Below are 55,854 nucleotides of genomic sequence, written 5' to 3'. Positions count from 1 at the left end.
GCCGAGTCTGAACGCTTAACCTTAATATCTGACGCTGAAAACCTCGCCTTGGATGTTACCCGGGTTTACCTCGAGTTGCTTAAGGCACAAGCCTTTTTAGAGCTGACTGAGCGTAATGTCGCAGACCATGAACAAGTGTATAAAGACATTGAAACCCGCCAGAAAAAAGGCCTGAGCAGCCGCTCTGATTTGGCTCAAATTTCGGCTCGGGTAGCGACATCTAAGTCGTCGCTTATTGCGGCCAAAAACAACTTAATGGATAAACAAGTAGAGTTTTACAAGCTGGTGGGGCGTGATGCGAAAGAGCTGATTGAACCTAAGGTGGATCAAGCTCTGCTGCCGGCTTCTGAGCAAGATGCGATCACCATGGCCCTTGAAAGCCACCCGGAAATTAAAGCCGCTATTGCCGATATGGACGCCGCTCATAAAGAAATGAAGCGTGAAGAAGCCGACTTCTATCCGAAATTAAACCTTGAGGTACACGCCAATCACAATGACGATATCGGAGGGATCCCGGGCAAAGACCAAGACGCAAGAGTGATGCTGACCGTCAGTTACGACTTGTACAATGGTGGTGCGACGACTGCAAGGTCTGAAGCATCGAGTTGGCGTAAACAAGAAGCTCGAGCCATTCGCATGCGCACCGAGCAACAGGTAACTGAAGGTACGCGTTTATCTTGGAATGCCTGGGAGCTGCAATACCAACAGCTCGCGTTATTACAACAAAATGTCGACTCAGCAATGCAGGCTCAACTGGGTTATATCGAACAGTTTGACCTAGGAAGGCGGTCGTTACTAGACGTGTTAGACGCTAAAGTTGAAGTCTTCCTGGCCCGTAAAAATTACATTGATACTTACTATAATCAAAGGCTGGCCAGTTACCGTTTATTAAATGCAACCGGTCGCTTAGGTTATTCTATGCGTGTGGCTTATCCGCAACAATGGCAACAAAAGGTGATCAGTCATGAGTAATAAACTATTGACCCTGTTGGCCGTGTTACCTCTGGCGGCGTGTGTGCAAATGGCTGACCCTAAGGTTGATACTTACCAGTACTCTGATTTGCGAGATGACGACCAAGACGGCATCATTAATCAAAGAGACTTGTGTCAACAAACACCTGATATCGCGGCGGTAGACAACCAAGGCTGCGCGCTATGGGCACTTATCGATCAAATTGATCGTGTCGTGGTGGAGTTTGACTATAACCAATCTGTTATCCGCCCTAGCCAAAAAGGCCAAGTGGCCGAAATTAAGACCATTTTACAGCAAAAGCCTCAAGCTAAAGTGATTTTGGTGGGGGATACGAGCAGCGAAGGGTCATTAAGTTATAACTCGGCGTTAGCCGAGCGGCGTAATCAAGCTGTGAAAGCTGCTTTGATGCAGCAAGGCGTCAGCAGCTCTCGCATTGAAACTCAAGTATTTAACCAAGATACTAATCTGACCCAATACCTAAAGAAACGTCAGCGGCGCACCATTGCGGTAATTAGCCACAATGAACACAGCGTTACCAGTGAATGGAATATTTATAGCTCCCAAGAGCGAGCAGATAAAGCTAAAGGAGGGCGTTAAGATGAAACCATTAATCCTTGGTTTAGCCTTGATAGGTATATCCGCTGGGGTATGCGCAGAGAATTTAGCGTTAATCAACCAATCTCAGCTTGATGCCAGTGCATTATTAAAAGCTTATCAGCAGCATTCAGGCAAGCAAATTGAGTTGCAACAGGGCGGTATCGCTGACTTAGTGTCGGGAAAAGCCGGCTTACTGCTAAGCTCAAAAAAGTGGAGCGATGAAATACTCGCCGATTACTTTCTCAATTATGGCGAAAAGCCGGTTCAATTGACATTGGCGGCGTTTAACCCTGAGGCTGAAGTTTCAGAGCAACAAAAAGCGGAACTGTTTTCTACTCGTGCTGGACAGCCTTTGCTGTACTTGTATGTAAACAAGACAGCGGTGGGGCAGGCCGGAATTGAGTTTGCGAAATACGCCAACCAGCAAGGCCAAGACAACTTAGCCTCGCAGGGGCTAGTCGGTATTCCCTCGCAGTTGCAGCAAAGTAATCGAGTCAGCTTAGGTCTGGCGAGTCCGCAATTTGAGGGGGGCTATCGCTAAGCGTTAGCTACCTTTGTGAATCAGGTCTGTGAGCGCTAGACAGTGCTCACGGGCAATGTCAAAATCATAATCGTTAAGCGCGCGCTCTATTCGCATCAAGCAATGATTAACGTCATCATTCGCAGTTGCTCGACTATGTGACAGCAAAGGCGCTATCGCTGTCATAGCTTCGATACTATACCCTTCAACATGCTCCGTTAGTTGTTGTAAGCATTGTTGCAAGGCAAGGTCCGAGAGCTCTTTCACTTCACCGTCGTGGTGACTCGTTGGCGCTTGGTCTGTGGCTAAATTATCAAATAGAGTTGTTGCCGTAAAAGGTGCGCGTAGGCAAATAGGAGAGGTTTTACCTTGGTCATCATTATGCTCGCTAACCAGCAGACAGGGAGGCCAACCCGCTTGTTGCCAGTCAATATTGTCGGGATCACAAATAACCGCATCAAACACTTGTTGCTGCAATGCTTGGTCGACGCTGAGAGGCGTTGCGCTGTGCAGGACTTCAATATCTGCATTCGCTCTAAGTAACAAGTTTTGTAACCATTCATACCGAGCGAGCAATAATATTTTTTGTTGGCGAGGAGCTGCGGGGCGACTGCTGCATTGAGTCGGCAACAATAAGCGAAAACAGCTACCCACGCCTAACTGGCTGTTGCAACTTAGCTTTGCGCCTAAGATCACGCTCAAACTATGGGCCAGAGACAGCCCCACACCTATGCCATTAAAGGCCCTATTAGCGCCAGCATCCAATTGTTCAAAGCGATCAAACAGGGTTTGCTGCGCCTCTTCTGCAATACCAATCCCGGTGTCCGTAATCGCAAACTCTAAGCCGTTATTTTGTCGATAAATGTTCACGGTAACTTGGCCGGTCAAGGTGAACTTTATCGCATTATCAATCAGCTGGCGCAATAGTGTCGCCAGCTTTTCAGCGTCATTATAAATGACCTGCGGCACGTCGGCGGCGAGGTTAAAAATGAGCGGCAACCGCTTATGTTGTGCCTTGGGTTTTAAATCATCAAACAAGCCTTGTAACAGCTCGTCAATATTGCAGGGTACGGATTGGATCTCGCCCATGTCTTTTTCGATATTAGCCACCTGCACCAAATCGCCTATCAACACAGAAAGAGCTTGAGCAGATTTTTGAATGCCTTTTACCTGGCTTTGGTTGTGATGGCTCATGATGTCACAATCGAGTAAGTGCAGACGACCCAGAACACTGTTCAGAGGCGTTTTGAGCTCATGGGTAATGTTTTGTAAGAAGAGTGATTTACTTTTGGTAGCATGGTCAGCTTGCTGCTTGGCAAACTGTAAATCTTGGGTTCGTTGATAAACTTGCTGCTCTAATTCTTGATTAAGCTGATTGAGGCGCATTTCAGTGCGTTTACGGATGATAAGCTCACCCACTAAGGTGCCAAAGAGCCTTAGTATATGATTCTGATAGGGCTTGAAGGGCTGTTTGTTGATTAAATTGTCGCAGGCAACCCAGCCTATCACTTCATCTTGTTCCCAAAAAGCAATTGCGGCATTCCAACCACTGCCGACCACTGCAATGTCGGTTTCATTGCTAAACTCTAACAAGTCTTGGTCAACCCAGACACAGACCTTGCCCTTAGTAGAAACTTCTTCAATGATGGTTAACAAACTTTTTTGCAGTGGCGCATTGAGACCGTGTTCACTGCGAACTTTACCCTCAGTACCGACTCCCCAAGTACCAAGCATGCGGTTATTGTCTTTATCCAGTAGCAAGATGCCTACGCGGTCAAGCTGCAGTTCAACGTGACCAAATTCTACCGCTTTTTTGTAAAGCTCATCCACGCTGCTTACCGCAGATAGCTCAATGGCTAACACATTTAACTTAAACAACTGGCGATAAAATTCACTGTCCGTCGTGGTCGAGCGGTCAAAGAACTCATCAGTATCGTCAGAAAAAGTAATCAGTTTAGGCATGGCTCATTCCATCATCAAGCTGTATGTCAGCGAGCAAAATTTCACTTTACTGAACCACAGAAAGTTAAGCTAATTATTGGTTTTATTGAATAATTAGCTTAACTCATTGTAGTAGATTATAGCCGTATTATGCTTCTTGAGAGGATTGAGGAAGTCGAATTACGGTTAAAAAGCGCTTTGGGTAACCGCTCTTGTAATAATTGGTTTCAGTCACACCGTAATGCTTTTTAGATGATGAACTATGTAAGAAGAGTAACTTACCTTCTTCAATGTGACTAATAATACCTGCGTGGCCTGGGACGCGCTTTTTAGCGTCGGTTCCAGTAAATACAATTAAATCGCCGACTTGTGCTTCTCGCAGCGGCACCGAGTATTGATAAAGGTCGGTATAACCTCGAGTGGTGCGAGGAATATTGATGTCGTATTTGTTGTAGACGTATTGAATGTAGCCCGAGCAATCAAATCCTTTAGGGCTAGCGCCTCCCCACAAGTAATCCACGCCTATGTATTGACGTGCGTATTGGATCATGGCGTCTTGCTCGCTTTCTTTGGCAATGCTGGTACACGAAACCAAGCTCGCAAATAACACAATGCAACCGCTTTTTAATAGGCGCTTTAACATCCTAACCTCAAGTTCATACAGTTAACCAATTGATATTTATATTGCTTTGTTTATTTGGTGAGCGATTTTATCAAAAAGTTCCATAAAAACATATTTTTCTGACATCAAGGCCTGGGCGTTGAGGCGCGAATGCGCCTCAATAACCCATTATATTGTCTTTAACTGACTTGAGCGGGGTGGTTATAACCAGCATGGTAGGGCAGGGCGAGTGCGCTAGGGTAATCCCGCTGCTTGGCTAACTTAATGGCATGACTGATGACCGCATGCTCGGTTAACTTCTGAGCGACTTTAAAGTCTCGCTCCAAATCTTGTCGAGTGTCCTTTGCTAATCCAAGGTGAATCAGGCGCTCTAAAATCACATTGGCACTGCTAAGAGCAGACGAAGCTTTAACAATTTCGGCCCTGGCGTAATGTTCCCCCTCAAAACTGACCGCTGCAGCGCGCAAACTGGAGTCTTCACCTGGAATTTGCTGCGCCCCGTACAAAGGCTTTGCCGCTAATTTTGCACTGGCAAAAGGCCCGATAAACTGAGCCAAGTGTTCAATTGCCGCATGGGTTCGTTGCTGCAGCTCTAGTTCGGGCCACTGCTGTTCAATTTTGCTCAATAAAGGTGTCGGCAGTGCAGGTTGAGCATCATCATTGCTCGAGTTTACTAAGCCGCCTTTAAACAGGGTGATGTGTTTGGTCATGCCGTGTAGTTGAAACAATCCGTTACAGTATGGCGTTAATTGCGCCATGCCTTGAGGGGTTCCACGTTCACCATGAAAAATCACTTCAGGCCAAATTGCCGGAGTTTGCCACCAAGTGAGGTAAGCGGCTTTGAACTCCACTATACGTTGGCGTTTGAACTGAGCCATGTTGTCAACGTGACCACTGCGAAAGCCGCTGGCATTCACCACAAAGTCAAAACTTTCTGTGCAAGTGCTAGCACCTTGATTCTGGTAGCTCAACGACCAGCCATGAGAGGCTTGTGATAAGGCTTGAACCTTGGTTTGGGTATGCACTTGGCAATTCGGTAATTGTTGTAAAGTAAGCGCTGCAGTCGCCGCAATACGCAGCGAACTTAAGCCGTATTCTTGTACTAGAATAACCGGATATTTCAGTTGTTCTAATTTGGCTTGTTTAGCAAACGGTACCATCCAATCATCATTGCTTGATGGTACGCTAGGCAAAGGGCGTTCAGCCAGTCGTTTGAGATCTTGGTATTGGTAGCTGCAAAAGTAATTGTCAGGGTGACCCAATACTTGATTGCGAACATCTTCGGCAACGAGTTGATGATATCTTTGCTGCAGCAGATTTAACCTTGGAAATAACTCTTCTGGTTTACCCGCGTCTTGAGAGGGAACCGCAATCACCGTGGGTCGAACGTTGACACAATGCTGGTACAGCCGCACCGTATTGATTGATTGCTCGAGTAAGTTGAGGCACTGTTGGTCACTGATTTCTCGGTACAAGTTGCCACCGGCATGCAAGTGACACATAGGCGGCCCGTTAACTAAGCTCACCCCTTGCTCAAATAGACTCACTTGAACGCCTAACTCTGCCAAGCGCATTGCAATGGTTGCGCCAGCTACGCCAGCGCCAATGACCGCTACTTTGCCATTGTTGTGTGTATTGGGGTGAACCGCTGTATTGTTCATGTCGCTGCAACCTATCAATCTGTGTCAAAGCCGAGGGTATTTTACTTGCCTATTGAGTCGAAAGATATACGGGCAAAGCTATAGAAAGGATTAATTATTCGATGATTTTTGTTTTTAATTAATCATTTTGCTGGCCGACTTCTTGCCCAAGCAGAAAAAACCAATCATTGCATTTTTGGTGCACATTGTGACGACATAATTCCAATATGGCTGCAACAGGCTGATGATTATCAGCTTGAGTAGTGCTTAGGTATGGCTTTTGTCTTTCTTGTTACTAAGGTATTAGGCTGGGGTAAATTTGATTCTCCTCATAATATATAAAATAAATATGAGGTAACTCTCATTTTTTCTGGTAACAAAATCGTAACAAGGTATGATGAAAGTGCTAGATAGCTGATTGGGCCATTTACACTAGGAAGGTGTAGATTTCAGCGAATTTAGCCATGGAAGACATCGTGATCAGGGAGATCAATCATGAAAAAGCCATTGCGATTTCAATCGCATGTTGTGGCTTTGGCTAAACCTTTTATATTGGGAGCCGTTTTAGCTTCCTCTCAGGTAGCCTTTGCTGCAACTGACAACAATCAATCTGCCGCCAATACAACAATAACATTACCTCAATGGCGTGCTTCTCAAGCTTATAAAGGTGGCGAAATTGTTACCTTGAATGGGCGTAAATACCAAGCCAAATGGTGGACACTTGGCGAGAACCCACTGCAATCTGGTCGCTGGGGGGTATGGCTTGACGTCGGTCAAGACAGCGACAGTTTGACGCAAGACTTTAGCGGTACGGTGCCGATCAGCACGCCTGCTCCCGTCATTCAAGAGAGTACCAGCAGCGCAGAGGTGATAACTCCAGCGTTGACCGAAACTGACAAAAGCGTGAAGCCCAAGCATCGTGTGGCTAAACGAGCGACAGAGGTAACCTGTGATAACGCCACAATTGCAGACTGGCAATCAGGCACTATTTATCTACAAGGTCATCAGGCAGTGTTTGCCGGAGACATCTATCAAGCACGTTGGTGGATCCAATTCTCTGAGCCAGACAGTTCAGATGCTTGGTTCAATACCGGAACAACCTTGGCGCAACTCTGCGCTGATAAGCAACCTAAAACTGCCAGTTTAGTGGCTACTCCAGCGCCGGGATACGACCATATTATGTATCACGAGGAACTTGAGGCCACGAAACGAAAACAGCTTCAGTCAGGGGCTTTTAACCGTTTACGGCAAGATCTTGTTACCTTGGATAATGCTGAGGTAGAACGAGTGATGCCGGGTCAGGCGAGTAACCCAGACAATGTTAAACGAGTGGAAGCTATTTTCAGTTTGCACGATTGGCAAGATACTTTTCCATTAGCTCACGGTCATTACAGTTATCGCGGTTTGTTGCAGGCGGTGGCCAAATTTCCTCGGTTTTGTGGCGAGTATGCCAGTGGTATTGATGCACAGGAAATATGCAGCAAATCTTTGGCGGTAATGTTTGCACACATAGTGCAAGATACCGGCGATCACCAAACTGGTGGCAACATAGAGTCTTGGCGTCGCGGCTTACAGTTGGTGCGAGAGCCTGGATGCCAAGAGCAAGGACCAAGCTGTGATGTGCAATATAATCAGGCTTGTGAAAATGGTAGCTGGCAAGCAGATAATTGGCCGTGTGCCGCGAATGTTGAGTCTACCAGCGGGTTTGAGAAATACTTCGGTCGTGGTGCCAAGCCGCTGCGTTTTCATCATCAGTACGGACAGTTCTCTGAGGTGATTTTTGCTGATAAACAAGTGTTGTTAAAGCAACCAGAGCGTGTGGCTCATGGCTGGCTTAATTTGGCGACTGCGGTGTATTCTTTGGTTAAGCCGCAAGGAAATAAACCGAGTTTATTGCACGTAATCGATGGCACTTGGCAGCCGAATGATGGGGAGCAAAGTAACGCGTTAGAACCGGGTTTTGGTTTGACTACTTTTATACTCACTAACGGCCTGGAATGTGGCGAAGACAAGCATTTTCAAGATGACGAACGCATTGGCTACTACCAGCGTCATGCTGCCAACCTTTCAGTGCCTGTCTATGCGACGGAGCAATTGTCTTGCTTGGCGATGAAAGAGTTTCCTGATGACTTAAATGGCCATGGCGCGGTTTATTGGGATCAAGATTGGGAGTTCCATCCGCAAAACCCAGATGGTAAAAGTTACCAATGTAAACGGGTCAATTATCAAACTCCCTTTAGCGCTTTGATAGAAAGTGATTACCAGCGGTGCGTTGAGCACTTTTTCAATGTGCAGGTAATCAGTCAGTCCCATTAGTGTTTAATCAAGGCAGGGGTTACCCTGCCTTCTTAGATTTCCCCTGTACCGCTTTAAAGCGCGGGTTTGATTTGCAAATAACAAATACCTTGCCTCTGCGTCTCACTATTTGACAGTCAGGGTGGCGCTGCTTGGCAGACTTTAATGAGCTGAGCACTTTCATTATTTGGCCTCCGAGTTTGCGCGGTCTTTGCTAGATATTTTAAAGCGGCTGTTAAATTTCGCCACTTGACCTTGCGCTTTATTGATTTGCTGTTTACCAGTGTAAAACGGGTGCGATGCACTTGAAGTGTCTAAATAACATACTGGGTACTCATTACCGTCTTCCCACTTCATTCGCGCTTTAGTTTGGTAGGTTGAGCGAATTAAAAACGATTGGTTGGCTGACGTATCGTGAAAGATAACCAGTTGATAATCCGGGTGTATATTTGGCTGCATTATGCCCTCCTTTAATTGTTATAATATAACATAACACCAATTGCGATTAATTATCAATTGCATTTGTGGTGTTTCATTAAAATGACTGATTCTGGCTTAAAAAAGTGCCGTCAAATATCTAACTGGATCGGTTTTTGCAGTATTTTTGGTATGAATGTTTTAGCAGAAAATGCAAGCTAGCAAGTTGTTACAGCTGATGAGGCGTGCACCCAGGCCATATAACGCTAAACTCAATGCGAAGTACTGCTTACTCGGTATTGCTTAGTTGGCCGAATGATGGAAAAGGAAAAGGTATGTGGAAATATGCTGCAATAGCTATATCACTGGCTATCAATTCAGCGCAAGCTGCTGATAATTATGAGGTTGTACAGCTTTACAGTCAGGATGAGCTGATTACCTTAATCAATAAAAACCAGCATTTGGCTCAAGTAAAAAAAGATGAGTGCCAGTTAGTTCAAGATATTGAGGCCCATGCGGTGAAGGTGCAAGAGCCGGCATACCAATTCTTGTGGGGAGACATGTTGGCATGGGGAGTTTGTGTTGACAAAAATGCGGAAGAAGGCATCCACTATATGTGGCAAGCGGCAAATCAAGGCTTACCGGCGGCATTAGAGCAGCTAGGGCGTTATTACGCAAAAGGTACCTTGGTGCAACAAGACATGGCCAAAGCGATGCCTTTATTTGCTGAGTCTGCCAGCCTAGGCTTTTTACCTGCGCAATTGCAATGGGTAGAATGGTTGGTTGCGGGGGCAGGCAGTCCAAAGGATTATGAAGAGGCTTATCGCTTACTGCATCACGCTGTTATTGCAGACAAAAAAATGCATCAGCGAGCCGCTAAGGCGTTACAACAATTAGGCAACAAAATGCCTGAGAATATTACTGCCCGGGCGAAACGCATCGACCCATAAGGATAAAATTGTAACCGGCAGACTTGGCTCAGTGAAGTGATAAACAACAACAGCTTATTAACTGCGGTATTTGCTGAAGAAAAATAAGTCAGCAAAAATAATGAAATTAGGTATAATCAGCGCGTTTGCCGCCATCGGCAAGACAAAAAAATGGGAGCGTCCGGCTCCCATAACAAGGTATTACTCTAGCTTGCTCTTTAAGTTTAGTGTCAGTTCAGACTTTTTGCTGGCATTTCCGCAATAAATCTTAAAAACGTCATTTTTGACTCATTATTTAAGCTTACCAAGTCGGTCTTTTTCACACAAAAACAAGCAATTCGGATATACTGACTACAATTCCTTCCAGGAGACACCATCATGTCAACAGACCCTTATCAGGCCCGCGAAGCCAAAAAATACGACAAACCCATTCCCAGTCGTGAATTTATCCTCAATTTATTAGAACAAGTCGGCAAACCTACTACCCGAGACCAGCTTTTCAAATTACTGAACTTGTCCACGGACGATGATTACATTGCCTTGAAACGTCGTTTAAAAGCGATGGAGAGAGAGGGGCAATTAGTGTATTGCCGCAATGCCAGTTACGCTTTGCCTGATAAGTTAGAGTTAGTCAAAGGCAAGGTAATAGGCCACCGTGATGGCTTTGGTTTTGTGAAACCTGATGACGGCGGTAGCGACTTATTTTTACCACCTAAACAAATGTTGACTCTGTTCCACGGCGATTATGTGTTGGTGCAACCGGTGAAGGTAGATGCGAAAGGCCGCACTGAAGCGCGCTTGATCAGGGTGTTAGAAGAGCGAGAAATCCAAGTGGTTGGGCGCTTCTTTCTGGAAGACGGCGTCGGTTTTGTGGTGCCTGATGATAGCCGCATTGCGCAAGATATTATTGTGCCAACAGAAGTTCGCAACGGTGCTCGCCATGGACAAGTTGTGGTAACAGAGATAACCACAAGACCAAGACCTCGAGTGAATGCGATTGGAAAAGTGGTTGAAGTACTTGGCCAGAATATGGCTCCCGGCATGGAAGTGGAGATCGCTTTGCGCACCCACGACATTCCTCATTCCTGGCCCGACGGCTTAGAAAAAGAGCTGAAAATATTTGGCGACGCGGTTCCTGAACATGCTAAGCAAGACCGTGTTGACCTGCGAGATTTACCCTTAGTGACCATCGACGGTGAAGACGCTCGTGATTTTGATGATGCTGTGTACTGTGAAAAGAAAGCCGCAGGCGGTTGGCGACTATGGGTGGCGATTGCAGACGTCAGCTATTATGTGCGCCACGGCAGTACACTCGATAAAGAAGCGTTGAATCGTGGTAACTCGGTATACTTCCCCGATCAAGTTATCCCTATGCTGCCTGAAGTCTTATCCAACGGTTTATGTTCTTTGAACCCTCAGGTTGACCGCTTGTGTATGGTCTGTGAAATGACCATTTCAAAAGCGGGACGTTTATCCGGCTATAAATTCTATGAAGCTGTGATGAACTCCCATGCCCGTTTTACTTATACCAAGGTTGCTAACATTCTGGACGGTGATGAAGCGCTGCGCGAAGAATACGCCGGACACGTTAACCATTTAGAAGAGTTGCACAAGCTGTATCATGCTTTAAAGCATGCGCGTCATCAGCGAGGTGGAATGGAATTTGAAACCTCTGAAACCCGTTTTATTTTCAACTCGCAGCGTAAGATAGAGTCTATTGTGCCTCTGCATCGTAACGACGCCCATAAAATCATTGAAGAGTGCATGATTCAAGCCAATGTATCCGCGGCAAGGTACATTGAAAAAATGCAAGCTCATGCGCTGTTTCGTGTCCATGAAACGCCGGGCGAAGAAAAGCTCAACGGTTTTAGAAGCTTTTTAAGTGAGCTTGGTTTACAGCTTCGCGGTGACATGGACCCAGAGCCAAAAGATTATGCAGAGTTGGCTGAACAAATTAAAGACCGGCCAGACGCCGAGTTGATTCAAACCATGCTGCTGAGGTCGATGAAGCAAGCTGTGTATCAAGATGAAAATACCGGTCACTTTGGATTAGCGTTGAAGCAATACGCGCACTTTACTTCACCGATCCGACGTTATCCCGACTTGATTTTACATCGCGCCATTAAGTATCAATTAGTCAAAGAGAAGGGCAACCCTGGCCATCGCTGGACTGATACGGGCGGTTATCATTATTTAGAAGATGATATGCCCATTTTAGGTGAACAGTGCTCCATGACCGAACGCCGCGCTGATGATGCGACCCGTGATGTGGCTGATGCATTGAAGTGTGAGTACATGCAAGACCACGTGGGCGACGAAATGCAAGGCACGGTGGCGGCTGTCACCAACTTTGGCTTTTTTGTGCGCTTGAATGACCTGCACATTGATGGCCTTGTTCACGTTACTTCGCTGCCTGGTGATTATTACCAGTTTGATGCGGGCCGCCAAGTGCTTCAGGGGGAACGCAGTGGCAAGGTATTTCGCATTGGTGACAGCGTGGATGTGAAAGTGCTAGCGGTTAATTTAGACGATAAAAAGATCGACTTTGAGCTTGCTGGGGTAGAAAATGTGCGCCGCCGCTCGGGCCGTAAACCTGCTGCATCACGCATGACCGCGGAAGGCAGTCGTCGCAATGATGCTGAGCCGAGCAAGGGCAAACGTAAGCCTAAAGGCGGTAAGGCGAAACGCTCAGCGAAAGGTGAGACGAAAAAAACGACGGAAGCTAAAAGTAAAAAAAGCGGCAAAAAGAAAAACAAACGAACTAACAAAAATAAAGCGAAGAAAACCAAATGAGTAAATCAGAACTAATCTATGGCATTCATGCAGTAGATGCGACGTTAGACAATGCCCCTGAGCGCTTTATTGAAGTGTATGCATTAAAAGGGCGTCAAGATGAGCGCATGCTCCCCATCATTAAAAAGCTGCAAAAAATGGGCGTGTCGGTGCAGTTCATGCAACGCAAAGCGTTGGATGACAAAGCCGGCGGAGGTCAGCATCAGGGCATTATTGCCCGCGTAAAAGCTGCGCCAGTACTTAATGAAGGCGATTTAGATGACGTGCTTAAACGTACCGAAGGGCAAGCGTTTTTGTTGATCTTAGACGGTGTCACGGACCCTCATAATTTAGGGGCTTGTTTACGCAGTGCAGACGCTGCAGGCGTTGACGCAGTCATAGTACCAAAAGATAAATCTGCCAGCTTAACGCCTACGGTTCGAAAAGTAGCCTGTGGTGCAGCTGAAAGCATGCCACTGATCCAAGTGACTAATCTAGCGCGCACCATGCGTGAGTTGCAAGATCAAGGCATTTGGATTTATGGCGCTGCGGGTGAAGCGACACAAACCTTGTATCAAACCAAATTAACTGGCCCTGTTGCTATCGTTATGGGCGCGGAAGGCAAAGGCTTACGTCGCTTAACGCGTGAACATTGTGATGAACTGGTCAGCTTGCCAATGGCGGGCGCGGTTTCTAGCCTCAATGTTTCTGTTGCTACCGGTGTGTGCTTGTTTGAAGTTGTGCGCCAACGCAGTAGCTAAGCCGATTTAACCCGTATCATGCAATGGCATCAGGGTGACTTCAACAGCTTAAGCGCGCAGCAGTGGTACAGCGTGTTGCAGCTGCGTGCAGCAGTATTTGTGGTTGAACAAGATTGCGTTTATCAAGATATTGATGGCTTGGATTTAAACCCTGAATGCATTCATTTATTGGCCCTAAATGAAGATTTTCAAGTTTGTGCTTACGCCAGAATACTGCCCGCTGGCACGCCTTATCCCGAAGTCTCAATTGGCCGGGTTGTGGTGTCTGCTAATGGCCGAGGCAGTGGCTTAGGGCATCGCCTAATGCAACGGGCTTGCAGGGCTGCGCAAGTGGTGACTAAGCAAAGGATTAGCCTGAGTGCGCAAAGTCACTTACAAGGCTTTTACGCTCAGCACGGCTTTGTTGCAACGGGGGCTGAGTATCTAGAAGATGGCATTCCACACATCAAAATGGTGCGTTAACTGAGTTATCTGAAGCTTTTTTCGAGCCTCGGGTGACTGGCTCTTAAAACACGTATTTCAAATTAAACTTGTTCACAAATTCGTTACGCACTGTATCCGTTGGTACTTTGTCGCGGTAGGTATATTGCAGGTCAAATACCAAGAATAAATCCCCAAACAACTTTTGTTCAAGTTTAAGGTTGGTGACACTGATTGAGTTCTTTTCACCGACTTCCAGTGAGCTATCAGCGTAAAATTTTAGGTGCTCGGTAAAAAACCTTTGGTATTTGAGTACGCTACGGATAATTACTTCATCTTCAGCTTGGTCGTCAAAATTATCATCTTGTGGTTTTGAGTGACGAAAACCCGGGCCTACCTCTACATTCAGCTTGTGCTTTTTCTTATCCAGAAAAATATGACCATAACCGGTGGAGTATGTGTTTTCTTCGGCGAAACTGCCAAATTCATCCGATTTAATGTCTGCTCGGGCAAACACGTAGTTGTCATCATTAAAGTTATAATCTCCTTGTAACTGGAGACGATCTTTTTTAGTGGTTTCTACGTCATCATCGCTGGCGAAATCAAAGTTGTATTCAAAGTAGCCTTTGTACTTGTCTTTGATTTCGTATTCAATTTCTAACGTGGTATTGAGTGACCGCGATGTCTTGTTGCCTTTATCGTACATCCAACCAAATTCGATGCCAGCAGTCCAAGGCTCTTCTGGGTCTTCGTATTCAGGAGGGACGATCGCAAGCGTGGCGCTGGGCCAGAGTAGCAGTCCCAAGAAACAACTTAACAAGCGGCGTGAATCAGTCAATTTCATTCTTCTGTCTGTCCCTAGATAAACTTAATTGTAGAGCTTAAGTTGTTGGAAAAAAAGGCTTATCCTCATTGTGTGTTTTTTCTTGTCAGGGCGGTTTTTGACCTGTATAATTCGCCACCTTAAATCAGTCATCAACCTTTTGTTCCTTGCCTCTGACGGTACCAGACTGAGCCGCACACAGAGGCTGACTAAACCCGTAAGGATCAAGTAAATGCGTCATTACGAAATCGTATTTATGGTTCACCCTGACCAGAGTGAACAAGTAAACGGCATGATTGAGCGTTACAGCGCTGTAATCACCGACAACGGCGGTCAAATCCACCGTTTAGAAGACTGGGGCCGTCGTCAATTGGCTTACCCAATCAACAAGCTACACAAAGCTCACTACGTTCTATTGAACGTTGAAGCTGAACAAGCTGCAATCGATGAACTGGAAACTGCTTTCCGTTTCAACGACGCTGTGATCCGTAATATGATCATGCGTACTAAAGCTGCTATCACTGAAGCTTCTCCTATGGCGAAAGCTAAAGAAGAGCGTCAAGCACGTGATTCGCGTCCAGCTCCAGAAGCTGCTCCAGCTCCTGCAGCTGAAGAAGCACCTGCACAGGCTGCTAGCGAAGAGTAATTGTGACCGAAAACTGTTTGCTACTCACGGGTGAGCTGATTAATGCTCCCAAGTTGAGTAAGAGCCCAGCGGGCGTGGTTCATTGTAAATTCAAATTGAAACATGAATCTCGGCAAACAGAAGCGAAGTACACCCGGCAATGCTTTTGCATTATGCCCGTAGTGGTAACCGGTGATATCGCAAGTCAGATTACCGAGCAAATAGATAAGGGCAGTAATATTAAAGTAAGTGGTTTTCTTACTAGCCATAAAACCCAAAGCGGTCATGGCGAATTGGTATTACATGCACAGTACATTGAGAAATTATTTTAAGGATACAGGCAATGGCACGTTACTTCCGTCGTCGTAAGTTCTGTCGCTTCACAGCTGAAGGTGTAAGCGAAATCGATTATAAAGATGTAGTGACTCTTAAAAACTACGTCACTGAAAGTGGTAAAATTGTACCAAGCCGCATTACTGGCACACGTGCAAAATACCAGCGTCAGCTAGCTCGTGCTATTAAGCGCGCACGCTACCTGTCACTTTTACCATACACTGACCTGCACCAGTAAGGGGAAGCTGTCATGGATATTATTTTATTAGATAAAGTAGCTAACCTAGGTACCCTAGGTGACACAGTTTCTGTTAAAGCAGGTTATGCTCGTAACTACCTTTTCCCACAAGGCAAAGCAGTTCCAGCAAACAAAGCTAACACAGAAAAATTCGAAGCGCGTCGTGCTGAACTAGAAGCGAAAATCGCTGCTGATCTAGCTCAAGCAGAGCAACGTGGTGAAAAACTAAATGCACTAGAAGCTGTTGTTATCGCTTCTAAAGCTGGCGACGAAGGTAAGCTATTTGGCTCTATCGGTACTCGCGATATCGCTGATGCGATCTCTGCAGCTGGCGTTGAAGTTGCTAAAAGCGAAGTTCGTCTTCCTGAAGGCGCACTACGTGTTACTGGCGAATTCGATATCGCTATCCAAGTTCACAGTGATGTTACTGCTACTGTTCAAGTATCAGTGGTTGCTGAAGACTAATCACTGCTTGCAGTGAAATAAAACCGGCTTAGGCCGGTTTTTTTGTGCCCGCTATTTGGCGCTGCTAAACCAAGGCTGTAGCCATTGTAAAATAGCGCGGGGCAACCAGTACTCAGGCCGTGCAGGTTTACCCATGACAAAGCCAACGTGTCCTCCCGTTGCGCTTATCTGCAGCTCGATACTGCTGCTGACTTGTTGTTGGCTCGGGATCACGGCAGGCGTCATAAAAGGGTCATCGGCAGCATGAATAATAAGGCTGGGTGTTTGTATCTGCTTGAGCTTGTCAAAGGCGCTGCATTGACGGTAATAATCGTTCGCTCCTGAAAAGCCATGTAATGGTGCGGTAACCCTATCATCAAAGCTTCTAAAGTCATTCAGCTTGTCCAACTCCCATGACACTTTTGAGCCAAAGTCTACCTGCTGCATTTTATTTTTAAGGTTGCCTTTCATCCGCGTAATCAAATGGCGCTGATAAATCTTAGAGAAGCCCTGGTTAAGGCGATCCGCGCAGAGCGCAAGCTTGAGCGGCGCTGATACGCTGACTGCGGCCTTGACGTACGTAGGCGCATGCTCTGCCAGCAGGTTAAGCAACATATTACCGCCAAGGGAATAACCAATACAGACCGCCTGTGTGAGAGGGAAGGCTTGTTGTAACCATGCCAGCACAAACAGTGGGTCACCCATTTCACCACTGTGGTAGCTTCTGGGTTGTCGGTTTGGCTCTCCGCTACAACCACGAAAATGCATCAGTACAGCCAATTTACCTTGTCGGTGTGCTTCATTGAGTAAGCTTACGGCATAAGGCGAATGAGCTGAGCCTTCTAAGCCGTGGAAAATGACAATAATAGTTCGTTTTTCGTTTGTGGTTGGCTGGCTTGACCAAGTTAAATCGAGAAAGTCATCGTCGGGGGTAATCAAACGCTGTTCGACAGTGGGTGCGGTTAGTTTGGGATTAAGTAAAGTTGGCAACAAGGTTTGCAGGTGATGATGGCGACACCAGCTGGGGGCTATAAATTCGTGACTCATGGTCAGGCTCTTTCTAGTTTGTAGCATGACTGATTTTAAGCATAAAAAAACCGCTCATCAAAGATGCGCGGTTTTTACTGCACGGGGCGAGTAGTTTAGCGAGTGCCAAATACCACGATGGTTTTACCGTGTGCAGAGATAAGGTTTTGCTCTTCAAGCATTTTTAAGATACGACCCACGGTTTCACGTGAACAGCCAACAATTTGGCCAATCTCTTGACGAGTGATCTTAATTTGCATGCCGTCAGGATGCGTCATGGCGTCTGGTTGTTTCGCTAAGCTCAATAGAGTTTGGGCGATACGACCGGTTACGTCTAAGAACGCTAAGTCACCTACTTTTTGTGAGGTTTCTTGCAAACGGCTGGCCATTTGGCCTGATAAGCGCATTAGGATTTCAGGGTTAACCTGAATCAGTTGTTTAAACTTTTTGTACGAAATTTCTGCTACTTCACAAGGAGATTTTGCACGGATCCAAGCGGTACGAGTTGGGTTTTCTGAATCATCAAACAGACCTAGCTCACCGATAAAGTCACCCTGGTTTAGGTATGACAAGATCATCTCTTTGCCTTCTTCATCCTTGATAAGCACAGCTACAGAGCCTTTAACCATATAGTATAAAGTTTCTGCTTTTTCGCCTGCGTGGATTAAGGTGCTTTTAGAAGGGTATTTGTGAATATGGCAGTGAGACAGGAACCATTCTAACGTCGGATCTGCTTGAGGTTTGCCAAGTACCATATATTTTCCTCTATTATTTTTTATTCTGCATTATCTCTGCCGTACTTGCAGTGAGAAGTCGTCAGCAGAAATCGTTTATAATGGGTGCATCATAGCATAAAAGCCTATTCTGCAAGCTGCAAGGCTTCAACACGCAAGTTACAAAATTAGCCAGATATGATTGTTTGTCATTGATTTAGATCTAATTATATAGCGCAATAGTGTTTTAATGATATTAATATCTACTTAGTTTTTTATATTCCATATAATCAGCTGCGATTTCTGATGTAAGTTTGACAAAAATAAGGTGAATTCAGTATGCAAGTAAACGTATCTTGGTCAAAAGCGTTGCAATTTGTGGGTAGCTCGAGCAAGGGCAATGAAATCCTGATGGACGGAAACGGTGGTGAAAACGGCCCCAGTCCGATGGAGTGTGTGCTGATGGCATTAGGAGGATGCAGCTCGGTAGATATCGTTTCTGATCTACAGCAAGCGAACCAAGATGTGGTGAATTGCGAAGTAAAGATTGACGCTCAAAGGGCAGAAAAAGCCCCCCGCGTGTTTACTCAAATCAACTTATTGTATCAAGTAAGCGGTAACCAAGTAGACCCTCAACTGGTCGAAAAAGCGGTCAAGGCATCCATGCAGCAGTTTTGCTCTGTGGCTAAAATGCTTGAGCCACAGACAGTGATTAACGCAGACTTTGAAGTGATTGAGCAAGCTTAAGCAAGCTTAAGCAATTTTTCCTGTCGCCATTAATTGTCGAATCAGTGGCGTCAGGATCAACTCCATGGCAAAGCCCATTTTGCCGCCGGGCACCACTATGGTGTTCATGCGTGACATGAACGCGCCGTCTATCATCGACAGCAAATATGGAAAGTCCATGTTTTTGATGCCGCGAAACCGGATCACTAGCAAGCTTTCATCCAATGATGGGATGTTTTTGGCGCTAAACGGGTTAGAGGTGTCCACCAAGGGGACACGCTGAAAGTTGATGTGTGTGCGGGAAAATTGCGGTGTAATAAAGTTTATGTAATCGTCCATTGAGCGCACAATAGAGTCACTGACCGCTTCACGGGAGTGGCCGCGTTCAGAGGTATCTCGCACCAGCTTTTGGATCCACTCTAAGTTGACAATCGGCACCATGCCGATAAGAAAATCGATGTGTTTGGAAACGTCGGTTTCGCCATTTTTCACCGCGCCATGTAGGCCTTCATAAAACAAAAGATCGGTATTGTCTTCTAATTCTTGCCAAGGGGTAAATGTGCCCGGCATTTGGTTGTATGGCACGGCTTCATCGAAAGTGTGTAAATAGCGACGGAATTTACCGGTACCGGTTTCGCCGTATTCTTGCATAAACCCAGCTAATTGTTCGAAGTCGTTGGCTTCGGGTCCAAAATAGCTAATGTGTCTGCCTTGTTCTCTTGCTTTACGAATGGCAACGTCCATTTCTGGTCGGGTATAGCGGTGGAAGCTGTCGCCTTCGACAAAGGCGGCTTTAATACCGAGCTGGCGGAAAATTTGCGCAAAAGCCAGCGTAGTGGTGGACGTACCTGCTCCTGAGGAACCCGTTATCGCAATAATAGGATGAGTGGCTGACATGAATTACCTTGCTGGCTATGGGACCGGAAGCGATCAGAAAAAGTCTAATGAGCTAACTTAAGACAAGACGCCTTGTTGTTCCACACTCACTTGTTGTTTTGGAACTATGTTCACAGATTCATGCAGCTCAGAATAGACAATAACCACACTGCCATCTTCAAGCTGTTGTTTTACCTGCGCGACTTTCTCTTCAAGAGAAACTTCTTCGTCGCCATATTCGGTGCCTTCACGTAGCACGAAGTGTTCAATTAACTGCTCGAGTGTGTCGGGTTGGATGTCTTGATAAGCGATGATCATAGGTTAGCCATAAGCTGAGTGATTTTAGTCATGATACCACCCTTTTTAGACAGCATAACTAAATCATCATTAATATGGGTAAAGTGAAACGTATCCTCCTGCGTCAATGACAGCTAACTCGTCACGGTAATAACACTAGGTAATAAAAAAGAGGCCTGCGGCCTCTTTTTTAGCAAAGGTATTGGCACAGCTTACTCTTGGTAAAGGCCTAAGTTATCTTTGGCATAGGCTTCAAACTCAGTGCATCCGCCAATGTAATCTTTGTCTAAGAAAATTTGTGGCACAGTTTCAACCGGTTTACCTACGGTCTTTTCAAGATCAGCTTTGCTGATACCTTCCGCATGAATATCCACGTAACGGAATTTGAAATCATCACGTGACTCCACCAAAGTTTCCGCGATTTCTTTTGCTCTAACACAGTAAGGGCAACCTGGGCGACCGAATATAACAGCTAACATAAGCGTGTTTCCTGTAGTGATTGATTAAACTGACTACAGCATAAAACAAAACAAGGTGTTACGACATTGGTTTGTTTCTTAACTATCGATAGGTATTAGCTATCAATAGTCTATGGTTAGAAATTATTGAACAAGACTTCTAAGCGCAAAGTGAGTCGCGTTTCGTCTTCTCGTTTTTCATATTCTTCTTCTTTCCAGTTTACTTCTGGGATCACCTCATAGAAAAACCACTTACGCCATATATTGTGACGGAACTTTACCGCCAAACGTTGGCTTGCCAGGTAGCGATAGGGTTGGGTTCGACCGTATAAACTGGCCTCGTACACCAAAGCTTGTTTGTCGTTGAGGTACTGGTACAAGGTTAAGCCGGTACCAAGTTCGGCGCCGTCAAAGCTTGACTCAAATTTGGCGAAGTTGGTCCAACGCAGTACAAAGTTATCAGTCAGAGTATGATCCAGGTCTAGGCTGGTAGTGGAGCCGGTGTCTTTTTCTTTTTGGTATATTTTTTGAGTGAAGCGCCCATAGGTGCTGTCTGTAAACGGGTAGGTGTATCGGTAGCGCGCCTGCGCCCCTGGGTGTAAAGTGACCTTGATATTAAAGCTCGAGCGGGATTTTACTATCCAGTCATAACGTAAGCCTAAGGTGCTTTTGGTGTCATCAGTGCTGTCTGGAAAAAGATCTCTGATCCTGTCGTCTGCTTCATTCTCAAAGGTCAGCTTCAGTTTGCGGGTGGCTTTAGGGATTCGCACCCTGGCATTGAGGCGGGTTTCAAACTCAAAGCCCTTTCCTTCAACATAAATAAAATCATTTTTCCAACGCACACTAGTGCCGGCTCGGGCGTCGTCTGTCACCCTGTCATCAACGAAAAAGTCATCAAACCACAATGCCGGTTCACACATCTTGGTATTAATGTAATCGTAAGCGGAATCGAGTACGGTATTTTCCTGACTCTCATGTAAGCATAATGAAGGCGCATCAGGATATTCTGAATCTGCGCTCTCAGATTCAGCATCGACTTTTTCAACGTATTTAATAGGCGAGGCAGCAAAAATACTCGTAGAGAATAGTATGGTTGCTAACCATCCATAATTGAAGAATATTCGGTTCAACAAATAACGTCCTTGTTTATCTTACCTTGATGGTACCTCTCAGAGTATAACTAAGGTTTGCTTTAGAGATGAGAGTTAGCTCAAGTTCAGTAGCAAAATGTGGGATAAATGAGACCATTTTGATTTATTTTGTATTTGGCTGTTGTTGAGACAAGGAGTTTTTACTTTCAAAAGGATTTTAGTCGAAATCGAGTTATTATTATTTTTTGAGTTCAATTTAGGCTAGATCAGTGTCGAAACCCTCTGAACTAGTAAACTTGTTATCACTAACCTTAAATCCGGCCATTTAGGTTTTAGTGTACATTCTGATTAATATTGTGTGTTTCCCGATTTTTTTCGTGAGGATTATCGATTGGATTTATTAGAGCAGTTACTTATCAATAATGCCGAATGGGCTGAGCAAATCAAAGCTGAAGACCCCACATTTTTTGAAACTCTTGCGGCGCAGCAAGCGCCTGAGTACTTGTGGATTGGTTGCTCCGATAGTCGTGTGCCTGCCAACCAGTTGTTAGGCTTATTGCCGGGCGATATTTTTGTTCACCGTAACATTGCTAACCAAGTGGTTCATACTGACTTAAATTGTTTGTCGGTCATTCAGTATGCGGTAGATGTTCTTCAGGTGAAGCATATTATTGTTACCGGTCATTATGGTTGTGGTGGCATTAAAGCTGCCCTTGAAAATGGCAGCCATGGCCTAATTGACAACTGGTTACGTAATATCAAAGATACTTACGTCAAAAATAGCGACAAATTTGAAACAGGCATGAGCGAGGAAGACAGGCTTAATCGCATGTGTGAATTGAACGTGACGGCGCAAGTTGAGAACGTATGCCACACCAGCATAGTGCAAAAAGCTTGGCAGCGAGGTCAAGAGCTCAATGTACATGGTTGGGTATACTCTATCAAAGACGGTTTGATTAAAGACACTCAAGTAACCGTATCAAGTCAGCAACAATTAGCCGATATTTACCAATATAAGTAAAAGGTATCAGCAATTGAGGTAAGTTTGATCTTTACGCTCATTCATTTCATATTAGGTGTTATGGTGTCAGCAATTATAACCATAACACCTTATGAGCAATGGAGAATGTAATGAAAAAACTGATGATTTCAGCCACACTGTTAGCGGTTTCTTTACCTAGCGTGGCGGCGGATGCTGAGCAGGGTAAAGCCAAATCAGCTATTTGCGCTACTTGCCATGGCGCAGCAGGCATTGCTACAGTGCCTGTATACCCTAACCTGGCGGGCCAACAAGAAGCGTATCTTGTTTCTTCTCTGAAGGCCTACAAAAACAAAGAGCGAAATGGCGGCATGGCTGCGGTAATGCAGGCCCAAGCGGCTGGGCTTTCAGATGAAGACATTGCTGATTTAGCTGCCTATTATGCGAGCCTAAAATAGTTCCGTTATATTGCAGTGTGACGTTATTCACGTCACACTGAAGCCATCACTCTATACCCATTAGTCGTTACCTTGCCTTCATTTGTTATCCTAACCATTACCTTGTTTCTGTTTGCTGCAAATTCCGTGTTATGTCGCTTGGCATTAGCCAATGGTTATATTGATGCCGGCGGTTTTACCCTTCTAAGGTGTATGTTTGGCTTTATGTGCCTGTATTGGCTGTTACGCCGACGACAAACCACCCACTCTGGCGCATCGGCCACGCTTTCTCATCAAGGGAGTGTTTGGCTACCGGGGATCGCGCTTTTTGCGTATGCCGCTGGTTTTTCTTACGCTTATTTAGCTTTAGATGCCGGTATGGGCGCGTTAATTTTATTTGCCATGGTACAAGTTACTTTATTTGTCATTACTTTGTGCCAACGCCTGTGGCCTAATCGGTTGGAGTTGTTGGGCATAGCCATTGCGTTTAGTGGTTTGCTGTATTTACTTTGGCCCTCTACCGGCGAAGAGGGAAAACCTAGCAGTGATTGGGCAATCTTGTTAATGGCTATTGCTGGCGCAGCGTGGGGGATATATACCTGGCTCGGCAAATGTCAAACCGATGCATTAGTGGCTACTTACAACAGTTTTAAAGTAGCAAGCGTGTGTTGTTTGCTGTTGTTACCTTGGGTGGCCTGGAGTGAGATATCTTGGCAAGGCGTACTATTAGCTGTTGCCTCTGGCGCGTTGGCTTCCGGTATTGGCTATAACTTATGGTATGGGTTGTTGCCCCGATTAGGCGCGTTGCAAGCTGGCTTATATCAGCTCAGTGTACCCGTGTTAAGCGCCGCTTTGGGCATAGTGTTTTTGGCTGAGCAACTGACCACTCAGTTTGTCATCGCTACGATACTGGTCTTGGCCGGTATCGGTATTTCTCAAGTGTTTCGCCGAACATAAGCTTGAGCTAAGCAATTTTTACCACTGCTGCTAGACTTAATCTTGGGTCAGTAAACTTGAGGGCAAGGCGATGGATTTAAGTCGGTTTGAAACCATGGACAGCAATATCTTGTTAGGCATAGTGAATGAAAAGTTACGCCTTGAGTGTGACTCTTTGGACGATTTAGCGGGATATTTTGATATACCCAAAGAAGGCCTAGAGCAAAAGCTTGAGCATATAGGCTTTCAGTACGACTTTATCAGTAACCAATTTAAGCAGTTTTAATGCGGTGATAAGCGGACGTAAAAAAACCAAGCCTGTTGGCTTGATTTTTTAATCAGCACCTTGATGATAAATTTTACTGCTCAAAGTCATCCGGCTGCTGGGTCAATTGGGCTTCGATATTGGCGATGCCTTCGAGTATTGCGTCACATTTCGCATACCCCTGAGACAACATGATCATACGCTCGCCGGTTGAGTAAACCAAGGTGGGGTAGCTGAATACTTGCCACATGCGAGACATCTCAAAATCTTGCTTGGTTGCTTCTATAATCGCTTCAGAATCAAATAAGTCAGCAAAAAAACTTTGGTCTAGCCATTCATTGGCAATATCTGCCAACACTTGCGGCTGAGTGATGTCCAATTTTTGTTGATAGAAGCCTTGCTGTAATGCAAACAGGTAAGCAAGTTGATGTTCGGGTTTAGCTTCGCCCATTAAGGTTACCGCACGACAAGCCGGCTCGGTGTCATAGATAAAACCGTTCGTTTGATTTAAAAAATCATGATTAAAACTTTGTTCTGTGGTGGCGGTGACTTTTTGCCAGTGGTGAGCCAGTTCTTGTGCAAATTCCGGAGTTAAAGCCTGAGCATCAGCACCTGTTCGTAACCCTCCCATAACTAACTCAAGTTGTAATTTTCCTGCTACAGCAGCTTGGAGTTTGGCGAGCTCTGGGGCAAACCCAAAACACCAGCTGCACATAGGGTCTGCGATATAGATTAGTTTATTCATAATGTCTGGCTTTGAGAAAAGTAAACCTTAGCATATCAAAGCCAGCACGGGAGTAAAGAGAGGCCAGCGCTGATTAGGAGGTTAAGGTTTCAGGTTGCTCTGATTGCACCAGTTGAACTTGATAAAACCAGCCGTTCCAATAACTTCCGTCGAAGTCTCGAATGGTAACTTCATCGGTTTTTTTATTAAAAAATGTAATAATTCCAGCGTGTTGGGGCTGTCTTCCCGTTGGCATATATGCTGCGACTTTGCCTATCATTGGAACCTCCTCAGGCGACTTGAGTCCTAATTATAGGTAAGATTTTATATCTGCCAATCTTGGATTTGGCGCTTAAAGATCAAACCGCAGCTAAGTGATTTTACAAATCTTAGCCAGCCTTTTATTCAAGGGCGATACAGCCCGATACGAAATAAAAAATTTTTTTCTATGCCTGCTGTTTTTCTTTTGGCATCCTAGCGCAAGAGTTGAATAAGGTAACAGACAATGACGAAATCAAACCACTTTACCCCCGATGAGCTGATTGATGCAGCTTACGATATCTTTCTTGAGTTAGCACAAGATAACCTTGAACCAGCAGACATGATGCTACTGGCGGCCCAATTTGAAGAGCGTGGCGCAGCTGACATTGTTGCCATGGGTTTTGATTGGGATGAGCAAGTGGGCTTTGAAGTCGATGAAGGGGAGTATACCGAAGTGGTTATCGGCTTAGTTGACGAAGATGACGCTTTAACGGATGTCTATGCTCGCTTATTATTGAGCAATGATAAAGAGCAAAAGTTTTGTCATATTCTGTGGAAAGAAGCTTAACTTTCCACCGTATTTAATGACCTTAAATTGAGTCAAAGCAAGCAAAAAAAGCTTGCTTTTGAGCCATCCCAGACATGTTCTGAAGTGTCAATTTTGCAAGTTTAAAAAGCAAAAAAATTCTCAAATTTAATCCCGCTCGCAATTTGAATATTCTCTAATCAGATAGCCCTAAGCCGACATTTTTGCTTGATCTGGATCAAAGCTCAAAATGCTTTTTTCTCGCCTAATACACCACATATTGTGTTTTAATTTCTTTTGTCGTCTATATTTAGTGGTGCGACACATTATTTTGATTCTTGGAGACTGGCTTGTGAAACCTGTGGTTATTAAGCGTGATGGTGCGCGCGTGCCGTTTGATATGCAACGTATTGAGTCCGCTGTATTATCCGCGATGGAAAATGTGACCCAACCTGATCCTCAGTATGCGCATCACATTGCGTTGCAGGTATCTGAGCAAATACAATCTCGCTATGAAGTAGATATTCATGAGCTGCAGCAAGCCGTGGAAGACACCTTAATGGTCAGTGACTTCAAAGAGGTGGCGCGCCACTATATTGAATATCGCCACGACCGTGACACGGTACGTGAACGCAAAAGTCGCTTGGCGACTGAAATTCGTGGCTTAGTGGAGCAAAGCGACGCCTCGTTATTGAACGAAAATGCGAACAAAGACAGTAAAGTTATTCCGACTCAGCGTGATTTGCTCGCCGGCATTGTCGCCAAGCATTATGCCACCTCGCATATGCTGCCAAAAGACATAGTTAATGCGCATAAATGTGGTGACATTCATTACCACGACTTAGACTACGCGCCTTTCTTTCCTATGTTTAACTGCATGCTGATTGACCTCAAAGGCATGTTGACGCACGGTTTTAAAATGGGAAATGCGGAGATTGAAACGCCGAAGTCGATTGCTACGGCAACGGCGGTAACGGCGCAGATTATTGCCCAAGTTGCCAGCCACATTTACGGTGGTACTACGATTAACCGTATCGACGAAGTATTAGCGCCTTACGTGGAAGCCAGTTTTGAGAAAAACCAAGCCTTGGCGCAAGAATGGCAGATCCCTGAAGCGGAAGCTTTTGCCATTAGTCGCACTGAAAAAGAGTGTTATGACGCGTTTCAGTCACTTGAATACGAAGTTAATACGTTGCATACCGCAAATGGCCAAACGCCTTTTGTCACTTTTGGCTTTGGTTTAGGTACGAGCTGGGCTGCGCGTTTGATTCAGCAGTCTATTTTGAAAAACCGTATCGCCGGTCTCGGTAAAAATAAGAAAACAGCCATTTTCCCCAAGTTGGTGTTTGCCATTAAAAAAGGCCTGAACCAGCAAGTGGATGATCCTAATTATGACATTAAGCAGTTAGCGTTAGAGTCTGCCTCTAAGCGCATGTACCCGGATATCTTGAACTATGAGCAAATTGTTGAGGTAACAGGTTCGTTTAAAACCCCGATGGGCTGTCGCAGCTTCTTAGGTGATTACCAAGAAAATGGCGAGCTGATACACGATGGCCGTAATAACTTAGGCGTTGTGAGCTTGAACCTACCGCGGATTGCGATTCAAGCCAAAGGTTGTGAACAAACATTCTACCGCTTATTGGATCAACGTTTAAGCGTGGCTAAGCGCGCTTTGGATACACGCATAGAGCGCCTTGACGGTGTGAAAGCGCGTGTTGCTCCTATTTTATACATGGAAGGGGCTTGCGGCGTGAGGCTACAAGCCGACGAAAACGTCAGCGAGATCTTCAAGAATGGCCGCGCCTCTATTTCCCTGGGTTACATTGGCCTACACGAAACAGTGCAAGCGCTGTACGGTGGTTCGCAGCACATTTATGATGATGCTGAACTGCGCCAGAAAGCACTTAACATAGTGCAAACCTTGCGCGCAGCCACAGAGCAATGGAAACGAGAGTCAGGTTATGGTTTTAGCTTATACAGTACCCCAAGTGAAAACTTGTGTAGCCGCTTTTGCAAGTTAGATACCAAACAATTTGGCGTGTTAGAAGGCGTGACAGATAAAGGCTATTACACTAATAGTTTTCATTTAGACGTGCAAAAGCAAGTGAATCCATTTGATAAGCTTGACTTTGAAATGGCTTATCCGGCGATCAGCAACGGCGGTTTTATTTGCTATGGCGAATACCCCAATATGCAGCATAACTTAGAAGCGTTGGAAAATGTGTGGGATTACGCTTACGACCGAGTGCCTTATTACGGCACTAACACGCCAATTGATGAGTGTTATGACTGTGGCTTTAGCGGTGAGTTTAGCTGTACTAGCAAGGGGTTTACTTGCCCGAGTTGTGGTAATCATGAGCCATCCCGAGTGTCTGTTACTCGCCGCGTATGTGGCTACTTAGGCAGTCCCGACGCAAGACCGTTTAACGATGGCAAACAAGCAGAAGTGATCCGCCGCGTGAAGCACTTGTAGGGAACCTATGAAATATCAACAATATTACCCCGTTGATGTCGTGAATGGCCCCGGCACTCGCTGCACCCTGTTTGTTTCAGGGTGTGAGCATCAATGTAAGGGCTGTTATAACCAAAAGACGTGGTCTTGTGACGCCGGCCATGATTTTAATGATGCCATGGTGGCGCTAATAATTGCTGATTTGAATGACAGCCGAATTAAGCGTCGTGGCTTGTCGTTATCAGGTGGTGACCCTCTGCATCCTAATAACCTCGACGCGGTCTTGGCTCTGCTTCAAGCGGTAAAACATCATACAGAAAACAAGGATGTGTGGTGTTGGACAGGTTATACCTTGGCGGAGTTAAGTCAGCAGCAACGGGATTTATTGCCTTATATTGACGTGTTGATTGACGGTAAGTTTGAGCTAGAAAAGAAAGACCTTTCTTTGCAATGGCGCGGCAGTAGCAATCAAGTGATTCATGATTTAGCCGCTTTAAGAAAGACTTAAAGCGGCTGGTAATTGTGATTACTCAACAAAAGCGTTTAGGCGATCAAACACAGGGTGTTCAGCGCCGTATTGCTCAACGGCTAAAACGTCCTCGAGCTTTAACGTTTGTTGGGTGATTTGTTCAAGGCGTTGATCATCATCCACCAGCAGCCAAATCTTACTGCGTTGCTTATCTTGCATCGGCAGACAAAGGATCCCTTCAACGTTAAATGCGCGGCGGGCAAACATGCCACAAACGTGAGACATTACACCTGGGTGGTTATTCACCGTAAGCTCTAATACTGCGCGACTGTTTAATTGACTCATGATTAACGTTCCTCGATTAAGTCTTTGTTTGCGGCGCCTGGCGGAACCATAGGGAATACCATTTCTTCTTCAGAAATCGGTACATTAATTAGCACCGGCCCAGGCGTGCTTAATGCTTCGGTTAGCATCGCTTGTGGATCGTCGGCTTTGCCTAAGTCAAACCCAGATGCGCCCATACCTTGTGCGACGAGTGCAAAATCTGCGGTACGCTTATTATTGATTTGCGAGAAGTTTTCTTTATAGAACAAAGCTTGTTGTTGGCGTACTAAGCCAAGGTGGGCATTGTTAAGCACGATAACTTTCACGTTCAGGTTATGCTCTACCGCTGTATCTAATTCCTGAATATTCATCATGATACTGCCATCACCACTGATACAAATGGCCATGTATTCTGGTTGTGCTAAGGCCGCACCAATCGCCGCTGGTAAACCATAGCCCATGGTGCCTAAGCCGCCTGAACTGCTCCACTGGCGTGGGCGTACAAATGGGTATACTTGCGCGGTCCACATCTGGTGTTGGCCTACATCGGTTTGTACCGTGGTGTTATCGCCGGCAATGCTGGCAACCTGTTTCAATAAACCATAAGGGTTAAACAAGTTATCTTCACTCGGTACCATGATCCCATGATGCTCGTTTAGCCACTTAATCCGCTCAACCCACTCCGTTCTTGGGTTTGGCTCACAGCTGTCTAACAGGCTTTTAATACAAGGGCCGACGTCAGCGTTGATGGCGAGCGTAGGCGTTTTTAATTTGCCTAATTCACTGCGGTCGATATCTATATGCAGCACTTTGGCTTGCGGGCAGAATTCACTGATTTTACCCGTGGCGCGATCATCAAAGCGAACGCCTGCGCCAATTAATAAGTCACACTCTTCGAGCGCGATATTGCTGCCTTTCGAGCCATGCATTCCCAGCATGCCCATGTGCAGTGGATGACCGTGAGGGAAAATGCTTAAACCTAAAAAGGTAGAAACAGCCGGAATTCCGAGTTTTTCTGCTAAGGCGACGACCTGTTCACTACTGCCTGATTGAATGATGCCGGCGCCTACCATCAACATAGGGCGTTGGGCGTCCTTGATCATGGCTTTCATTTGTTCAATATCAGCGAGCGTTGGCTGCGGTTTAGGCATCGCCTTACCTGGCTCTGGAAACTCGTCTATCTCAATAATTTGGTTTTGCACGTCTTTTGGAATATCAATAGCCACCGGGCCAGGACGACCAGAAGTGGCAATCCGAAAGGCCGCAGGTATTACTTCTAACAGTTCTTCCGCTGAACGCACTAACCAGTTGTGCTTGGTAATCGGCACCATTAAACCAAAGGTATCAATTTCTTGGAATGCATCGGTGCCCAGCATGCTACTGGGTACTTGGCCTGTAATCGCTACCACGGGAATTGAGTCGAGGTGGGCGTCGGCGATGGCAGTCACTAGGTTAGTTGCGCCAGGCCCTGAGCTGGCAAAACATACCGCGGCTTGACCAGTGACTCGCGCCATGCCTTCAGCAATAAAGCCGGCACCTTGTTCATGACGGGTTAGCACGTGCTTAATGTTACTCCCCGGCAGGGCGTCATACAGGGGTAAGGCTGCGCCACCAGGCAAGCCTGCAATTTGCTCTATGCCTTGGCGCTCTAATAATTTGATAACAAGTTGTGCTCCACTGATTTGCATAGTTGCCTCTTTTGTTCCAGTGAATTTTAAAACGGCATAAAAAAACCCCCTTGGGCTTATGCCGAAGGGGGTTTTTTTATTCTGCAACCCGCTACGGCAAAGACCTAACCACGACTAGTACCACGACTTTGACGACGCGTACTAGAGTGTTGATTAGAGTATTAGCGATAGCTTGGTGCATCTGAATTCCTTTTATAGTTGGCTAGAAAATACCAAATCCTCTCGCCTAGGGCAAATCTGGTAACCGCTTACTGATGATGAATCGAGCCTACGACTGCTACTTTTCACTATTGGCGTGCCGGGTTTTTTAATCAGGTTGGCAGAATATTTTGCTAACACTGCTTAACGTAGAGTGAAGTAATGTTAAAGCTAGGATAACCGGAGTATTTTGGTTATTTTATACAGCCCGCGAGAGTGTGAGCTCGCGCATTTATCACGAGCCTAGTTACTGGCGTTAGCCAGTTTTTCGAGGGCACTGTTGAGATTAAACTGCAATATTTTGCGTTCAATTAAGCTCAACTCGTTAAATGGAATTTGATTGTCTTGTAGCGTTAAGCCTTGACTGTTGACGTCCATGTATTGGCTTTGCGCCACTTTGGTCTGATAGTGCTGAAATTGCTGCTGAATGTTATCGGGTAGGTCGATCGCCGAAATTTTCCAATTACCATGATAGCGAATCAGCTCTAAGGTAAAAGGTGTCTTAACTTTCGCTTTTTGATCGACGGCTGCTAAATAACCGTCAATACGAATGGTGTCTTGACTGATATAGGGCAGCCAAAATGAGCGCTGGCTCGTATGCAATTGATACATGGCAAACACAGGCACTTGGTAAAATTCTTGTAAGCTTGCTTCAAGGGCAAATAGACTATTAAAGTCCCCTTGCTGCGTTTGCTGTTGCTCGGTCAGGTAGCTTTGGGCGTGATTAAATTCCATTTCAGATATGGCGTTGAAAAAATCTTTAGCGGTTTGTTCTGAACGAGCATTTTCACCCATGATGCTGGCTGATAAGAGTAATAGCGCGATAAAAAAGAAAAGAAATACAACTGGCTTTTTGTTCTTAGACATAAAAAAGGGTATTCACCTGACAACTAAAGAGCTTGCAAATTAGCATTAAAGCAGCCTTGTCACAAACAATACTGGATCAATGCGCGGGGTTGAGAAGCGAATAAAGATAATGGTCACGCCATTGCCCAGCCACTTTTAGATAGTCACGAGCGAACCCTTCGGCCTCAAAACCTAATTTTAGCAGCAGTTGTTTGCTGCGGGTATTTTCCGTTACGTGGCTGGCCATAATGCGATGTAAGTCCTGCTGCTCAAACATAAATGCTAAAGTGGTTTGGCATAAACTCGACATTAAGCCTTGGCCTTGATGGCCTTGGTCAATCGAGTAACCTAGGTGGCAAGATTGAAAGACACCGCGAATGATATGGCTAAAATTGATGCTGGCCACCATTTTGCCGCTGCCCTTATCCAAAGCAGAGAAATGAAAGGCTTGCTGCGAGGCACACAAGTGTTGCTGCTGTTGCAATAGTGTTTGCCAAGTGGCTAATTGATAATAGGCGCTGCTGCGCTGGGGTTCCCACTGCGCCAGGTGGTGGCGGTTATTTAGTTGGTAATCCAAAGCTTGCTGGGCATGCTCAGGCCCGAGTACGGTGATAATGCAATCGGGGTGAGAAAGAACCGGTATAGGTGTTTGCACGACAAGGCCTTTTTGGGTGTTTACTCCATTATATGAAGGCCTTGCGTAATTGTCAGCTGTGTAGGTTAGCGTTACGCCGAAACCGCAGATAATGGATTAGGGTTGAACTGCGATAAAATAAACTGTCTTAGCCATTGGTGGCTCTTGTCTTGTTCACGCTGTTCTAACCAAGAGAGAAAGTACGGCATGGTTTTTTGGCCAAATGGCGTAACGTGCCATTTTAGATGGCGCTGCCACAGGCTGTTTTCAAAGCAAGATTTTGGCACTATGGTTAACAAGTCGGTTTCGGCTGCAAGTGCCAGTGCGCTGTCAAAGCTATTCACTTGCAAGCCCACATTTAGCTTGTCTTGTTTGTGTAACAGAGTTTCGCCCTCTACTAGCACAAAGCGCTCGGCGGATAACTGATCCAAAGAGGACATGGCGTTAAACCTAGGGTGCTCTTTGGCGTAAACCAAAATCAAGTTGTCCTCTGCAAGTGTTTCACAGACGATATCTTCCCCTTCCATCGCGTGATTGTTAATGATGAAGTCGACGCGATTATGCTTTAACGCTTCAAGGTTTAAATTATCATTAATGCTTAGCTGATAATGATCTGCTTGCTTAGCCAATTGGTTTAAACACCCTTGCCATTGGCTGGTAGCCAACTTTGCTGGCACCGCTAAATTGAAGTTAAGGGTGGGTTGCGATGCTTGGTTGCTTGGCAAAACCTGACCAATATTGTTCAAGGCTAAGCTGATGGGTTGGTATAAACTTTGTGCTAACGTGGTGGGTTGCATGACGCCACCGCTGCGATAAAACAGCTCATCGTCAAACCTTTTTCGTAATCTGTTTAAGCCCAAGCTCATCGCCGGTTGCGACATGTTAAGAAGCTTGGCTGCCTTGGAGACGTTTTGCTGTTCCATTACTGTAATAAACAGCGTCAACAGGTTTAAATCCATATTTCTTAATTGTCTTTTCATTATTTGCCTCGGTGATTCTTTGCATTAGGACTATTGAACTGGTTTAGCTTATGCTGAGGATGCTGAACCTTGGCTGAATAATGAACACGCTTTGTTCAGCCCTTACGACTGATGCGAGGATCTCACCGACAGATGCTGTGAGCGGGTTTATTGCTTTCTCATAGCGGGAGGCGGATAATACCGCAACGATTGATCCACTTAGCAGCGTTATGACCCAAGCTCGCACGCCATTTGAAAAAAATAAATTTGATAAGAAAAACCTCTCAAATTCTGCCGTAGAGGCGTTGAAGGTACCGCCTCATTCTTTTGAAGCTGAGCAGTCTGTGTTGGGCGGTGTCATGCTTGATAACCAAGCTTGGGATCGCGTGGCAGAAGCCGTGGTGGACCAAGATTTCTACTCACGACCGCACCGGCTTATTTTCAAAGCCATGGAGCGCTTAACCAGTGACAGTATGCCGCTGGACTTAATTACTGTGTCTGAGCGACTAGAGCGCGAGCAAGAACTTGACGCTGTAGGCGGCTTTGCGTATCTGGCAGAAATTGCGAAAAACACCCCAAGTGCAGCAAATATTTCAGCCTACGCCAACATAGTGCGTGAACGTGCAGTGGTGCGCGAGTTGATTGGTGTCGCCAATGAAATTGCTGAAGCGGGTTATGATCCTGAAGGGCGGGGCAGCGACGAATTATTGGATTTTGCTGAAAGCAAAGTATTTAAAATTGCGGAGTCTCGGGCTGATGCTAACGAAGGCCCCCAAGATATCAACTCTATTTTAGAAAAAACCGTCGACAAAATAGAAGACCTTTATAAAAACCCACAAGACGGTGTCACTGGCGTATCAAGTGGCTACGCTGATTTAGACAACATGACGGCAGGCTTTCAATCTTCAGACTTAATCATAGTGGCAGCACGTCCTTCTATGGGTAAAACCACTTTTGCGATGAACCTAGCCGAACATGCGGCGATGACCAATGACAAGCCGGTTATCATTTTCTCGTTAGAGATGCCTTCAGAACAAATTATGATGCGTATGTTGGCTTCGTTGGGGCGAATTAATCAAGGTAGCATACGTACTGGTCAGCTGAATGATGACGATTGGGCGAGGCTATCGTCCACCATGGGCTTGTTACTGGAAAAATGTAACATGTACGTTGATGATAGCTCAGGTTTAACTCCTACCGAATTACGTTCGCGCGCCAGGCGAATTGCGAAAGATCATGGCGGCGTGTCAATGATCATGGTGGATTACCTGCAATTGATGCGCGTACCTTCGCTCAGTGATAACCGTACCTTGGAAATTGCTGAAATTTCAAAGTCCTTAAAAGCGTTGGCGAAAGAATTAAAGTGTCCCGTGATTGCTCTGTCGCAGCTTAACCGTACCTTGGAGCAACGGGCCGACAAACGGCCAATCAACTCTGACTTACGTGAATCAGGCTCTATTGAGCAAGATGCTGACTTAATTATGTTTATCTACCGCGACGAAGTTTATAACGAAGACTCTACAGAAAAAGGCATTGCAGAAATCATCATCGGCAAACAACGTAACGGCCCCATAGGTAAAGTACGCCTGACCTTCCAAGGTCAATTCTCTAGGTTTGATAATTACGCAGGCCCCGCTTTTGATGATGATGAATAAATGGTCGCAGGAGTCAGTATGAAAGCTGCAACCGCTGTCATAGACCTCACCGCTTTGCGTAATAACCTGAAGCAGCTCAAGTTGATGGCCAACCAGTCTAAGGTGTTGGCGGTAGTCAAAGCGAACGCTTATGGTCATGGCCTAGTGCAAATCGCCCACGCCCTGGATGCCGCAGATGCCTTTGGTGTGGCACGTATTGAAGAAGCTTTGGCGCTGCGCTCTGGTGGTATTGTAAAGCCAATTATTTTGTTGGAAGGTTTTTTTAATGCTTCGGATATTCCGGTGCTGGAAGCCAATAATATTCAGACCGCTGTGCACAATTTAGAGCAGTTACAAGCGTTAGAGCAAAGTAATATTGAAGGGCAAATAAAAACCTGGCTTAAACTGGACACGGGTATGCACCGCTTGGGGGTGCATCAAGACGAGTTTGCCTCTTTCCTGTGCCGCTTACAGCAATGCTCTCGGGTATTTCAGCCGGTGAACGTGATGACGCACTTTAGCCGTGCGGATGAGCTTGATCAAGATTACACCAAGCTGCAAATCGCGCGCTTTTTGGCATCAACCAAAGACGTCACAGGCAAATGTTCACTGGCCAATTCTGCTGGCGTAATAGCCTGGCCTGATGCGCATGGCGATCTTATTCGGCCTGGCATCGCACTTTATGGCGTCTCACCTTTTGCCGATCAACAGGGGAAAGACCATCAATTAACCCCAGTGATGCGTTTAACGTCTTGCTTGATTGCGGTCCGCAAGCACCTCCAAGGTGAACCGGTTGGTTATGGCGGCAGTTGGGTGGCACAGCGTGATACAAGGTTAGGCGTTGTCGCTATCGGTTATGGCGACGGTTATCCGCGCAATGCGCCGGCGGGCACGCCCGTGTTTGTGAATGGTCGCATCGTGCCAATTGTTGGTCGTGTCTCGATGGATATGCTAACCGTAGACTTAGGGCCTGACAGTCAAGAAGTCATGGGAGATGAAGTGGTGCTCTGGGGGCCTGAGTTGCCCGTTGAGGATGTGGCTAATGCGATTGGCACGATTGCTTACGAATTGGTGACCAAATTAACCCAACGGGTTGATCTCAGCTATCAAGGTTAGCCGCTAACGCAAAGTCGGTAATAAATAGCGAGTAACTCTGCACGAGGAACAAACAATGTGGCAGCAAGTTAATATTCAACTTTCACCGAAAGCCCGAGGCTTTCATTTAGTGACCGAAGAAATTGTTAAGCAGTTGCCGCAATTGCAGCTGTATCAAGTGGGTCTGTGCCACTTGTTCTTGCAACACACCAGCGCTAGCATCAGCATCAATGAAAATGCCGATCCCACCGTGCGCCTTGATCTAGAGTCTCATTTTAATCATTTTGTGCCTGAAGGCATGCAGTATTATCAGCATGATTATGAAGGCTTAGACGACATGCCCGCCCACATTAAGTCAGCCACTTTAGGGTGTCAGTTGAGCCTACCCATTAGTCAGGGTCAATTAGCTTTAGGGTGCTGGCAGGGGATCACTTTGGGAGAGCACAGAGACAGGGCAGGCTCGCGCACTTTAGTCGTTACGCTGCAAGGTCAACTGACCACTTAACTCATTCGAAATCCAGTATTTATTGTCTATTGGCAGCCGCTGCAAGCTGCCTTTTATTGCCCTTATTTCACGCTTTTGAAGTGAACTAAGGCCTGCATTTTTACGTAATAACCCTCTAAGCCAAGTTTACCGCAATCACTCATCCATTTTCGTCGGTAAGCCTTTTGATGATTGGGGGAAGTGATGAAAAAAGCGCTTTATTGGTTCAGTAACGACCTCAGGTTACAAGATAATCGCACTTTGACCACCCTATTGATGCAAGCTGACAAAATTGCATTTGTATACGTGATTGATCCTCGATGGTTTAAACCGCAAAATTTTCACCATAAAATGGTGGGTAATCATCGCTGGCGTGTGATTTGCCAGTCTTTGCTACAGCTTCAGTACCAACTTCAGCAACATGGCCATCAATTAACTTTGGTTTCAGGGCCTGCAGAGCAACAAATTATTACGTTAGCTCGCGAGCATGAGATAGACATTATTGGCCATGGCGAACAAGTTGGCGTGTATGAGCAGCAAGTGTGGCAAACCATTATCCAAGCGTTACCCCAAGTGGAATGTGTAAGCCTTTGGGATAGCACCTTGTTTGCTTCTAACCAGCTAAACTTAACGCCGGACACACTGGCGTCTTTTTCTAAATTTCGTAAACTGATTGAGCGCGAGCCTATTGCGCCCCATGGTCCAGGCAAAATTCACCTTGATGCCTTGCCTTATCCTCTGACTCTGGTGAGTGAAGAAGAAGCTCAACACGCCTGGACTCGGCTACCTAATTATGGCGCGAGTCAAAGCGAGCATAGCTCGTTGTTCCAAGGCGGCGAAATGACCGCGATTGCTCACCTGACGCAATATTTTAGCTCTGACGCACCGCAAACCTACAAACAAACGCGCAACGCGTTAGATGGCTGGCAGCAATCAACTAAATTGAGTCACTTTTTGTCTCTTGGCAATGTGTCTGCACGTCAGGTTTGGCAAGAGCTTAAGTTGTACGAAGAGCAATACGGTGCCAACGAGTCGACCTATTGGATTGGTTTTGAGCTTTGGTGGCGAGAGTATTTTCAGTGGCTAGCATTGCAACTGGACTGGCGCTTATTCAGCTTTCAAGGGCGCGCGCAGCAGCCGCCTTTAACCAGTTATTTTGCCGAGCGGTTTAAAAAGTGGTGCCACGGTACAACGCCTTATCCCTTGGTCAATGCTTGTATGCGAGAGCTTAACAGCACCGGCTACATGTCTAACCGAGGTCGGCAGTTGGTTGCCAGCTGTTTAGTGAATGAAATGGGCATTGATTGGCGCTTTGGCGCAGCTTATTTCCAGCAACAGTTAGGAGACCATGACGTCGCTGCGAACTGGGGAAATTGGCAATACATTGCGGGCGTAGGAGCCGATCCTCGTGGTGGGCGCCATTTTAACTTAGATAAACAAACTCAGATGTTTGATCCCGAAGGGCATTTTATTGCCAAGTGGCAGGGTGACAATACGACCCTGGCGTTAGACTCGGTTGACGCCGCAGATTGGCCAAGAGATGATCCGCAAGGCTCAGCCAAAAACAGGGATTGCTCATGAGCATTGCCCTTGTATGGTTAAAGCGGGATCTCCGGCTGCAAGATCACGCGCCATTGCAACAAGCCTTAGCCTCAGGTTTACCTGTGTTATTGCTGTATTGTTTTGAGCCCATGTTACTCGATGACAAGCACTACCGTCAGCGTCACTGGCGTTTTGTACGCCAGTCATTACATGATATGGCGCAACAACTGCCACCCGGTGCTTTGTATTGTGTAGAGCAAGATGCTCTGGCATGTCTAAAGCTTATCGATGAGCAATTGGGAATTGGCCAATTATTTTCTCATCAAGAGGTGGGGTTAGCGAATACCTTTACCCGTGACATCAAGGTGCAGCAGTGGTGTGACTCTCGAAATATTAGTTGGCTACAAAGTCCGATTGGCGCCGTGATCCGAGGCTTAACTCACCGACAAGAATGGGATAAACGCTGGCAGAAAGTGATGCGCGCCCCCTTGGCCGAGGTTAATGTGGAGCAGGGAAATTGGCTAGATGGCGTAAAGCTGGGGCTACCTAAGGGGGTCGACTTAACGCAAAAAGAGCCCAGTGGCCAATTTCAACAAGGGGGAGAGCTGGCAGCGTGGCAAACCCTTGAATCGTTTTTCACCGAGCGAGGCAAAAACTACGCGTATAGTTTATCGAGTCCAGCCCTGAGCCAGCAACATTGCTCACGCTTCTCTGCATACCTGGCTTGGGGCAATATCAGTTTACGGCAAGCTTATCAAAGTTTGCTCAGTCATTGGCAAACGCCGGGGTGGCGTCGCAGCCTAGTGGCGCTCAGTTCTCGCTTGCATTGGCACTGCCATTTTATCCAAAAGTTTGAAAGTGACTGCCAAATGCAGTTTCAGCCTGTTAACGCCGGTTATAAGGATTTACCGCGCACCACAGGCGTCCGATCAGAACGTTTTTTAGTCGCTTGGCAGAGAGGCCAAACAGGGATTCCTATGGTTGATGCTTGCATGGTGTGCTTGCAGCAAACTGGCTATATCAATTTTCGGATGCGAGCCATGTTAGTGAGTTTCTTATGCCACCACTTGGCCGTTGATTGGCGCATGGGCGTGGAGTATTTGGCGAGCCTATTTTTAGACTTTGAGCCCGGAATACACTACAGCCAGTTTCAAATGCAAGCTGGTGTTACCGGTATCAACACCATACGTATTTATAACCCAGTAAAGCAAGGGCTTGAAAAAGATCCTGACGGCGAGTTTGTCAAAACTTGGTTACCACAATTGGCCCAAGTGCCAGCCCCTTTAGTGCATACGCCTTGGCAATTAACGCCAATGGAGCAACAGATGTATCAGGTGCAGCTAGGCCATGATTACCCTGAACCGATTGTGGATATTAAGCAGAGCTATAATCAAGCGAAGGAGCTATTGTGGCAATGGCGCAGTAAGCCTTTGGTTAAACAAGAAGGGCAACGGTTGTTGGCTCGTCATGTGAGACCAAAGCGATGAAAGCTGTAAAGGGCAAGCAGCAAACTCATACGCCACGCGCGCAGAAGGTGTGCTTGGTATGTTTGCGACCATTCAGCTGGCGTAAAAAATGGCAACGAGATTGGCCTAACGTTAAGTATTGCTCTAAGCGCTGTGCCGGGCAACGCAAACTTGTTCAGCGTGCACCGCACGATAAAGGAGATTTATGACCGAAACGGCTCACACCTTACGCTTGATCTTAGGTGACCAGTTAAATGCCCAACATTCTTGGCTACAACAGCAAGATGAAGGCGTCTTGTACGTGCTCGCTGAGTTGCATCAAGAAACGGCTTACGTGCAGCATCACGTGCAAAAAGTGTGCGCATTTTTTGCTGCGATGGGCGCATTTGCCGAGGCGATTCACCAAGCAGGCCATAGGGTGTTGCATTTAAGCTTAGATGACACGGCGCAATACGCAGATTTACCGACGTTGTTGCAAGCGCTGATAAAGCAGTATCAAGTCTCGCAGTTTGAATACCAGCTACCTGACGAATACCGGCTGCGTCAGCAACTCAGTGAGATGTGTCAAGACCTAAACATTAATACTCAAGCCTATGAAACGCAGCATTTTTATCTTAGTGAGCAAGAAATTATGGCCGATTTCAAAGTTGGTCACCGCCATCGCATGGAGGCTTTTTATCGTAAAATGCGCCAACGTCATCAAGTATTAATGAACAAGGGCGAGCCTGTCGGCGGGAAGTGGAATTTTGATGGCCAAAATCAAAATAAGCTTAAACCAGATGACTTTGACAAGGTACCCGCTCCCTTGCTGTTTGCCACCGACGTCAGCGACATTTTGGCTCGGCTAACGCGTCATCAAGTGGTGACGTTTGGTAAGGTTGAGTCAAGGCTATTGTGGCCCGTCACTCGGCGCCAAGCAGTGCAGTTATTAGACTTCTTCTGCCAGACTTGCTTGCCGTGGTTTGGCCAGTTTCAAGATGCCATGACTGGTAAACTCGATGACATGTTAAATCAAAAGCAATGGAGCTTATTTCACAGTCGTATTTCATTTGCATTGAATTGCAAAATGATCAGCCCCAAACAAGTCATTCACCGTGCTATCGACGAGTATGATGCCCGTCCTGAGCAGATTAGCATTGCTCAAATAGAAGGCTTTGTCAGGCAAATATTAGGCTGGCGTGAGTTTGTGCGAGCTATTTATTGGCGCAACATGCCTGAGTATGGTGAACTGAATGCATTACAAGCAAGCCGCCAGTTACCAGATTGGTTCTGGAATGGTGAAACTGACATGCTTTGCCTTAAGCGCGCCATCAGTCAATCGCTCGACTATGCCTATGCTCATCATATCCAGCGCCTTATGGTCACAGGTAATTTTTGTTTATTGGCTGGCATTGACCCTGATGAAGTCGACAAGTGGTACTTAGGTGTCTACATTGACGCCATTGAGTGGGTAGAAATGCCAAATACTCGCGGCATGAGCCAGTTTGCTGACGGCGGTATTGTAGGCTCTAAGGCTTACGCAGCCAGTGGCAATTACATCAACAAAATGAGCGATTATTGCGGTGATTGTCGCTATCAAGTAAAGCAAGCTGTTGGTGATAACGCTTGCCCATTCAATGCCTTGTACTGGCATTTTATGGTGCAGCATCAAACTGCGTTTGCCAACAACCCGAGAAACAAAATGGTTTACGCAAATTGGCGCAAGAAACCGGTTGAGCAACAACAGGCGATACTGGATCAAGCTGAGCATTGGTTAGGTAACTTATCACAGCTCTAAATCTCAAGGGGCAAGGCTTGCTCCTGTTATCGTTGCTCTGGCATACCTTGTGGCAGATTACTTTGCTTTCTCAAGCTATTCTTTTGCAAATGGTTTAAGGTTAGTATTTCAATGTTAATGCTAACTTGTTTAGCTTTGGTGGTGTAAGACTGGAGCAAACATACCAGGTAGGAGAAGTAAGTGAGCAACGTCTTAGCGGAAAAGCGGGCACTGATCGTCGGCGCGGTGATTAACTTCCTCATGGCGATGGCGGGGTGGGCCGCGTATTATTATTCCAGCTCCCAAGCCATATTGCTCGACGGTAATTTTTCATTTATCGCTTTTTTGGTGACGCTGATTGCGATAAAAATTTCAGCCATAAAGTCTAACCGAACTCAGACGTTTCCTTTAGGGCAGTTTGCTTATGAGGCGCTATTTTCATTTGCTAAGGGCATTTTGCTGATTGGCGTGCTATTAATGGCGTTCAGTGCCAACTTTTCGAAAATAATTCAATACCTTAACGGCGAAAGCTTAGTGCCACTTAATGGTGAGGTGATTTTATATTACACCCCGGCTATGGTGGTGTTATGTTTTAGTCTGGCGTATTTCTGCCATTTTCAAAATCGTAAAGTTAACTTTAGTAGTACCATTTTAAAAGCCGAGTTTACTAGCTCACGTTTAGATGGCGTGATGTCGTTAGCCACAGGTTTAGCCTTGATATCGATTCGCTTTGTTGATATTGACGGCGTCGCGGGCTTTTTACATTACATAGGCGACTCACTGCTTGTCATAGTACTGGTATTATTGCTTGGAAAGGGGCCTTTTGTGTTAGTTCGAGACTCCTTTATTGAGTTAGCCGGTGGACAGCTTCAAAACCAGCAAGACAGGGCTAAAATTATGGCTGTTCTAGAGGCCAGATTTGGCACAGAAGGCATGCTTAAAGACAGCTTTATCTCTAAAACGGGCAGCAGTTATTTGGTTGTGGCGTATATCGATAGCCAAGCCTTGGGCTCTCTGAGCATGGCAGACTTAATGACTCACAAGCATCATATCGTAGCAGAGTTGGCTGATACTTATCCTAACTCTACATTCGAAATAGCCTTAACTTAAAGCGATATATTTTTTATTACGAAGAAGGTCTATGTAATGACAGGGTTACGCGGCGCTTATAGGGATAACGAGGATTATCGCTTTTACTGGCTCATGTTGAGTCAACTTTAGGGCCAGCTATTGAGTGAATAGGTTACGGGATAGGAAGCATCCGCACCTTTACCCTAACCGAGTCGTACGTGATTAGCTGTGGAGGTTATTGAGTTGGTAAATGATCAGCTGCAAAGACGCGTGCTGACCTTGCAAATAGGGCAAATCCTTTACCTACCAGCGGTATCGCCAATGTCAAAAGCACTGGTGGTAGCTCCGTCATAGTAATAATCTCGTGGTATTAGTGAAAGCTGAAATTAAATCATGTTGGAGGGAGGAGCCCTCAACAGCAATATACAAAAGGAATACATATGTTTATCCCGCGGATATTTCGACAACAAGACCAACGCAAATGCATTGAGTTGATCAAGCATTACCCTTTTGCCAGCATGATAGTGCAAACCGAGCAGGGGGTAGACGTACATCATTTGCCTTTGGTATTACAGTCTGATGGTGAGCAGCTCAAGTTATTGGGGCACATTGCAAAAGCCAACCCCCTATGGAAGCAGGTTGAAGAGCAGGCGCCGGTGTTGATCACGTTTCAAGGCCCCAATGCATATATTTCGCCTAATTGGTATCCCAGTAAACAACGCGATGGTAAAGCGGTGCCTACTTGGAACTATATTGCGGTACATGTGCGAGGCCAGGTCACTTTTTCGCATCGAGGTGACAGTAAAAGAGCAATGCTTACGGCGCTTACTGAGCAGTTAGAAGCAGGCCAAGCGCAGCCATGGCAGTTGACTGATGCGCCTGAGGCGTATGTCACAAAGATGCTGAGCGCGATTGTTGGATTTGAAATAAAAGTGCAATCTATTGAAGGTAAATGGAAAATTAGTCAAAACCAATCATTCGAAAATCAGCAAGGCGTGGTCAACGGCCTTGGAGACGTGGGGCAGCAAGTGACGAGTATGTTAGACCATAGGCAACAAGCGCAGACCATGCAAACTCTGGTCGAGCAACTGCTTACGTCGCAGGAGTAAGGCGTAAAAACATCAGCATAAGGATATGCATGAAATACAAAGTGGAAATGATATTTGCGTTCATTTTGGCCGGATTTAATGGCTTGCTTGGCGGTTTGGGTTACGGCTTCTTTCTATTAACTCAAACGTCTGGCGCGGTGTCGGATATTCCAGTCTATAAGGTTTTGCTGGTGGCTATTGCTATCGCTATAATCACCTATTGTGTCAGTTTTTATAAACTCATAAAACTCGCGAAGCAGGGTTAAACGCTGAAGCATGGCTGGCTATCCAAACCAAGCGCATGCGCGAGTGCTGTAGCATGCTGACAGAAGGTAAAAACCTTGAAAGCGCTATCATCAATTTTTCGGCGTGGCATTATTGTCGCATTGCAATGGGGGAGTTTAAGTTTGAATTTTCACCGAGCAAGCATGCCGACTCAGAATCATCTCACCCAGCATTAAGTCATGAGAAAGAGTTGCGTATCGTATCGACGTGGTTCAATTAAACATTTAGCTTCCCTACTCAGTTTACTCTGTTATTTAGCGCCTCTGACGAGTCTCTATATGATTATTTCTTGTAGGTAAATCGATACCTTTTGGCTTTGATCAACACGTATTACGCCGTTTTGCATTGGCATACCCAGTGCCTCAGTGCTCTAAAGCGCAGTGAACAGTGAACAGTGAACAGTGAACAGTGAACAGTGAGCATGAGCAAAAACAAGCGACGATGAATGAAATCTTGCTTACCGTATTACGTCAAATCACTCACGCTTTCATCACCCTTTATGATTGACCTATAGTCACCAAAAAAAGAAGGGGACGCCGACGGCCCCGCCAGTGTTTTGTTGATTGCCATTTTTGAATAAGGTTAAGACGCGGGGCTTTCAGCCGCGAAGAGTTTTGAAATGGAAAGCCGTACCACAGATGATTGACCACAAGTCGAGTTAGGGACGGGCACTGTTTAGGTCTTCAGCGCTATTACAGCACTTTATATTGTTTATGGCAGTGCTCCTGAGCAATGTAGCGACATCATTGAGCTCGCGCAGCGGTCTGACCAACGCGCGCAATGATACATTGAAGCATTGCGCGCGTTAGCAGCACTTGATTGCTCCCCACACGAGGCAAGTAATCTGGGGAGAGCGAGTCGTTAGCAATTACTCAATGGAAAAGTCCGCCGCGATAATGTTGCTGGCAAAGCCTTGGTATGCTGTTTCAAACTGTTGCGCCATGGTGTCTGGGAATAAATGGAACTCTCCTGTGGCGAGTGCATTAATGATACCGTGGGCGACTACGCTAGCAGGCTCTGCCATTTCCTCCACGCCACCTTGGGCTGCCATATCCGTTGCGATAGGACCTGGGTGAACACTCAATACTTGTACTCCTTGAGCATTTAGCTCGTCCCGCAGAGCTTGGGTTACCGAGTAAGCCGCTGCTTTAGAAGCTGAGTAAGTGGCGACTGGTGAAAAAGCTCGAAGCGAGGCCACCGAGTTAATTTGCACTAAAGCTGAAGGTTGATTTTTGATCAGCGTAGTGGCAAAGGCTTGGCTGATATGCAGCAAGCCTAAGGTATTTACTTGGAATTCTTGAGCGATAGCTGTTGCTGCGTTGGCATCAAGAATATGGGTCGGTATGAGTACCCCAGCATTGTTGATTAGCAAATTGATGTCTGGCGCTTGGGCGGGTAACGCGCGAATGGTGTCGACTTCACTTAAGTCTACGGTTAACGGTATCACGCGGTCAGGAAAGTCATTCACTAAGTCTTGGATGGCAGCCGGCTTTCTTACCGCGAGATAGACTTTTTTCACGCCTTGTGCCAGCAATGTTTCGGCGATACTGCGACCAATTCCTCGATTTGCGCCCGTCACTAATGCCACTTTGCCTTCTACTTTAAAGCTCATACTTAATCCTTTCCTCATTTATTTATGAATAGTTTTGTCTTTTTTTTCAAACGGATAATAGGTTGCAATCCATTCTGTACCGAACGGTAGGGTTGAGCTAATACTTACCGATCGGTACAATAATGGCAAGTGTTTTTTATGATCTTTTTTTGAGGATTTTATGACTGGGCGTAAACGCGGCTTTGATCTTGAGCTAGCGCTATCTGCAGCTACTCAGGTTTTTTGGCAAAATGGTTATGCAGGTACGTCATTGGCTGATTTGACCGTGGCGATGGGCATTAATAAACCCAGTTTGTATGCCTGCTTTGGAAATAAAGAAGCGTTATTTATTAAAGCCCTAGATTATTATAAGCAACGCATTGTGGCGCCAGCTTTTGAACCTTTGTGGTCGGAGTCTGGGTCATCAAAACAAAAACTGCATCAGTGCTTGTGTGCTTTTGCAGGTATCTTAACTTTGCCTGAAAAGCCTGCGGGGTGCTTTGTGTCTACTTGCACCGCTGAGTCTTGTAGCTTGGCAATGCCAAAGCAGGCGCAGCAAGCATTACAACAAGCAGGCTTACAAAGCCAAAGCATGCTACTGCAGTTTTTTGAACAAGAAATTGCCGAGGGCAGACTGGCAATTTCTTGTCAGCCCAAAGATTTGGTTGAGTACACGCTGACGTTTATCCATGGTATGGCTGTGCAAGCCAAAGCGGGTAAAGATCAACAAGCGTTGGCGCGACTAGCTGACATGATATTGGCGTTGTCATTACTTGACGCCCCTTCGCAAGGAAATAAAGAAAATGCCTCAGCCTAATGGAGTTATCCAACCTTTACAGCTTGATCACTTGGTTTTACGCAGCGTGAACCCGTCGCGGTTAATTGCTTTTTATTGCCAAGTGCTCGGTTGTACCGTAGAGCGAGAAACATCCCCTCAGGTTGGCTTGACTCAGCTACGAGCGGGAGCCGCCTTGATTGATATTGTGGATGTAAACGCTGCGCTTGGCTCTGCAGGCGGTGCCGCGCCGAGTCGTACTGGAAATAACATGGATCACTTTTGCTTGCAAATAGCGCCAGTGAGCGAAGCGCAAATCATTCGCCACTTAAGGCTTCATGGCGTAGAAGCAGGGGCATTTCGCCATCGTTATGGCGCGCAGGGCAGAGGCGCTTCCCTTTATATAGAAGATTGCGACGGGAATCAGCTTGAGCTTCGTTGCAAGCTGGCAAAATAATCCCGGGATCTTGTTGTCATCTTAGCGGGTTAACCCTTGACATCTTAACTTGATTGATTAATAGTCAAAATCTGTAATAGAAATTAAATTGATAGCTTTTAACTATCAATTTAATTGTTAGAAACGATTCGCGAAAAGCACTTTAATAGGCCATTATTTAGCTGGTTTTAAGAGTTAACCTTTATAAATTAATCCATGACTTTCAAGAGGAAATAAAAATGGTTTTAGTCGGAAGAGAAGCACCAGATTTCACAGCTGCAGCGGTACTAGGTAACGGTGAGATTGTAGATAGCTTTAACCTAAAAGAATTCACCAAAGGTAAAGCAGCGGTAATCTTTTTCTACCCACTTGATTTCACATTTGTTTGTCCTTCTGAGCTAATCGCTTTCGACAAGCGTTTCCAAGATTTTCAAGATAAAGGCGTTGAAGTAATCGGTGTCTCTATCGATTCTCAGTTCTCTCACAACGCATGGCGTAACACTGCTGTTGAAAACGGCGGCATCGGTGAAGTGAAATACCCATTGGTTGCAGACGTTAAACACGAAATCTGTCAAGCATATGACGTTGAGCACCCAGAAGCTGGCGTTGCTTTCCGTGGTTCTTTCCTCGTTGATAAAGCGGGTGTTGTTCGTCACCAAGTAGTGAACGACCTACCACTGGGCCGTAACATCGACGAAATGCTACGTATGGTTGACGCGCTTAACTTCCACGAAGAGCACGGCGAAGTATGTCCTGCACAGTGGGAAGAAGGCAAATCAGGCATGGACGCTTCACCTGAAGGTGTTGCTAAGTACCTATCTGAGCACACTGAAGACCTATAATCTTAGTGGCTTAAATGAAAAAACCGCGTATGTTCGCGGTTTTTTTATGTCCGATTTTTATCACCAAGCTTTGTGTCAAAAGGGCCGCTTGCCCTGTTTAATCGAAACAAATTTCTATATAAGCTGAGCCGAATTCTGAAGTGAAGGGCATCAGTACTTTTTTGCCTTCTGATTTGTGTGAAATGGTATGCGCTTTACCGGACACAACCACGGGCGTTGCCATATCAAAGTCAAAGCCTTTATCTGCCAATAACCGCTTGGCCCCACCTGTTACCATATTGGTGATCTCTCCCACCATATCAGATACTTCATCATTAATGCCGGCAGGTTTTTCACCTAACATGCGGCTCATAACCTCAAGGGCTAAGCCTTCTTCAAAAGTGATAGAGAAAGAGCCTTTTGTCTCAGGACTGACCATGCCGATTAAACCGGACACGTCGCCTCGTGCTAAGGTGTCATTTTTTAGTTTAGGTTTACCGGGAGAGAGTTTTAATTGTGCCATGGTTTCTAACACATTGAGTAAAGAGGTCAGAAACGGGTTTACAAATTCTACATTCATATGCGGCTTCTATTTTAGCTAATGGAACAGAGCGGGTTCACTACTGGCAATCCTTGCAGGTGCCGTGAGCTTCTATGGTTTTATTATTGACTAAAAATCCGTGACTGAGGGCGGTATCGTTAAAAGTTTTATCGATAGCCTCATTATGTAATTCAATCACGGTGCCACAATGGTCGCATATTAGCAGTTGCATGGCATGATGTGAGTCAAAGTGTGGGCAAAGTATGAAAGTATTGTCCGACTCTATTCTGTGAATAAAACCTTGCTCCAGTAAAAAGTCGAGAGCCCGGTAAATTGTCGGTGGCTTGGCTGACTTTTCCGTTTGTTGCAATTGCTCAAGTAAGTCATAGGCGCTGATGGCCCCTGGGCTTGCTAGCATCAATAGAAAGACTTTTTGCCTGATAGGGGTAAACCGTATTTGCCGTTGTTGGCATAGTTCAGTGGCTTTTTGAAACAGCTGCTCGTTCATAGTGAAAGCTATCAATGTGGTAAAAAGTTAGCTTAGCATGAAATCATCATCGCTGATATTGCTTCTGTTTAACTTCAACTTTTTCTTTAACATGCATCTTTTTGGCGATGGCGTTTATGTGTCAGTTTCGAGGATTTTTAAGCTTAACGAATGGCTGAATATGACTATTTTTAACAATTCTGAGTTCAAAAAGGTGATTTTTAACCTATCTTTTTCTTTACAATGCCAGCTTTCTATCGCGGTATGAGCTTCGTGTAATCGCGGTGGGCGGCCGGTCAGAGCAAGCCATATTATAAACCCTGATTGAATGCGAACAAAAAAAAGTGCTTATGGTTGATTCTGCTTCAAAGATATTTAATTGAAGTTGAAAAAATTACTTTTCTCTATCCCCTAAGTAGTTGATTCGACGACGAGTGATTTTAATGAAGTAGCATTATATCGAGAAAAGTCAAATTCAGGTCACAAAAAAGGCTTGTTAAGCATAGTCAAGTTGTTTAGTATTGCACCGGATTAAAATGTTAGCTGGGTCAAAATTCTTTACGCTGTACTTAAAGAAAAATAAAGCTATTTCATAAAAAATACAAAATTAAGAAGTACTCTCTCCCTACAATATTGGCAATGATGCCAAAACGCGACCTCAAAGGACTATGATTATGGGCAGCAAAGGCCAAATTAGGCAGTTTGGTAAGCAATCCAGCTTTTTGTATCGGTTGGTAGATATTATTTTTATATCTCTCGCCCTCTTTATTTCTATCCAGTTTCATCAAGTTAGTATTAATGTTCATTACGCTACCGTGGCTCTATTGGCTACTGTGAGTTTTACCATTGCATCTGAAAGCGTTGACCTTTATCGCTCTTGGCGTGGCAGTAACTTTAGTTACTTAGCCATGTTGACCACTTTTAGTTGGGGAGGTGTATGCGCATTACTTATGCTGCTTGCATACTTTACAAAGTTAGGTGTGGAGTATTCTCGGTTAGTCATTGGCGCTTGGTTTATTATCACCTTATTCTGCCTTTTAGCATGGCGTATTTGTTTAAGGTTCTATCGCGCTCAGATGCGTAGACAAGGGCTGAATACAAGAAATGCAGTGGTCATTGGTGTTACGTCTCAAGCGGTTGCCCTCGTCAAGAGTTTACAAAAGCATCCAGAAATTGGTGTTAAAGTATTAGGCTTTTATGATGATCGCTGTGTATCCCGTTTTGAAGACGAAGGTGAACTGCCTGCTAAATTTAGAGGGGATGCAGAGAAAGCATTGAAACTTGCAAAAAAAGGTGCGATTGAGCGTGTTTATATTGCCTTACCTATGCATGCTAAAGGTCGTATATCGCATTTATTGTCGGAGTTTGCTGACACTACGGCATGTACTTATCTTGTCCCAGATTTCTTCACTTATAACCTGCTTCACTCGCGTTGGGATTCTATCGGGGATATTCATACTCTAAGTGTATTTGATACTCCTTTTAACGGAATTAGCAGCTGGATAAAGAGACTCGAAGATATTGTTTTATCAAGTTTAATACTTACTCTCATTTCACCTGTATTACTGATGATTGCGATTGCTGTGAAAGTAACTTCACCAGGCCCAATAATTTTTAAGCAGTTTCGTTATGGGTTAGATGGCCGGAAGATTAAGGTATGGAAATTTCGTTCTATGTCGACCATGGACAATGGTAACACGGTCAAGCAAGCAACTAAGAATGACCCAAGAGTTACACCCCTTGGTAACTTTTTGCGCAGAACCTCTTTAGATGAACTACCTCAGTTTATTAATGTACTACAAGGCCGTATGTCCATTGTGGGCCCTAGACCTCACGCAGTTGCTCACAATGAAGAGTACCGAGTGCTTGTTGAAAGGTACATGTTAAGACATAAAGTCAAACCGGGTATTACGGGATGGGCACAAATTAACGGTTGGCGCGGTGAAACTGACACCTTGGATAAAATGGAAAAGCGGGTTCAATTCGACTTGGATTATATCCACCGCTGGTCACTATGGTTGGATATTAAGATTGTGTTCTTAACCATATTTAAGGGATTTGTAAGTAAAACAGCTTATTAAGTAGTTAAGGTGAAGTGGAATATGTGCTATAGGCAGTTGGCATTAGTTGTTTTCTCATGCTGTTGGAGTGTTTCAGCATGGTCTGAGGTGTCATTGACTCCGTTTGTGTCAGAAAATGGGATTCGGATTCCTGCGTCGGGTACGAACACTTATCCCATTCAGACGGCAAATGGCATAGAAGTGTTACCTTCATTCGATGTGGTCAGCTTCTATGATGATAATGTTACAAATACCAATGCGCAGACGACCACTTCTTGGGGCTCTATTCTGTCTCCTGCCATAGCTGTCGCGATACAACCCAGCCGTCATAAATATGAGTTGAGGTATAGATTGTCTCGAGGGGATTACTTTAGCTCTAAACAAGACAATTATACGGATCACTTCTTTAATCTTTTTTCTGGCTTTGAATTTAATACTCGTAATCGCCTTTTCGTATATTACGATTTTACTGCCGGTCATGATGAACGCGGTGATGGTATCTCTGAGGGAGTCGGAGACCTCATCGATGAGGTCGTTAGGTATCACATTCATGACGCGTCTTTAAAGTATCGCTTTGGCGGTAACCATGCTACCGGAAGGTTAGAGTTTTCTTTAGGGTACGAAGATAAAGCCTATCGAAACTTTAGAGAAACTACCCAGTTCCGAGATTTCGACGCGATTAATTATCAAGCCGCCTTTTATTATCGTTTAGCACCAAAGTCTAGTTTGTTGTTCGAAGTGATGAAAAATGATAAGCGATATGACAAAGTCAGCTTGAATAACATTTCGAGAGACTCCGATGACCATTTCGTTTTTGTTGGAGCATCTTGGGATACTACGGCGAGTATTACAGGAACGGCAAAAGTGGGTTACCAGCATAAAAGATTCAAAGCTGGTGAAAGAAAGAATTTTGAAGATATTAGTTGGGATGTAGGTTTAACTTGGTATGTAAAACCTTTCTCTTCTATCGAGCTTAACTCACAACGAAGTGCAAAAGATCCCGAGCAGTCTGGCGATTATAAGCAAGTAACTTTAATCGACCTTACTTGGCAGCATTATTGGCTGCCTCAACTTAATAGCTCTTTAAGTTGGTCATTCATTAATGATGACTTCAAAGGCATTACTCGTGAAGATGATACTCATCAATATTCTCTAGGGCTTAACTATGACTTTCATCGATGGTTGAGTTTGGGGGCGGGTGTTCACATTAAGAATAAAAATTCAAACCAAAATTCAATTGGTTATGATAAGAACTTGTTTTTTATAACAGCTAAAGTAGTGATGTAAAAATGAAAAAAACGTATACATTTATATTGGGTTTTTTGTCTTGTTTTATAGCCGCATTTGGCTGGGCAAATGATTTTGAAGCAAATTATAAGTTGGGAGCGGGAGATACTATATCTATTCAGGTATATGGCGAACCTGAGTTATCGACTGAGATTCTGCTTAATGATAGTGGTCGAATTAACTATCCATTTTTAGGTCGTTTACAAGTGAAGGGACTAACTGTAGAAAAAGTGAAAGATACCATTGAGAATGGTTTAAAGGGTGACTATTTAATTTCACCTAATGTGCATGTAAGTATTACATCATATCGCTCATTCTTTATAAACGGTGAGGTCAAACAACCTGGTGGCTATGAATTTCAACCAGGTTTAACGGTCAATAAAGCCATCGCTTTGGCTGGCGGTTTTACCGAGAGAGCTTCTAAGTCGGATATTATTCTGTCTTCTAGCGATAACCCGAATAGGAAGGGGTTAAGTGTCGAGTTGTCAAAAAAAATAATGCCTGGCGACATCCTTACTGTTGAACAAAGCTTCTTCTAATAATTGGGGTATAAGAATATGGAACAAAAATCACCTTCGCTTATGCCTGCAGTTGAGCAGATGATAGACATAAAGCAAGTTTGGATGACATTGATGAAGTACAAGTGGTTAATTATGTTTTTTTCCATTGTCGTTACGTCGATAGCGACCATGGTAGCCTTATCCAAACCGTCGATTTATACTTCAACAGCAACCTTATTGATTGAGTCAAAGCAAGCTAAAGCGGTGTCCGTGGAAGAAGTCTATGGCTTAGATCCACGTATCAATGAGTACTTCTTAACTCAGTTCGAAATCCTGAAATCAGATGCTATTGCTATGGATGTTATTAATAAGCTTGACCTTATCAATAACCCTGAGTTTAATCCTAACTTAACGCCGAAAAAGAAATTAATCGATTTTGATCTGGTCTCGTTACTTCCTTTCTTAGCAAACTTTAAGAAACCGCCTGTTGCGGTATCGCCAGAAAGGTTAGCTTTTAAGACCGAACAACAAGTGCTTTCGGCATTTAAATCTAAACTGGCTATTATGCCAATTCGAAAGACTCAGTTAGTGAGGATTTCATTTAAAAGTGAAAACCCTCAGTTGGCTGCCGATATTGCAAACGCTGTCGGTAATGCTTACATCGAAAGTAACTTGGATGCGACGTTACAAGTAGCCAATAAAGCTTCTGGTTGGTTGAACGAAAGAATGTCAACACTGAAGACGGCACTGCAACAATCTGAAGAAACGCTGCAGCGCTTTTTACAAGACGAAGGTCTCGTTGATATTGAAGGTGTTGGCGGCTTGGCCAGTCAAGAGTTGAATGAGCTCACTACACAGTTAAACCATGCAAGAGATCGTCGCGTAGCTTCTGAGTCTCTTAATAACATGTTACAAGAAAACTCGAACAGTGTTTCTCAATTAACAAGCATTCCTGAAATTACTAATCACCCTGTTATCCGTGATAGTAAACTCGCAGTTTCTACAGCCCAGCGTAAAGTATCAGACTTAAGTAAACGATACGGGCCCAAACACCCAACCATGAAAGCAGCTAATGCTGAGCTAAGAAATGCAAGGGCGAATTTGAATCAGGAAATTAAGCAGCTAATGGCTGGCTTATCGACTGAACTGGCAGCTGCAAAGCAAGCAGAGAAAACGCTAGAGAGCGAATTAGAAAAGCGAAAATTTGAGTATCAAAGCTTAACGGTTAAAAGCTCTCAGTATGCGGAGTTAAAGCGAGAAGTTGATTCAAATAGACAGCTGTATGACTTGTTTTTAACACGCTACAAAGAAACTTCTGCTTCTAGTGACTTTGGCTCAACCATTGCGCGCTTTACTGATAATGCAAAGCCTGCTCTTTTCCCAAGTGCTCCAAATAGAAAGATGATGGTGATTATCGCTTTTGTATTTGCATTTGGTTTTGCTTGTGTCGTCGCATTTGTAGTTGAAGCGATGAATGATACATTTACCAGAGTTAAGCAAGTTGAACCAGAACTAGGTGTTAACTTATTAGGCGTACTTCCTGAGATAAAAGTAAAGAAAAAGAAGCTACCGGTTAATATTTACTTTGATGAAAAACAGAAAGCTTATTCTGAAGGCATCAGAAGTATTCGAACGGGTTACATGTTGTCGAATATGAATCAAGAAAACAAAGTCTTAATGTTAACCTCTTCAGAGCCGAATGAAGGGAAAACGAGCGTTTCAGTTAGTCTGGCATACTCCTTAGCACAGCTTGAAAAAACAATTTTAATTGATTGTGACCTTCGACGCCCTTCATTAGCTAAGCGTTTTGGTATTCCAGCATCACAGCCTGGCTTAGCCAACTTAATTGCGGGTACGCATTCTTTTGAAGAGTGTTTAGTGAAAGACGAAGCAACAGGGTTAGACGTACTTGTTGCTGGGTTAATTCCGCCTAATCCACAGGAATTGATTGCCTCTGCCAATTTTGGCCAGTTAATCAGCAACCTTAAGCAGCAGTACAATAGGGTTGTGATTGATACAGCGCCTTGCCAAGCCGTGAGTGATGCATTATTGATTTCAAAAAATGTAGATTCCTGTATTCTCGTTACAAAAGCCGAGCAAACACGTACTGTAATAGTGAAACAAACTCTTGGTAAGCTTGTTCAGCAAGGTGTGAAAATTGATGGTGTGATTCTGAATAACCTGAATATGAAGAAAGCACAGCGTTATGGTGACTTTGAGAGTTACTCTGAATATTACAGCGCAGCACAAGTAGCGGTTTAAGAACGTTAATTAAGAGATTAAAATATGAACGCAACAATCAAAAAATGTTTATTTCCTGCTGCAGGATATGGAACTCGTTTCCTTCCTGCAACCAAGTCTATGCCAAAGGAAATGATGCCTATTGTGAATAAGCCTTTGATTGAATACGGTGTGGATGAAGCCATTGCCGCTGGCATTGATGGCATGTGTATTGTTACTGGTCGCGGCAAGCATTCTTTATCTGATCATTTTGATTCTAACTATGAGTTAGAGCATCAAATTAGTGGCACAGCAAAAGAAGACATGTTGATTGATATTCGTAATATCATCGATACTGCTAAGTTTACTTTTATCCGCCAGAGAGAAATGAAAGGTCTTGGTCACGCTATCTTAACCGGTAAAGAGTTGGTTGGGGATGAGCCTTTTGCTGTAGTGCTAGCCGATGATTTATGCATCAACCCTGATGAAGGCGTACTTGCTCAAATGGTTGCTTTGTATAAGCAATTCCGTTGTAGCATTGTTGCGGTTGAAGAAGTCCCTGCTGACGAAACACACAAGTATGGTGTGATAGCCGGTGAGATGATCAAAGATGATTTATTTCGTGTTGATGATATGGTGGAAAAGCCTGAGCCTGGAACCGCGCCAAGTAACATGGCGATCATTGGCCGTTATATTCTAACCCCTGACATTTTTGATATCTTGGAAACGCAAGAACCAGGTAAAGGTGGCGAAATCCAAATTACAGATGCCTTGTTGAAGCAAGCGAAGTCAGGCTGTGTGTTAGCATATAAATTTAAAGGGCGTCGATTTGACTGTGGTAGCGTACCTGGTTTCATCGAGGCGACAAACTACTGTTATGAGAAGTTCTATAAAGGTTAAACTGTTTGATTAACCACAGTTAAAAAAGAGGCTTTTAAGCCTCTTTTTTAATTAGAGAGCGAGGTTGAACTAGCTTTTTGCCCCTGTAAATAACTCTTGTGCTAACATCGTCCTTTCATTTACAGGCATAAAGAAACCTTGGTTTTAAACCTATTCGGGCAAGGAACACTCATTGATAGATTTACATTGCCATATACTTCCAGGTATAGATGATGGCCCGCCCTCATACCTTACTAGTGTGCTTATGCTTCAAGCTGCTAAGGATGATGGTATTTCCCACTGCGTGTTTACTCCTCATATAGAAGCCGGAAGGTTTGATAATGATAAGGCGATAATTACTCAGTCTTTTAACTCTTTACTAGAACATGCAAGTGATTACTCCTGTTCTTTTGCTGCTGAGGTCCGTTTAGATCCTCAAATTATGCAGTGGGTAAAACAGGAAAAATTGCCTTTTTTAGGTCGTTACCGTAATAAAGACGTTTTACTGCTTGAATTTCCTCATAGCCATATTCCACCTGGGAGTGATAACTTAACGGCCTGGTTATTAGCTCAAGGGGTGTTACCTATGATTGCCCACCCG

Annotated in this window: 62 protein-coding genes (2 of these 62 running past the window's edge); 40 read left to right on the top strand and 22 right to left on the bottom strand. The window is 45.1% G+C overall.

The window, feature by feature from the left end; translation table 11 throughout:
• The 3 genes in view from D1Z90_RS09640 to D1Z90_RS09630 are tightly spaced (at most 1 nt apart) and all read left to right on the top strand, a layout consistent with a single transcriptional unit that may run on beyond the window.
• Positions 1-972: the 3' portion of a TolC family outer membrane protein gene (locus D1Z90_RS09640; protein WP_119910547.1), read on the top strand. It extends 339 nt beyond the left edge of the window; only the last 972 of its 1,311 coding nucleotides appear in the window; the start codon falls outside the window, past its left edge; its stop codon occupies positions 970-972.
• Positions 965-1,570: an OmpA family protein gene (locus tag D1Z90_RS09635; RefSeq protein WP_119910546.1), complete on the top strand. Its 606-nt coding sequence runs from the start codon at positions 965-967 to the stop codon at positions 1,568-1,570. Before D1Z90_RS09640 ends, D1Z90_RS09635 begins: the two co-directional genes overlap by 8 nt.
• 1 nt (position 1,571) lies before the next feature.
• The gene (locus D1Z90_RS09630; protein ID WP_119910545.1) at positions 1,572-2,111 is read left to right on the top strand and encodes a hypothetical protein; all 540 of its coding nucleotides are present in this window, start codon (positions 1,572-1,574) and stop codon (positions 2,109-2,111) included.
• Between the two features lie 3 nt (positions 2,112-2,114).
• Here D1Z90_RS09630 and D1Z90_RS09625 read toward each other — a convergent pair whose 3' ends face one another.
• The 3 genes from D1Z90_RS09625 to D1Z90_RS09615 form a co-directional block, all read right to left on the bottom strand.
• A complete protein-coding gene (locus D1Z90_RS09625; protein WP_119910544.1) occupies positions 2,115-4,052 on the bottom strand; it encodes a sensor histidine kinase in 1,938 nt (645 codons plus the stop codon).
• Positions 4,053-4,179: 127 nt separating this feature from the next.
• A complete protein-coding gene (locus D1Z90_RS09620; RefSeq protein ID WP_232525230.1) occupies positions 4,180-4,674 on the bottom strand; it encodes a C40 family peptidase in 495 nt (164 codons plus the stop codon).
• A 158-nt stretch (positions 4,675-4,832) separates the two neighbouring features.
• Positions 4,833-6,314: an FAD-dependent oxidoreductase gene (locus tag D1Z90_RS09615; protein ID WP_119910543.1), complete on the bottom strand. Its 1,482-nt coding sequence runs from the start codon at positions 6,312-6,314 to the stop codon at positions 4,833-4,835.
• Between the two features lie 474 nt (positions 6,315-6,788).
• Between D1Z90_RS09615 and D1Z90_RS09610 the strand changes: the two genes are divergently transcribed.
• Positions 6,789-8,609 carry a glycoside hydrolase family 19 protein gene (locus D1Z90_RS09610; RefSeq protein WP_119910542.1) on the top strand — a complete coding sequence of 607 codons (1,821 nt, stop codon included), beginning with the start codon at positions 6,789-6,791 and terminating at the stop codon, positions 8,607-8,609.
• Positions 8,610-8,628: 19 nt separating this feature from the next.
• Here D1Z90_RS09610 and ykgO read toward each other — a convergent pair whose 3' ends face one another.
• Both ykgO and D1Z90_RS09600 read right to left on the bottom strand, forming a co-directional pair.
• Positions 8,629-8,772 carry a type B 50S ribosomal protein L36 gene (gene ykgO / locus D1Z90_RS09605; RefSeq protein ID WP_119910541.1) on the bottom strand — a complete coding sequence of 48 codons (144 nt, stop codon included), beginning with the start codon at positions 8,770-8,772 and terminating at the stop codon, positions 8,629-8,631.
• On the bottom strand, positions 8,772-9,047 hold the full coding sequence (locus D1Z90_RS09600) for a type B 50S ribosomal protein L31 (protein WP_119910540.1): 276 nt from the start codon (positions 9,045-9,047) through the stop codon (positions 8,772-8,774). The genes ykgO and D1Z90_RS09600 overlap by 1 nt, the downstream gene beginning before the upstream one ends.
• A gap of 293 nt (positions 9,048-9,340) precedes the next feature.
• Between D1Z90_RS09600 and D1Z90_RS09595 the strand changes: the two genes are divergently transcribed.
• The 4 genes from D1Z90_RS09595 (at position 9,341) to D1Z90_RS09580 (ending at position 13,929) form a co-directional block, all read left to right on the top strand.
• Positions 9,341-9,955 (top strand): tetratricopeptide repeat protein, encoded by a 615-nt coding sequence (locus D1Z90_RS09595; protein ID WP_119910539.1) that lies wholly within the window; start codon positions 9,341-9,343, stop codon positions 9,953-9,955.
• A 357-nt stretch (positions 9,956-10,312) separates the two neighbouring features.
• The gene (gene rnr, locus D1Z90_RS09590) at positions 10,313-12,727 is read left to right on the top strand and encodes a ribonuclease R (protein ID WP_119910538.1); all 2,415 of its coding nucleotides are present in this window, start codon (positions 10,313-10,315) and stop codon (positions 12,725-12,727) included.
• The gene (gene rlmB, locus D1Z90_RS09585) at positions 12,724-13,467 is read left to right on the top strand and encodes a 23S rRNA (guanosine(2251)-2'-O)-methyltransferase RlmB (protein ID WP_119910537.1); all 744 of its coding nucleotides are present in this window, start codon (positions 12,724-12,726) and stop codon (positions 13,465-13,467) included. The genes rnr and rlmB overlap by 4 nt, the downstream gene beginning before the upstream one ends.
• 18 nt (positions 13,468-13,485) lie before the next feature.
• Positions 13,486-13,929 (top strand): GNAT family N-acetyltransferase, encoded by a 444-nt coding sequence (locus D1Z90_RS09580; RefSeq protein ID WP_119910536.1) that lies wholly within the window; start codon positions 13,486-13,488, stop codon positions 13,927-13,929.
• 43 nt (positions 13,930-13,972) lie between these two features.
• Here D1Z90_RS09580 and D1Z90_RS09575 read toward each other — a convergent pair whose 3' ends face one another.
• Complete coding sequence (locus tag D1Z90_RS09575) at positions 13,973-14,731, bottom strand: DUF481 domain-containing protein (RefSeq protein ID WP_119910535.1); 759 nt, start codon at positions 14,729-14,731, stop codon at positions 13,973-13,975.
• Positions 14,732-14,942: 211 nt separating this feature from the next.
• Here D1Z90_RS09575 and rpsF point away from each other — a divergent pair, with 211 nt between their 5' ends.
• The 4 genes from rpsF to rplI are packed head-to-tail and all read left to right on the top strand — an operon-like array spanning position 14,943 to position 16,371.
• Entirely contained in the window at positions 14,943-15,356 is a 414-nt protein-coding gene (rpsF, locus tag D1Z90_RS09570) for a 30S ribosomal protein S6 (protein ID WP_119910534.1), read from the top strand.
• 2 nt (positions 15,357-15,358) lie between these two features.
• Positions 15,359-15,667, top strand: a complete 309-nt coding sequence (gene priB, locus D1Z90_RS09565) for a primosomal replication protein N (protein ID WP_119910533.1) — start codon at positions 15,359-15,361, stop codon at positions 15,665-15,667.
• Between the two features lie 11 nt (positions 15,668-15,678).
• On the top strand, positions 15,679-15,906 hold the full coding sequence (gene rpsR, locus D1Z90_RS09560; protein ID WP_119910532.1) for a 30S ribosomal protein S18: 228 nt from the start codon (positions 15,679-15,681) through the stop codon (positions 15,904-15,906).
• A 12-nt stretch (positions 15,907-15,918) separates the two neighbouring features.
• On the top strand, positions 15,919-16,371 hold the full coding sequence (gene rplI, locus D1Z90_RS09555) for a 50S ribosomal protein L9 (RefSeq protein WP_119910531.1): 453 nt from the start codon (positions 15,919-15,921) through the stop codon (positions 16,369-16,371).
• 51 nt (positions 16,372-16,422) lie between these two features.
• Here rplI and D1Z90_RS09550 read toward each other — a convergent pair whose 3' ends face one another.
• Positions 16,423-17,397 (bottom strand): hydrolase, encoded by a 975-nt coding sequence (locus tag D1Z90_RS09550; RefSeq protein ID WP_198419092.1) that lies wholly within the window; start codon positions 17,395-17,397, stop codon positions 16,423-16,425.
• A 95-nt stretch (positions 17,398-17,492) separates the two neighbouring features.
• On the bottom strand, positions 17,493-18,131 hold the full coding sequence (gene crp / locus D1Z90_RS09545) for a cAMP-activated global transcriptional regulator CRP (RefSeq protein ID WP_119910529.1): 639 nt from the start codon (positions 18,129-18,131) through the stop codon (positions 17,493-17,495).
• Positions 18,132-18,428: 297 nt separating this feature from the next.
• Here crp and D1Z90_RS09540 point away from each other — a divergent pair, with 297 nt between their 5' ends.
• On the top strand, positions 18,429-18,836 hold the full coding sequence (locus D1Z90_RS09540) for an OsmC family protein (RefSeq protein ID WP_119910528.1): 408 nt from the start codon (positions 18,429-18,431) through the stop codon (positions 18,834-18,836).
• Positions 18,837-18,842: 6 nt separating this feature from the next.
• On the opposite strand, the gene D1Z90_RS09535 is transcribed toward D1Z90_RS09540, so the two are convergent.
• The 4 genes from D1Z90_RS09535 to D1Z90_RS09520 form a co-directional block, all read right to left on the bottom strand.
• Positions 18,843-19,712 carry a phosphoribulokinase gene (locus D1Z90_RS09535; RefSeq protein WP_119910527.1) on the bottom strand — a complete coding sequence of 290 codons (870 nt, stop codon included), beginning with the start codon at positions 19,710-19,712 and terminating at the stop codon, positions 18,843-18,845.
• 57 nt (positions 19,713-19,769) lie between these two features.
• A complete protein-coding gene (locus tag D1Z90_RS09530; protein ID WP_119910526.1) occupies positions 19,770-20,009 on the bottom strand; it encodes a YheU family protein in 240 nt (79 codons plus the stop codon).
• Between the two features lie 191 nt (positions 20,010-20,200).
• The gene (locus D1Z90_RS09525; RefSeq protein WP_119910525.1) at positions 20,201-20,467 is read right to left on the bottom strand and encodes a GrxA family glutaredoxin; all 267 of its coding nucleotides are present in this window, start codon (positions 20,465-20,467) and stop codon (positions 20,201-20,203) included.
• A gap of 116 nt (positions 20,468-20,583) precedes the next feature.
• Positions 20,584-21,579 (bottom strand): hypothetical protein, encoded by a 996-nt coding sequence (locus D1Z90_RS09520; RefSeq protein WP_119910524.1) that lies wholly within the window; start codon positions 21,577-21,579, stop codon positions 20,584-20,586.
• Positions 21,580-21,928: 349 nt separating this feature from the next.
• Between D1Z90_RS09520 and can the strand changes: the two genes are divergently transcribed.
• The 4 genes from can (at position 21,929) to D1Z90_RS09500 (ending at position 24,175) form a co-directional block, all read left to right on the top strand.
• Positions 21,929-22,558 carry a carbonate dehydratase gene (can, locus tag D1Z90_RS09515; protein ID WP_119910523.1) on the top strand — a complete coding sequence of 210 codons (630 nt, stop codon included), beginning with the start codon at positions 21,929-21,931 and terminating at the stop codon, positions 22,556-22,558.
• A 110-nt stretch (positions 22,559-22,668) separates the two neighbouring features.
• The gene (locus tag D1Z90_RS09510) at positions 22,669-22,974 is read left to right on the top strand and encodes a c-type cytochrome (RefSeq protein ID WP_119910522.1); all 306 of its coding nucleotides are present in this window, start codon (positions 22,669-22,671) and stop codon (positions 22,972-22,974) included.
• A gap of 72 nt (positions 22,975-23,046) precedes the next feature.
• Positions 23,047-23,910 (top strand): DMT family transporter, encoded by an 864-nt coding sequence (locus tag D1Z90_RS09505; RefSeq protein WP_147378752.1) that lies wholly within the window; start codon positions 23,047-23,049, stop codon positions 23,908-23,910.
• Positions 23,911-23,980: 70 nt separating this feature from the next.
• Complete coding sequence (locus tag D1Z90_RS09500; protein ID WP_119910520.1) at positions 23,981-24,175, top strand: DUF4250 domain-containing protein; 195 nt, start codon at positions 23,981-23,983, stop codon at positions 24,173-24,175.
• A gap of 73 nt (positions 24,176-24,248) precedes the next feature.
• Here the strand turns inward: D1Z90_RS09500 and D1Z90_RS09495 are convergent, their stop codons facing one another.
• Positions 24,249-24,899, bottom strand: coding sequence for a DsbA family protein (locus tag D1Z90_RS09495; protein WP_119910519.1), 651 nt, complete (start codon positions 24,897-24,899; stop codon positions 24,249-24,251).
• Between the two features lie 73 nt (positions 24,900-24,972).
• On the bottom strand, positions 24,973-25,158 hold the full coding sequence (locus D1Z90_RS09490; RefSeq protein ID WP_119910518.1) for a hypothetical protein: 186 nt from the start codon (positions 25,156-25,158) through the stop codon (positions 24,973-24,975).
• 225 nt (positions 25,159-25,383) lie between these two features.
• Here D1Z90_RS09490 and D1Z90_RS09485 point away from each other — a divergent pair, with 225 nt between their 5' ends.
• The 3 genes from D1Z90_RS09485 to nrdG all read left to right on the top strand — a co-directional run bounded on the left by D1Z90_RS09485 (position 25,384) and on the right by nrdG (position 28,625).
• Positions 25,384-25,707, top strand: a complete 324-nt coding sequence (locus tag D1Z90_RS09485) for an HI1450 family dsDNA-mimic protein (RefSeq protein WP_119910517.1) — start codon at positions 25,384-25,386, stop codon at positions 25,705-25,707.
• A gap of 310 nt (positions 25,708-26,017) precedes the next feature.
• Complete coding sequence (gene nrdD / locus D1Z90_RS09480; protein ID WP_119910516.1) at positions 26,018-28,138, top strand: anaerobic ribonucleoside-triphosphate reductase; 2,121 nt, start codon at positions 26,018-26,020, stop codon at positions 28,136-28,138.
• 7 nt (positions 28,139-28,145) lie between these two features.
• The gene (gene nrdG, locus D1Z90_RS09475; protein WP_119910515.1) at positions 28,146-28,625 is read left to right on the top strand and encodes an anaerobic ribonucleoside-triphosphate reductase-activating protein; all 480 of its coding nucleotides are present in this window, start codon (positions 28,146-28,148) and stop codon (positions 28,623-28,625) included.
• Positions 28,626-28,643: 18 nt separating this feature from the next.
• On the opposite strand, the gene ilvN is transcribed toward nrdG, so the two are convergent.
• The 5 genes from ilvN to D1Z90_RS09450 form a co-directional block, all read right to left on the bottom strand.
• Positions 28,644-28,931 carry an acetolactate synthase small subunit gene (gene ilvN / locus D1Z90_RS09470; RefSeq protein WP_119910514.1) on the bottom strand — a complete coding sequence of 96 codons (288 nt, stop codon included), beginning with the start codon at positions 28,929-28,931 and terminating at the stop codon, positions 28,644-28,646.
• A gap of 2 nt (positions 28,932-28,933) precedes the next feature.
• On the bottom strand, positions 28,934-30,598 hold the full coding sequence (ilvB, locus tag D1Z90_RS09465) for a biosynthetic-type acetolactate synthase large subunit (protein WP_119910513.1): 1,665 nt from the start codon (positions 30,596-30,598) through the stop codon (positions 28,934-28,936).
• A gap of 441 nt (positions 30,599-31,039) precedes the next feature.
• A complete protein-coding gene (locus D1Z90_RS09460; RefSeq protein WP_119910512.1) occupies positions 31,040-31,663 on the bottom strand; it encodes a hypothetical protein in 624 nt (207 codons plus the stop codon).
• Positions 31,664-31,739: 76 nt separating this feature from the next.
• Positions 31,740-32,297 (bottom strand): GNAT family N-acetyltransferase, encoded by a 558-nt coding sequence (locus D1Z90_RS09455; protein ID WP_198419090.1) that lies wholly within the window; start codon positions 32,295-32,297, stop codon positions 31,740-31,742.
• Positions 32,298-32,368: 71 nt separating this feature from the next.
• Positions 32,369-33,256 carry a LysR substrate-binding domain-containing protein gene (locus D1Z90_RS09450; protein WP_119910511.1) on the bottom strand — a complete coding sequence of 296 codons (888 nt, stop codon included), beginning with the start codon at positions 33,254-33,256 and terminating at the stop codon, positions 32,369-32,371.
• Between the two features lie 209 nt (positions 33,257-33,465).
• Between D1Z90_RS09450 and dnaB the strand changes: the two genes are divergently transcribed.
• From dnaB to D1Z90_RS09395, 11 genes are all read left to right on the top strand, one after another.
• Positions 33,466-34,890 (top strand): replicative DNA helicase, encoded by a 1,425-nt coding sequence (gene dnaB / locus D1Z90_RS09445; RefSeq protein ID WP_119910510.1) that lies wholly within the window; start codon positions 33,466-33,468, stop codon positions 34,888-34,890.
• A gap of 18 nt (positions 34,891-34,908) precedes the next feature.
• The gene (alr, locus tag D1Z90_RS09440) at positions 34,909-35,985 is read left to right on the top strand and encodes an alanine racemase (protein ID WP_119910509.1); all 1,077 of its coding nucleotides are present in this window, start codon (positions 34,909-34,911) and stop codon (positions 35,983-35,985) included.
• 55 nt (positions 35,986-36,040) lie between these two features.
• A complete protein-coding gene (locus D1Z90_RS09435; protein ID WP_119910508.1) occupies positions 36,041-36,469 on the top strand; it encodes a secondary thiamine-phosphate synthase enzyme YjbQ in 429 nt (142 codons plus the stop codon).
• A gap of 183 nt (positions 36,470-36,652) precedes the next feature.
• The gene (locus tag D1Z90_RS09430; RefSeq protein ID WP_119910507.1) at positions 36,653-38,029 is read left to right on the top strand and encodes a DASH family cryptochrome; all 1,377 of its coding nucleotides are present in this window, start codon (positions 36,653-36,655) and stop codon (positions 38,027-38,029) included.
• On the top strand, positions 38,026-39,477 hold the full coding sequence (locus D1Z90_RS09425; RefSeq protein WP_119910506.1) for a cryptochrome/deoxyribodipyrimidine photo-lyase family protein: 1,452 nt from the start codon (positions 38,026-38,028) through the stop codon (positions 39,475-39,477). The genes D1Z90_RS09430 and D1Z90_RS09425 overlap by 4 nt, the downstream gene beginning before the upstream one ends.
• 47 nt (positions 39,478-39,524) lie before the next feature.
• Positions 39,525-39,665 (top strand): DUF2256 domain-containing protein, encoded by a 141-nt coding sequence (locus tag D1Z90_RS09420; protein ID WP_438941744.1) that lies wholly within the window; start codon positions 39,525-39,527, stop codon positions 39,663-39,665.
• Entirely contained in the window at positions 39,662-41,233 is a 1,572-nt protein-coding gene (locus D1Z90_RS09415) for a cryptochrome/photolyase family protein (RefSeq protein ID WP_119910504.1), read from the top strand. Before D1Z90_RS09420 ends, D1Z90_RS09415 begins: the two co-directional genes overlap by 4 nt.
• 180 nt (positions 41,234-41,413) lie before the next feature.
• Positions 41,414-42,322, top strand: a complete 909-nt coding sequence (locus D1Z90_RS09410; protein WP_119910503.1) for a cation efflux transmembrane domain-containing protein — start codon at positions 41,414-41,416, stop codon at positions 42,320-42,322.
• A 401-nt stretch (positions 42,323-42,723) separates the two neighbouring features.
• A complete protein-coding gene (locus D1Z90_RS09405; protein ID WP_119910502.1) occupies positions 42,724-43,392 on the top strand; it encodes an FMN-binding negative transcriptional regulator in 669 nt (222 codons plus the stop codon).
• Between the two features lie 29 nt (positions 43,393-43,421).
• Positions 43,422-43,637 carry a hypothetical protein gene (locus D1Z90_RS09400; protein ID WP_119910501.1) on the top strand — a complete coding sequence of 72 codons (216 nt, stop codon included), beginning with the start codon at positions 43,422-43,424 and terminating at the stop codon, positions 43,635-43,637.
• A gap of 53 nt (positions 43,638-43,690) precedes the next feature.
• Positions 43,691-43,876, top strand: a complete 186-nt coding sequence (locus D1Z90_RS09395) for a hypothetical protein (RefSeq protein WP_147378751.1) — start codon at positions 43,691-43,693, stop codon at positions 43,874-43,876.
• A gap of 648 nt (positions 43,877-44,524) precedes the next feature.
• Here D1Z90_RS09395 and D1Z90_RS09390 read toward each other — a convergent pair.
• Positions 44,525-45,268 (bottom strand): SDR family oxidoreductase, encoded by a 744-nt coding sequence (locus D1Z90_RS09390; protein WP_119910499.1) that lies wholly within the window; start codon positions 45,266-45,268, stop codon positions 44,525-44,527.
• 160 nt (positions 45,269-45,428) lie between these two features.
• On the opposite strand from D1Z90_RS09390, the gene D1Z90_RS09385 reads away from it, so the two are divergent.
• The 3 genes from D1Z90_RS09385 (at position 45,429) to D1Z90_RS09375 (ending at position 47,300) form a co-directional block, all read left to right on the top strand.
• Complete coding sequence (locus tag D1Z90_RS09385; RefSeq protein ID WP_119910498.1) at positions 45,429-46,064, top strand: TetR/AcrR family transcriptional regulator; 636 nt, start codon at positions 45,429-45,431, stop codon at positions 46,062-46,064.
• Positions 46,051-46,479 carry a VOC family protein gene (locus D1Z90_RS09380; RefSeq protein ID WP_119910497.1) on the top strand — a complete coding sequence of 143 codons (429 nt, stop codon included), beginning with the start codon at positions 46,051-46,053 and terminating at the stop codon, positions 46,477-46,479. The genes D1Z90_RS09385 and D1Z90_RS09380 overlap by 14 nt, the downstream gene beginning before the upstream one ends.
• Positions 46,480-46,697: 218 nt before the next feature.
• Positions 46,698-47,300 (top strand): peroxiredoxin C, encoded by a 603-nt coding sequence (locus D1Z90_RS09375; protein WP_119910496.1) that lies wholly within the window; start codon positions 46,698-46,700, stop codon positions 47,298-47,300.
• Positions 47,301-47,397: 97 nt separating this feature from the next.
• On the opposite strand, the gene D1Z90_RS09370 is transcribed toward D1Z90_RS09375, so the two are convergent.
• Positions 47,398-47,859 (bottom strand): chemotaxis protein CheX, encoded by a 462-nt coding sequence (locus D1Z90_RS09370; protein ID WP_119910495.1) that lies wholly within the window; start codon positions 47,857-47,859, stop codon positions 47,398-47,400.
• Positions 47,860-47,899: 40 nt separating this feature from the next.
• On the bottom strand, positions 47,900-48,328 hold the full coding sequence (zur, locus tag D1Z90_RS09365; protein ID WP_119910494.1) for a zinc uptake transcriptional repressor Zur: 429 nt from the start codon (positions 48,326-48,328) through the stop codon (positions 47,900-47,902).
• A gap of 653 nt (positions 48,329-48,981) precedes the next feature.
• On the opposite strand from zur, the gene D1Z90_RS09360 reads away from it, so the two are divergent.
• From D1Z90_RS09360 to D1Z90_RS09335, 6 genes are all read left to right on the top strand, one after another.
• Positions 48,982-50,388 carry an undecaprenyl-phosphate glucose phosphotransferase gene (locus D1Z90_RS09360; protein WP_119910493.1) on the top strand — a complete coding sequence of 469 codons (1,407 nt, stop codon included), beginning with the start codon at positions 48,982-48,984 and terminating at the stop codon, positions 50,386-50,388.
• 9 nt (positions 50,389-50,397) lie between these two features.
• Positions 50,398-51,654 (top strand): outer membrane beta-barrel protein, encoded by a 1,257-nt coding sequence (locus D1Z90_RS09355; RefSeq protein WP_147378750.1) that lies wholly within the window; start codon positions 50,398-50,400, stop codon positions 51,652-51,654.
• A gap of 2 nt (positions 51,655-51,656) precedes the next feature.
• A complete protein-coding gene (locus D1Z90_RS09350; protein ID WP_119910491.1) occupies positions 51,657-52,193 on the top strand; it encodes a polysaccharide biosynthesis/export family protein in 537 nt (178 codons plus the stop codon).
• 18 nt (positions 52,194-52,211) lie between these two features.
• Positions 52,212-54,416 (top strand): GumC family protein, encoded by a 2,205-nt coding sequence (locus tag D1Z90_RS09345; RefSeq protein WP_119910490.1) that lies wholly within the window; start codon positions 52,212-52,214, stop codon positions 54,414-54,416.
• Positions 54,417-54,440: 24 nt separating this feature from the next.
• The gene (galU, locus tag D1Z90_RS09340; RefSeq protein ID WP_119910489.1) at positions 54,441-55,274 is read left to right on the top strand and encodes a UTP--glucose-1-phosphate uridylyltransferase GalU; all 834 of its coding nucleotides are present in this window, start codon (positions 54,441-54,443) and stop codon (positions 55,272-55,274) included.
• Positions 55,275-55,446: 172 nt separating this feature from the next.
• Positions 55,447-55,854, top strand: the 5' portion of a protein-coding gene (locus D1Z90_RS09335) for a tyrosine-protein phosphatase (RefSeq protein WP_119910488.1). 297 nt of this gene lie beyond the right edge of the window; only the first 408 of its 705 coding nucleotides appear in the window; its start codon is at positions 55,447-55,449; its stop codon lies beyond the right edge, outside the window.

This window comes from Motilimonas pumila, assembly GCF_003596335.1.
Lineage (GTDB): Bacteria > Pseudomonadota > Gammaproteobacteria > Enterobacterales > CBDFNC01 > Motilimonas > Motilimonas pumila.
This window is presented reverse-complemented; position numbering and strand designations above follow the sequence as displayed.

Excerpts from the sequence above, each read along its gene's own strand:
- D1Z90_RS09400 (WP_119910501.1), top strand. The coding sequence starts at position 43,422 with ATGAAATACAAAGTGGAAATGATATTTGCGTTCATTTTGGCCGGATTT.
- D1Z90_RS09415 (WP_119910504.1), top strand. The coding sequence starts at position 39,662 with ATGACCGAAACGGCTCACACCTTACGCTTGATCTTAGGTGACCAGTTA.
- D1Z90_RS09375 (WP_119910496.1), top strand. The coding sequence starts at position 46,698 with ATGGTTTTAGTCGGAAGAGAAGCACCAGATTTCACAGCTGCAGCGGTA.
- D1Z90_RS09450 (WP_119910511.1), bottom strand. The coding sequence starts at position 33,256 with ATGAAAAGACAATTAAGAAATATGGATTTAAACCTGTTGACGCTGTTT.
- rplI (WP_119910531.1), top strand. The coding sequence starts at position 15,919 with ATGGATATTATTTTATTAGATAAAGTAGCTAACCTAGGTACCCTAGGT.
- D1Z90_RS09500 (WP_119910520.1), top strand. The coding sequence starts at position 23,981 with ATGGATTTAAGTCGGTTTGAAACCATGGACAGCAATATCTTGTTAGGC.
- D1Z90_RS09345 (WP_119910490.1), top strand. The coding sequence starts at position 52,212 with ATGGAACAAAAATCACCTTCGCTTATGCCTGCAGTTGAGCAGATGATA.
- D1Z90_RS09525 (WP_119910525.1), bottom strand. The coding sequence starts at position 20,467 with ATGTTAGCTGTTATATTCGGTCGCCCAGGTTGCCCTTACTGTGTTAGA.
- D1Z90_RS09360 (WP_119910493.1), top strand. The coding sequence starts at position 48,982 with ATGGGCAGCAAAGGCCAAATTAGGCAGTTTGGTAAGCAATCCAGCTTT.
- D1Z90_RS09620 (WP_232525230.1), bottom strand. The coding sequence starts at position 4,674 with ATGTTAAAGCGCCTATTAAAAAGCGGTTGCATTGTGTTATTTGCGAGC.
- D1Z90_RS09535 (WP_119910527.1), bottom strand. The coding sequence starts at position 19,712 with ATGTCAGCCACTCATCCTATTATTGCGATAACGGGTTCCTCAGGAGCA.
- D1Z90_RS09540 (WP_119910528.1), top strand. The coding sequence starts at position 18,429 with ATGCAAGTAAACGTATCTTGGTCAAAAGCGTTGCAATTTGTGGGTAGC.
- D1Z90_RS09435 (WP_119910508.1), top strand. The coding sequence starts at position 36,041 with ATGTGGCAGCAAGTTAATATTCAACTTTCACCGAAAGCCCGAGGCTTT.
- D1Z90_RS09550 (WP_198419092.1), bottom strand. The coding sequence starts at position 17,397 with ATGAGTCACGAATTTATAGCCCCCAGCTGGTGTCGCCATCATCACCTG.
- crp (WP_119910529.1), bottom strand. The coding sequence starts at position 18,131 with ATGGTACTTGGCAAACCTCAAGCAGATCCGACGTTAGAATGGTTCCTG.
- D1Z90_RS09600 (WP_119910540.1), bottom strand. The coding sequence starts at position 9,047 with ATGCAGCCAAATATACACCCGGATTATCAACTGGTTATCTTTCACGAT.
- D1Z90_RS09390 (WP_119910499.1), bottom strand. The coding sequence starts at position 45,268 with ATGAGCTTTAAAGTAGAAGGCAAAGTGGCATTAGTGACGGGCGCAAAT.
- rpsR (WP_119910532.1), top strand. The coding sequence starts at position 15,679 with ATGGCACGTTACTTCCGTCGTCGTAAGTTCTGTCGCTTCACAGCTGAA.
- D1Z90_RS09595 (WP_119910539.1), top strand. The coding sequence starts at position 9,341 with ATGTGGAAATATGCTGCAATAGCTATATCACTGGCTATCAATTCAGCG.
- ilvB (WP_119910513.1), bottom strand. The coding sequence starts at position 30,598 with ATGCAAATCAGTGGAGCACAACTTGTTATCAAATTATTAGAGCGCCAA.
- D1Z90_RS09580 (WP_119910536.1), top strand. The coding sequence starts at position 13,486 with ATGCAATGGCATCAGGGTGACTTCAACAGCTTAAGCGCGCAGCAGTGG.
- D1Z90_RS09350 (WP_119910491.1), top strand. The coding sequence starts at position 51,657 with ATGAAAAAAACGTATACATTTATATTGGGTTTTTTGTCTTGTTTTATA.
- D1Z90_RS09495 (WP_119910519.1), bottom strand. The coding sequence starts at position 24,899 with ATGAATAAACTAATCTATATCGCAGACCCTATGTGCAGCTGGTGTTTT.
- D1Z90_RS09395 (WP_147378751.1), top strand. The coding sequence starts at position 43,691 with ATGCTGACAGAAGGTAAAAACCTTGAAAGCGCTATCATCAATTTTTCG.
- D1Z90_RS09490 (WP_119910518.1), bottom strand. The coding sequence starts at position 25,158 with ATGATAGGCAAAGTCGCAGCATATATGCCAACGGGAAGACAGCCCCAA.
- D1Z90_RS09385 (WP_119910498.1), top strand. The coding sequence starts at position 45,429 with ATGACTGGGCGTAAACGCGGCTTTGATCTTGAGCTAGCGCTATCTGCA.
- D1Z90_RS09615 (WP_119910543.1), bottom strand. The coding sequence starts at position 6,314 with ATGAACAATACAGCGGTTCACCCCAATACACACAACAATGGCAAAGTA.
- alr (WP_119910509.1), top strand. The coding sequence starts at position 34,909 with ATGAAAGCTGCAACCGCTGTCATAGACCTCACCGCTTTGCGTAATAAC.
- D1Z90_RS09380 (WP_119910497.1), top strand. The coding sequence starts at position 46,051 with ATGCCTCAGCCTAATGGAGTTATCCAACCTTTACAGCTTGATCACTTG.
- D1Z90_RS09575 (WP_119910535.1), bottom strand. The coding sequence starts at position 14,731 with ATGAAATTGACTGATTCACGCCGCTTGTTAAGTTGTTTCTTGGGACTG.
- zur (WP_119910494.1), bottom strand. The coding sequence starts at position 48,328 with ATGAACGAGCAGCTGTTTCAAAAAGCCACTGAACTATGCCAACAACGG.
- galU (WP_119910489.1), top strand. The coding sequence starts at position 54,441 with ATGAACGCAACAATCAAAAAATGTTTATTTCCTGCTGCAGGATATGGA.
- dnaB (WP_119910510.1), top strand. The coding sequence starts at position 33,466 with ATGACCCAAGCTCGCACGCCATTTGAAAAAAATAAATTTGATAAGAAA.
- D1Z90_RS09610 (WP_119910542.1), top strand. The coding sequence starts at position 6,789 with ATGAAAAAGCCATTGCGATTTCAATCGCATGTTGTGGCTTTGGCTAAA.
- D1Z90_RS09370 (WP_119910495.1), bottom strand. The coding sequence starts at position 47,859 with ATGAATGTAGAATTTGTAAACCCGTTTCTGACCTCTTTACTCAATGTG.
- D1Z90_RS09460 (WP_119910512.1), bottom strand. The coding sequence starts at position 31,663 with ATGTCTAAGAACAAAAAGCCAGTTGTATTTCTTTTCTTTTTTATCGCG.
- D1Z90_RS09630 (WP_119910545.1), top strand. The coding sequence starts at position 1,572 with ATGAAACCATTAATCCTTGGTTTAGCCTTGATAGGTATATCCGCTGGG.
- ilvN (WP_119910514.1), bottom strand. The coding sequence starts at position 28,931 with ATGAGTCAATTAAACAGTCGCGCAGTATTAGAGCTTACGGTGAATAAC.
- ykgO (WP_119910541.1), bottom strand. The coding sequence starts at position 8,772 with ATGAAAGTGCTCAGCTCATTAAAGTCTGCCAAGCAGCGCCACCCTGAC.
- D1Z90_RS09530 (WP_119910526.1), bottom strand. The coding sequence starts at position 20,009 with ATGATCATCGCTTATCAAGACATCCAACCCGACACACTCGAGCAGTTA.
- rpsF (WP_119910534.1), top strand. The coding sequence starts at position 14,943 with ATGCGTCATTACGAAATCGTATTTATGGTTCACCCTGACCAGAGTGAA.
- D1Z90_RS09425 (WP_119910506.1), top strand. The coding sequence starts at position 38,026 with ATGAGCATTGCCCTTGTATGGTTAAAGCGGGATCTCCGGCTGCAAGAT.
- D1Z90_RS09430 (WP_119910507.1), top strand. The coding sequence starts at position 36,653 with ATGAAAAAAGCGCTTTATTGGTTCAGTAACGACCTCAGGTTACAAGAT.
- D1Z90_RS09485 (WP_119910517.1), top strand. The coding sequence starts at position 25,384 with ATGACGAAATCAAACCACTTTACCCCCGATGAGCTGATTGATGCAGCT.
- D1Z90_RS09625 (WP_119910544.1), bottom strand. The coding sequence starts at position 4,052 with ATGCCTAAACTGATTACTTTTTCTGACGATACTGATGAGTTCTTTGAC.
- D1Z90_RS09635 (WP_119910546.1), top strand. The coding sequence starts at position 965 with ATGAGTAATAAACTATTGACCCTGTTGGCCGTGTTACCTCTGGCGGCG.
- D1Z90_RS09510 (WP_119910522.1), top strand. The coding sequence starts at position 22,669 with ATGAAAAAACTGATGATTTCAGCCACACTGTTAGCGGTTTCTTTACCT.
- nrdG (WP_119910515.1), top strand. The coding sequence starts at position 28,146 with ATGAAATATCAACAATATTACCCCGTTGATGTCGTGAATGGCCCCGGC.
- rnr (WP_119910538.1), top strand. The coding sequence starts at position 10,313 with ATGTCAACAGACCCTTATCAGGCCCGCGAAGCCAAAAAATACGACAAA.
- rlmB (WP_119910537.1), top strand. The coding sequence starts at position 12,724 with ATGAGTAAATCAGAACTAATCTATGGCATTCATGCAGTAGATGCGACG.
- D1Z90_RS09405 (WP_119910502.1), top strand. The coding sequence starts at position 42,724 with ATGTTTATCCCGCGGATATTTCGACAACAAGACCAACGCAAATGCATT.